Origin of the sequence: Enterococcus alcedinis (assembly GCF_014635985.1) — a bacterium.
In the GTDB taxonomy this organism is placed as follows: domain Bacteria; phylum Bacillota; class Bacilli; order Lactobacillales; family Enterococcaceae; genus Enterococcus_I; species Enterococcus_I alcedinis.
The window spans coordinates 57,672-115,342 of sequence record NZ_BMDT01000007.1; the positions used below are offsets into that span (position 1 = coordinate 57,672).

The window sequence follows — 57,671 nt, forward strand, 5'->3', positions numbered from 1 at the left end:
GGTCTTTATCGATGACTTACTTTATGAATTAAAAAAGACACAAAATCAAATGGCCATTTTACTTGATGAGTATGGTGGCGTTGTCGGAATTGTGACACTTGAAGATTTATTGGAAGAAATTGTTGGTGAAATTGATGATGAATCCGATGAAGTTTCGACGTTATATGATGTTATCAATGATCGTGAATACATTGTTCAAGGTAAAATGTTGATTACCGAATTCAACAGCGAGTTTGGAACGAATATTGATATGCCAGATGTGGATACAATGGCTGGTTACTTAATTACCGCATTAGGGACGATTCCCGATCAAGACGAGAAATTAACTTTTAATGTCGATAATATTACTCTGGAACCCTTTGAAATTGAAGGTTCACGTGTTTTGAAAATTCGTGTTAGATTTCATGACCTAGTCGCTGAAGAGAGCGAACCTGAAGAAGAAAAACGTTTCTTCCGTAAAGAAAAAGAAAACGATGAAGACGAATCCAAAAAATAATCAAAAGGAGTTGTGGCAGTAACATTTGCCACAGCTCCTTCTTTCGAGGTTAGTCCGTGAAATTTGGCAATAATCCTTTTTCTATCGCCGAATCCATGTTAAACTGTTCTAGTTGATTCAGAATAAATCGAAGTTTTGAGTGATGCTTTTGTCACAAAGAAAGGAAACCTTATATATATGGATAACCCAAATTTAAAACAACAAGTGGAAAATCGTCGTACTTTTGCGATTATTTCCCATCCGGATGCCGGAAAAACAACAATTACTGAAAAATTACTTCTTTTTGGAGGCGCGATTCGTCAAGCAGGAACGGTTAAAGGGAAGAAAACCGGAAACTTTGCAAAATCTGACTGGATGGAAATTGAGAAACAACGTGGAATCTCTGTTACAAGTTCAGTGATGCAGTTTGATTATGATGGCAAACGTGTCAATATCTTAGATACACCAGGGCATGAGGATTTCTCGGAAGATACCTATCGAACACTGATGGCAGTGGATAGTGCGGTTATGGTTGTTGATAGCGCGAAAGGGATTGAAGCTCAGACGAAGAAACTTTTCCAAGTTGTTAAACGTCGTGGCATTCCAATTTTCACTTTTATTAACAAATTAGACCGTGATGGTCGTGAACCGTTAGAACTATTAGAGGAATTAGAAGAAGTTTTAGGCATTGCTTCTTACCCAATGAACTGGCCTTTAGGTATGGGGAAAGGTTTAGAAGGACTTTACGATATTTATAATAAACGAGTTGAGTTTTACCGTCCTGAAAAATACGATAACCAACAATACCTTGCCTTAGATGAAAATGGTGAAATTCCAGCTGATCATCCTTTACGTAACAACAGTATTTACAGTCAAGTATTGGACGAAGTTGAGCTAGTGACGGAAGCTGGAGACGAGTTCGATCCAGAAAAAGTTGCAAATGGGCAACAAACGCCTGTCTTTTTTGGTTCAGCTTTAACGAACTTTGGCGTACAAACCTTCTTAGAGACGTTCTTACAATATGCTCATGCACCATATGATCATATTACGAAAGAAGACACTTTAATTAGTCCGTATGAAGAAAACTTCTCTGGCTTCGTCTTTAAAATTCAAGCGAATATGAACCCAGCTCACCGTGACCGTATTGCCTTTGTCCGTGTTTGCTCGGGAACTTTTGAACGTGGGATGGACGTCACGTTAGAACGCACGAAGAAGAAAATGAAACTAAGTAACGTGACCCAATTTATGGCTGATGCTCGTGAAAACGTCGAAGAAGCCGTTGCTGGTGATATCATTGGGGTTTATGACACGGGGAACTATCAAATTGGTGATACGATTTATGAAGGTAAAAAGGCGATTGCCTTTGAAGATTTACCATCATTTACACCAGAGCTATTTATGAAAGTATCAGCGAAAAACGTCATGAAACAAAAATCATTCCATAAAGGAATTTACCAACTCGTTCAAGAAGGTGCGATTCAGTTGTACAAAACTTACTTGACGGAAGAGTACATTCTAGGTGCCGTTGGTCAATTACAGTTTGAAGTTTTCCAACATCGTATGTTAAATGAATACAATTCTGAAGTAATCATGACACCAATGGGAAGTAAAATCGCTCGTTGGATTGAACCAGAAGATTTAGATGAAAAAATGAGTTCAAGCCGTAACATCTTAGCACGTGACCGCTTCGATCAACCATTATTCTTATTCGAAAACCAATTCGCAGAACGTTGGTTTGTCGATAAATATCCGAACGTTAAATTGAAGACGTTGATGTAAAAATCTTAGTAATGTAACGCCATTTTAAACATGTTTGTCATGTTAAAGATGGCGTTTTTTTGTATAGAAATATGAGTACTGCTAAAAGCTAAAATGAATGAGGAAATAGCTGAAACAAGGCAAGTTTTCGAACGGTTCTGGATGCGGTCTATTCGACTTTTTTATAAAAGGATAATAATTTGTTAAGTTACTTGTGTTTTTAGCATAATGTACTAGAAAATATTTTTTTCTACAGATAGCGTCTATTCGTTTTAGTAATCGATTTAAAAGACAATTAAATATTATGGATAAAATGATAATGTAGGAGGAATTAACTAAATGGATTGGAAAAATGAACAAGTAAACGTCCGCGAAGATTACAGAAGTAACAAAAAGAAAGTAAGCAATTGGCTAATTAATTTTGGGACGTTACCGCTAAAATCAATAGGAACACAAATCGTAAAGTATTCGATTCTCATTATACTAGGAAGTGGAATCATTGTAGCAGGAACGCCACTTTTTGGAGCATTGTTTCAGCGTGCTTCACCATGGTCGCAACAAAGACAAGAAATTGCGAGTAAAAATAATATAAGGGATGCCTACTCAGCGATTATTGGTAGTGATGTGGGGTTGGTTTCTCAAAACGGCTTCATTAAGTGGTTTAGTTCGAAAGAAGCAAAGCAGGTGGACATTTTTATTCCCAAGTTAATTGATTATTCGGGCTTATTTGACGATGATAGTCGTCGGGAGGAATTAAAAGACACTTTTGAAGAATCAATTAACTCCGATTTAATGAAAGAGTCGACGGTTTATTATCAAATTTTTTATGATGGTAGCACACTTGGGAATTGGAAGAATGGCGAAAAAGTAGACAGTTATAAAGACTTAAAAAATGCTGACAAAAATGCAATCATGAAAGATTTGCGTTTAAAACTTAGAACGGACAAAGAAATCGAATTTATGAGTTGGCAAAAGAAAAACAATCTAGAATCTGTCAATTTTGAATTTGAGCCCAATAGTAACACGGTAGAAATAAAAGGGGTATTTGAAAGCGAGGGGATGTTGTGGTCGAGTCCAGAGTATAAAATTTCTGCTAAGTATCAATACAATACTGGTTCTTGGCAATTGGAAAATAGTAGCTTGAAAGTAGACAAGGTGAAATAATGAAGATACTAGATAAAATGGGTTGGAAAGTATTTGTAGTCGTAGTTATTGGTGTCGCGTTGTCGGCAATTTTAGGGTATCGCGAATACAGCCGAAAAGAGTTAATGAAGCAAGAATTGAATCTGGATGGGTTATTTATTAATATTAAAGGTGTGAATGTGAAAACAGTTTCTAGTAATCTATTTTCGGAGAAACCTTATAAAAGTATCTTAATTAAAATTCCTTCTATTGCATCGGAAGGCGATGATGCTACAAAAGAAGGGGGCGATAAAACCAATCAAATTATTGATCGTGAGAAACTCAATAAAGGATTTGAATCTTGGTTAAAAAATATATTTAATTCTGATTTTGCAAAAACGTATACAGATGATATCGACGTTTGGTATAGAGATCATAAAATAATTGATCTGCCAAACGAAGAAGGAAGCTGGAAATAAAGTAGGCATGCGCTAGGTATCCGTGAAAAAAGGCTCTTTAACAATAAATATTGGTAAAAAATGAGACAATATTTAGAATAAAATCGTAGGATCAAGTAGTGAATATCACTGCTTGATTTTTTGTTTTTCTGGATTGATGTTTAAAAATCATGAAGCTATCGACAGATTTCAATCTGTTTGTTTAGTAATAGGGACAAAAACAGTGTGGATATTATCTCCTAATAAACGAAAGTATCGAACAATTTTATTCAATTAATAGGGATTTTTTAAAAATATCATAAATAAAATCAAAAGCAAGCGTCTTGCCACCAAACAAAACGCCAATTGAAAGCACTAATCATTTGCTAAATATGCTAATATAAGTAGGATAGATTTGTAGTGAAAGGATTGGTGAGGAATGAAAAGAAACAATCCTAAGGAAAAATGGTTCGATCTTCGAAAAATTGGCAATCGATTGAGTCAAATGATGATGCCACACCTCAGTATTTTTATTGCTTGGGGGTTTATTAATGTCGTTGCGAGTTTACAATTTAAAGAATTACATTTACTATTGGATGGACTTGAACAGGCATTAATCTCCTATTTATTACCGCTTTTGATTGGTTATACTGGAGGAAAGCAGGTTGAAGCAAGTCGTGGAGGAACGATTGCTGGGATTGCCACGATTGGTATGATTATTGGAACCAATAGTCCACAAATCATTGGGGCGATGATCATTGGTCCACTTTCCGTTTGGAGTTATGTATTCATCAAAAAATATTGGCTGGATCGATTAAAAGATGGTTATGAGATGGTGGCTAATAATATTTTAGCAGGGTTAGTTGGTGGTGTATGGTGTCTTACGGCGATTTTTTTAATCGCACCGGTGATTAATTGGTTGATGCAGGCATCCGCAATTTTAATTCTCTGGTTTATCGATTTGAAACTTTTACCGGCGGTTAGTTTGGTGATTGAACCATTAAAAGTCTTCTTTTTCAATAATACAATCAATCATGGCGTGCTAACACCGCTTGGTTTATCGATGGTTAAAAAAACAGGCCAATCCGTGCTTTTTTTATTAGAAACAAATCCAGGTCCAGGTTTAGGGATCTTACTTGCTTATTACCGCTATGGAAAAAAGAAAGCGCAATCAGGTGGTGCCGCGTTGATTCATGTATTTGGGGGAATTCACGAGGTCTATTTCCCATATGTTTTAATGGAACCACGCTTATTTGTCGCTTTGATTGTATCCGGAGTATCAGGAACCGCTATCTTCCAATGGTTTGATGTCGGGCTGAAGCATCCTGTTTCACCAGGTTCATTGATTTTAATTGTGACAAGTACACCGCTGACAAAATGGCTGGGTTTAATTTTAGGAATAATAATCAGTACATTGATCTCTTTTTCAATTGCTAAATTTTATTTGAAACGAAGAAGTTGGGAGGAAATCAGTTTGAAAGAAGTCGAGGAGCGGTTGGATTCATCACAAGCGATTACCCGGATTATTGTGGCTTGTGATGCTGGAATTGGTTCAAGTGCCATGGGAGCAAGTCTTTTGCGTCGAACGCTACAGCAAGAGCAAATGGACTATTTTGTCGATTACCAATCCGTTTACACACTAGATAACCGCCAAGATACCCTTGTGCTTGTTCATCCACAATTAAAAAAAGTGGCTAAAAGCAAAGCGCCGGCTTCACGAATCCTTACGATAGAAAATTTTTTGGATACAAAAATGATGTACCAACGAGTGAATGAGGCGTTAGGTGCGTATCAGCCAACGTCAAAAGATCGTGTCGAGCCTTTCGAATTGAAAAAAGAAACGTTGAAAATCGTCTTACTCTATGCGGATAATATTAGAGGTTCTCAAACCATGGCAATTGAACGCATGAGGCAAATAGCAAAGCACCATCAAAAAAAGGTTGAATTTACGAAGGAAGCAATTGAGCATTTAGAAGTTAAAAAAGATCGGTTGTATATTTTTACCGATGAATTATTGGAACAACATCCAAAATTGAAAAGGGTAAAAAAGAAACTTGTGGTGCAAGATTTCTTGCAGACAACCGAATTTGAAATATGGTTAGGGGAGGAGGAAGTTTGATGTTTTTGTCTCCTAGAGAAAAAGAATTATTAACAGAACTAGTCAATCAGCCAAACGGGGTTTCGATTAATCAGATGATATCCCTTTTAAAGGTTAGTAAACGTACAGTCTATCGTGAACTTGAAACGTTAACTGAGACATTAGAAAAAGCAACTATTCAGTTGAATAAAGCGGGGCGTGGAAAGTATCAATTATTAGCGGATGAAGAGGGATTACGTAAGATTCATCAGGCGTTAAAAAGTGAGAATTGGCTAGAAATCCCAGCGGAACAGCGACAACGCTTACTATTATTTGAATTGTTAATGACAGAAAAACCAATTGCGATAGCGATTTTCCTAGATACTTATTTGATTAGTCATACAACCTTCTATTCAGACATTAAGCAATTGGAACTGCGTTTAGCTAAGTTACCTTTAAAAATTGTGAGAAACGGTGGTTACGAGATTGAAGGCTCCGAAAAATATCGTCGTTTACTGATGGCAAGTATTTTAGAACAAGAAATTAATGAGTATCAGCTCTTTCATTATGAAAAAGCGCAAGCGAAGCAGAACACCTTCTTTTCGTTTCTAAATGAATCGCATTTATTATTTGTGCGTGAGTTAATTTTAACAGAAATCAAAGCAACGTTGCCTCAATTGAGTGATCGCAAATTAGCTCATTTATGTTTTGTTTTAGTTTTAACCATCCATCGTGTCAAACAAGAACATTTAATTATCGAAGAAGCTTACTTAGAGGCATTGAACAAAGAGATGCTCAATATTAGTAAACGAATTTTTGCCAAATTAGCAATGGAAACCAAACAATTATATCCAGTGAATGAGATTGTTTTTTTTGCGAGCTTGTTAAGTGACTTTGGTAGTTCATTTGAAGAGGATTTCTTTGAAGAAAACTTCGATACGGAACTGGCCTATCAAGTGAAGCAATTGATCGAGAATGTGAGTCGCGAGACAGAGGTCGATTTTTTTGAAGATTCTCACTTGTATAAGATGTTGCTGACGCATTTATCGGGTATTTCTTCACGGGTGATTTTGGAAGAAGAGACGTTGACGAATCCGATTTTGGAGCGCATTATGGAGCAATATGAAGAGGTAGCGCAGGGGATTCGTCAGTCGTTACCGCTTGTTTTTCCGGATCTTAAAATATCCGAGGAAGAAATTGCGTATATGGTCTTACACTTTGCCAATTCACTTGAACGAAGCCCTAAAACGATGGCTGTCGATGTTGCGGGTTTTTCACCAAGTGGACTAGCCTCAACAAGTATGCTAGAAATGAAATTACGACGCTATTTTCCTTTTGTCGATCAAATTCATTTCTTTAGCCTGGCAGATTTAGGAACCGTCGATTTAGAAAATGATTATGATATCGTTGTGTCGACTTCCTTACTGGCTGGATACAGCGGTAAATACCAATTGGTTTCACCTTTGTTACTTGAAGATGAGGTCAAGCAATTAAAAGAAGAATTCAAAAAAATTAGTCGCACACAAAACAGAGCAAGAAAGAAGCGCAGTGTTTCAGAAGCGGTTCGACCTTCATATGAAGACGTACGTGATTTTATGGAACATGTAAATGAACTACTCCGTTTGTTCTCGATTCATTCGATTAACAATGATCAAACCATCGAAAGTCTTGTTCAAAAATTGGTACAAATACTACCAAGCGAAGTAGTGAATGATGCTCAAAAAACACAAGAGAAGTTATTGAAACGCTTAAAGCAATCACCTGTAGGTATTCCTGGAACAGCGATGGCACTTTTCCATGCATCGACAAGTGGTGTCAATCGACCCATCTTTTCTATCATCGATTTAGAAGTGCCAATTACAATCGTAGGTATGGATCGTCAAGACATGCGACTGTATCGTGTCCTATTAATGTTGGCGCCAAAAGAATTAACAGCGATTGAAAGTCAATTACTCGGGAAAATTAGTGGATCGATTATTATGAATGATTTATATACTGAAATTTTCCATACAGGCAATCAAGCGATTGTCTATCAACTGCTTTCGTCGTTACTCGTTGAAAAAATGACACCATAGAAGGAGGGGAGAACATGTGGAATTTGTCTGAGGAGGATTTATTTTTAAATGCCTCTTTTCGCTCTGCTAGTGATGCGATTGCTTTTGCAGGAGAAAAATTGGCGGATCGTGGCTATGTAGAATCGACTTATATTGCTGAGATGCAACAACGCCACGAGCAAGTCAGTGTTTATATTGGTAATTTTGTTGCATTACCACATGCGGATGTTCAAGATGGGAATTTATTAAAAGAAGGAATGATTTTGATACAAGTTCCAGATGGTGTGAATTTTGGAACAACTAATAAAAGGCAAATAGCCACAATTGTTGTGGCTATCGCTCTTAAAAAATGGACGCAATTGACGGTTTTGCAAGAACTTGCCTTGTTTTTTTCTGATTTAGAAAATGTTCGAAAGATAAGTGATGCCACCACAAAACAAGAAGTCATCGGTTGTTTGAAACTAGCAAAATAGAAAGTAATAGAAAGCTCTTTAAGTGCCGTTCATGGCATTTAAAGAGCTTTTTTAGTTTTGGCACGATTGTTTATGCCAAAGTACGACTATTTAACGTTATTGAAAGGGGATACAATTTGGTTATCAAAGCTTAACAAATAAGGAGGAAATAAAAATGCAAACGACAAGTGTTGGAGGGAAAGGATCTTTGAAAGCAAAGATTCAAAGGTTAGGTAGCACGTTATCAAGTATGATCATGCCTAACATTGGCGCATTGATTGCATGGGGTGTTTTAACGGCATTATTTATACCAGATGGTTATTTACCAAATGAAAAGTTAGCAACAATGGTTGGTCCGATGTTAACCTATTTAATTCCAATTTTAATTGGGTACACCGGCGGAAAAGTCATTGCCGGAGAACGCGGTGCGGTCGTTGGTGGAATTGCCACGATGGGGGTCATTGTAGGAACGGATATTCCGATGATGCTTGGGGCGATGATTATGGGACCATTCGCTGGGTATTCTATGAAGCAGTTTGATAAGTATTTTCAACATCGCATTAAAGCTGGTTTTGAAATGCTTGTCAATAACTTCTCAGCTGGACTGATTGGTTTTGCCTTAGCGATTCTAGGTTTTGTGATTATCGGTCCTGTTGTAAATACGTTAACAACGGCGATGGCAACGGGTGTGGATGTGATTTTAAATGCTCATTTAATTCCATTAGCGAATATCTTTATTGAGCCAGCAAAGATTTTGTTTTTAAATAATGCGATTAACCACGGGATTTTAACGCCGCTTGGTACGGAACAAGCAGTTGAAACGGGTCGCTCAATCTTGTTTTTACTAGAAGCTAACCCGGGACCAGGTTTAGGTATTTTACTTGCCTTTATGTTCTTTGGTAAAGGTGCAGCGAAGTCATCATCACCAGGTGCAATCTTAATTCACTTTTTCGGAGGGATTCATGAAATTTACTTCCCGTACGTAATGATGAAACCGTTATTGTTTCTAGCAGTGATTGCGGGAGGGATTACCGGTAGCTTTACGTTGCAAGCGTTAGGTGCAGGTTTACGAGCGCCGGCTTCACCAGGATCCATTATTGCTATTATGGCAATGGCACCTCAAGGAGGGCATATTCCAGTACTCCTAGGCGTAGCAGTAGCAACCGTTACATCATTTGCCATAGCAGCAATGATTTTAAAAGCCGATCACAATGATTTGGAAGATAATTTCGCGGCGAATGTGGCAGCAACACAAGCAGCCAAATCAGCTTCAAAAGGAATCAGTCCATCAGCAACGATTCAAAATGCTGGTTCGATTCAAAAAATTATCTTTGCTTGTGATGCAGGAATGGGTTCTAGTGCAATGGGGGCGTCTATTCTACGTAAGAAAGTTAAAGAAGCGAACTTACCACAAAATGTAACCAACAGTGCGATTAATAATTTAATGGATGATCCATCGAGCTTGATTGTTACGCAAGAAGAGTTACATGAACGTGCGAAACAAAAAGCACCGAATGCAACATTCGTTTCGGTAGAAAACTTTTTGAACTCGCCTCGTTACGATGAAATTATTGCTGGATTACTAGGAGAAACAAGTGAAAAACCACTTGAAAAAACCAATGAAACACAAAAATCACCGGCCGTGTTGGAACCAGTGACTGAAATTTATTTGGTCCATGATCAAAGCGAAGGTTCTGCAACAATGGGGTTAAGAATGTTAGAAGAAATTTTACACAAAAATAACCTACGCACTCCAGTTAAGAAGGTTCGTTATGAGCAACTACAAGCGCAACCGTCGACGTTATTAATCGTTTTGCCAAAATTGAAAGAAGAAGTTAAAAAACAGGCACCAACCGCTCAATATTTTGAGGTGGAAAATTTTGTTCAAACAAAAAAATACGAGGTACTTGTTGAACAGTTACAAGCGAGTAAGAGATAAATTTGGGAGGTAAGGAAATGAGTGTAATGACATTACCATCAGCAATGGTTGATTTAAATCAGTCATTTCAAACAAAAGAAGAAGCGATTCGTTTTTGTGGTAGAAAACTAGTCGATGCAGGCTGTGTTGAAGAAGATTATATTGCAGCGATGATTGAAAGAAATGAAATGCTATCTGTTTATATGGGGAACTTTATCGCGATTCCTCATGGAACAGATGAAGCGAAGCAATACGTCAAAAAATCAGGTATCTGTGTCGTTCAAGTGCCGGAAGGTGTCAACTTTGGTACGGCAGAAGAGCCGCAAATTGTGACGGTATTATTTGGGATTGCAGGTGTGGGTGATGATCATCTAGCACTCATCCAACAAATTGCTTTGTATTGTAGCGATGTCAACAATGTTGTGTTGCTAGCGGATGCTTTGACTAAAGAGGACATTATTCGCCAGTTACAGACAACTTAAGGGGGAAGCAAAATGAAAGCAGTCCATTTTGGAGCAGGGAATATTGGACGTGGATTTATCGGAGAAATATTATATAAGAATGATTTTTCAGTGACATTTATCGATGTGAATGAAGCGATTATTCAAGCATTACAAGAAAGAAACGGTTATGTGATTGGTTTAGCGGATGAATCGAAAGAACAGATAGGGATCCATCATGTGACGGGGATTAATAACCAACAAAACCCAGCAGCAGTCATCGAAGCAATTCAAGAAGCCGATTTGATTACTACTGCGATTGGGCCGAATATTTTACCGTATATCGCGGAGCTTGTCGCACAAGGAATAACAGCAAGAGAGACAGCTGGAATGACACAAGCATTGGATGTCATCGCTTGTGAAAATATGATTGGTGGTTCGAGTTATTTTAAAAAAGAAATTTCGAAACACCTTCAAAATACCGATTATTTAGAGAAATATATTGGGTTTCCAGATGCAGCGGTCGATCGAATTGTGCCAGAGCAACAGCATGAGGATGTTTTATACGTTGAAGTTGAACCATTTTCTGAGTGGGTGATTAATGATAAACAAGTCAAGAATCCAGCTATCCGCTTAGAAGGGGTCCATTATGTGGAAGATTTGGAGCCATATATTGAACGTAAACTATTCAGTGTCAATACGGGACATGCTACCGTCGCCTATACTGGTGCGTGGTTTGGTTATGATACAATTGATGCCGCGATGGAAGATAGCCTGGTTTTAGCACAATTAAAAGCAGTATTATCTGAAACCGGTCAATTATTAGTATCGAAATGGGATTTTGATGCGACGGAACATGCAGCTTATATTCAAAAAATCATCCAACGTTTCAAAAATAAATACATTTCAGATGCGATTACTCGCGTTGCGCGGACACCATTGCGTAAATTAGGGAATCAAGAGCGTTTTATTCGCCCGATAGGTGAAATGTTTGAACGTGGTCTAGAATCGCCTCATTTATTAGCAACGGTCGGCATGATTTTAAATTATAATGATCCAAACGATGAAGAAAGCCAGAAGTTACAAGTCTTAAAAGCTGAAAAACCTCTGGAAGAAGTCATCGCGGAAGTAACCGGTGTGACGAATCCAGTATTAATTGAAGAAATGAAAGAAAATGCGTTACGCTATCAAAAATAAAGAAGTTGGGACTGTGACATAAGTTACGGTCTCTTTTTTATGAGAACATTTAATAGATAAATGAGTGACAAAAGTCTGCTTTTTTCGAAACTTCACTAAATTTGAGCAATTGAGGGTTCCAATTGTTCGAATTTACCTCCAGTTTCTTAGAGAAAAATGACTTTTGTCACACTTCCAGTTTTTTTGTTATAAGGAAAGTCTGATTATTTATCGAGTCGATTCGCTTAAGTGTGTTTCTTTGAAATGGGTCATTTTTTTTAGGCCATAACCTAAAGTACGATCCATGAAGATGTGTATGAACCAAATCAAGGAGAAAGCGAGTAAAAAATCATTTTTTAAATAATATCCAAGTAAGAGTAAACTCACAGGTAGGGCGATATGATGAAAAATATTGTAGCAAATCGCACCGATTCTAGGATTAATGACGTAACCAATCATTGAGAGGTCAAATAGAAAGAGTAAACTTATCAGTAAGAAGAATGAAAAATTGAAAATAAGAAAATAAACAATTAATGTTAAAGTTAACAAACAGAAACTTTCAAATCGCAGCAATTCTTTCATAAGATTTCACCTTCGAATTTTTCAAGTAAGGCAATCACTTGTTTCTCATCGCCTCCTTCAGGTGTTTCGACAATGTCTCTTATTTGATTAACAATCGATGCGGCTGTGTTTAGTAAATGACGTTGTTCATTGAGTTGCTCACTAAAGGTATCAATAAATCGTAAGGTTTCTTTTTTGCAAATGAAGGAAGTTTCTTGGTTTTTTAATTTAATTAAGACCGCAATGTCAGATAAAGGTACATTTAGCAACTTCATTTTACGAATGAAATGCAAGTCTTTTATGTCCTTTGATTGATAATCACGATAGCCATTGGTTTGTCTTTGTGGACTTAAGAGACCGACCTTTTCATAGTAGCGTATCGTTTCTTTCGTTAAATTGGTTAAGATAGCTGTTTCTTGAATATTCATTTGAATCACCAACACCTTTCATTTGTCATTATCATAACATTGGAGCTGACTTCAATGTCAACAGAAAAGCAAGGGGCAGTGTTTCATACTCGATTGATTTTGGAAAAATAATGAATTGCCAGGTGAAGACATTGATTGCTATCGTTTTCACTCTTCATGTATACTATTATTAGGAATAACTTGAAGAAGGGATCGAAAGAAATGATTGAAGGAGAAACATTAAGCCTGGATGCGGTTGAAGCAGGTAGACACTATAAAAATTGCTATTTTAGTTCTGCCAGTCAACCGATTCGATTGTCCGATGTGACATTTGAGCGATGCGAGTTTCAGCAAACCGATTTTGAAAATAGTGAATGGTTGGATTGTCGATTGATTCATTTGAACTTATCCAATCACTCATTGAATAATAGTGTTTTTTATCGCTGTGTATTTGAAAAGTGCCAATTAACAGGAACCAATTTTTACTTTAATCACTGGAAAAATAATCAAGTGATTGAGAGTAAAGCCAACTACTTGAATTTAAGTGAGTCGGCATTAGAAAATTGTTCCTTTACAGATTGTTTTTTACAAGAATCTTACTTTCAAAGTGTTAAAATTAAAAAGAAATTAGCCTTTATTCGTTGTGAATTAGAAGAAGCTGATTTTTTTGATACCCCACTAAAGGGTGTCGATTTTTCTAAAAGTATTTTTTCAAACTTGCGTGTTTCACCGAATCAGTTAAAAGGTTGTATCATTAATCCTTATCAAGCGGCATCTTTAATTCAGTTACTTGGTGTAAAGATTAATGATTAATGTTCAAAATAAACTTCCAAAAGGAGCGAATGCTATGTGTACAAGTATCACGTATCAAATGACAGATGGAACGAATTTTTTGGCAAGAACAATGGATTTTGGGTTTGAATTAGAAGGATTACCGACGATATTTCCTAGAAATTACGCATTTTCACTTGATTTAGGTGGGGAAATGACAAATCGTTATGGTTATGTTGGAACGGGCCGTAAATTAGATAAATATATCTTTGCTGATGGAATGAATGAATGTGGTTTAGCAATTGCCGAGCTATACTTTCCACATGAAGCGCAGTATGAAGAGAAAAAAGCAGCAGATAAAATTAATTTAGCACCTCATGAATTGATTTCGTGGGTTTTGGGTGAAATTGGCAGTGTGTCGGAGTTGAAAGAGCGCATTAACGAAGTGAATCTCGTAACGGCTGAGAACTCTTTGTTAGGAATTGTGTTACCGTTGCATTATATTGTGACGGATCCAAGTGGTGAAACGGTTGTGATTGAACCTCAAGGTGGGCCACTAACAGTTAAAAACAATCCCGTTAACGTGATGACAAATAGTCCTGAACTGGAATGGCATGTAAAAAATATGAATAACTATTTAGGAATTCAACCGCAAAATTTTAATCGTAAACAGTATGGGAGTCATACGGTTTTTCCGTTTGGTCAAGGATCAGGAACTTTTGGTTTACCGGGTGGTTATACGAGTCCGGAACGTTTTATTCGCGCAACTTATTTACGTGAATATGCACGGAAATCATCGACGAACTCAGAAGCTATTTTAACGATTCTACATATTTTAGGGAACGTCACCATTCCTCAAGGGGTGAACATTAAAGAAGATGACTCCGATGATTATACTCAATATACGGCTATTTTTAATACAAAAGACAAAACGTACTACTTTCAACCACAAGAAACGAACGCTCTTTTAAGTGTCGAGTTGACAGAAGAATATTTAACACAATCAGAACCTCAAGCATTTGCTTATGGAAAAGGTCTGAGAGTTGAGGCGTTGGGTTAGATGAAATCAGCGCTATATAATAGTAGATAAAATAAAAAACAGCTCATTATTCCTCTAAAGTTTAGTAGGGTAATGAGCTATTTTTTTTAACCAAATGCTTGGTATTTTTTTTCTTTTGCATATTTTGGAATGGAAATTTCTACTAGTCCTGGCGTGATGCTTAACTTAATGTCATTGGGATTGTATTCGTCAAGACTCAGTTTTTTAGTGAAATACGTTTTTATTTCTAGAATTTCATCTTCAGTAATCGGTCTTTTTTTATTCACAATGACAATTTCGTTATGTAGTGGTGCCGCAGTATAGATGACAGTAATGTTACCAGACGTATAAACCTTCACCAATTCTGCATCGGTATTTTCTAATTGCTGTCGAACGAGTCGAGAGTAGCTATTCGTTACATTTATTAAGCGCATCTTATTCACTCCAATAATCTCTTTTATTCATTATAAGTAGAGGATGAATAAAAGTGAAGTAAAAGAGACTAAAAAAGAGAAATATTTTAATAAAACTATAAATTATGGTGCAATACACGTCATCATTCTATTCGTAGATATGGATTTTTTCTTAAATAGTGGCAAAAAGTCTCTCAATCGAAGAATCGAGTGAGAGACCTTTGTACATCTTGTATTTGTTAGTCATTTTGTTCGGACGTGATTTCAACGACGGGTTCGACTGTTTCAAATGGAATGATTGAGATTTCATTATCTTCCGTTAAAACAGCTTGTAGATGATGTTTCGTCGGATGATCTATATAAAAATCAGCAATGCCATCTTCAATTTGTTCTTGGATGGTTCGACGTAATGGTCTTGCACCCATTGAAGGATCGTAACCAAGATCAACTAGTTTTTCTTGGACGGCAATTGGCACGTCAATGTGTAGATTTTGTGTCTTAATTTGCTCGTTCACTTCATCAATCATGAGTGAAACAATTGATAATAAGTTTTCTTTGCTAAGTTCTTTGAATTCGATGATGCCATCGAAGCGGTTTAAGAACTCAGGAGCAAAGTAGTGGTGTAGTTGATTTAAAATTGAGCGGTTGACACCATCTCTTGTTGCTGCGAACCCAACATTTGCTTCTACGTTTCTAGTACCGGCATTACTAGTCATAATGATTAACGTATCTTTAAAGCTGACAGTTCGTCCTTTAGCGTCTGTTAAGCGACCGTCTTCTAAGATTTGAAGGAACATGTGTAAAACATCCGGGTGCGCTTTTTCGACTTCATCCAATAAAATAAGACTATAAGGGTTGCGGCGAACTTTTTCGGTTAATTGCCCAGCTTCTTCATAACCAACATAACCTGGAGGTGAGCCGATTAATTTGGCTGTACTATGTTTTTCCATATATTCAGACATATCAAAACGAATCATTGAATCGGCTGAACCAAACATTTCTGTTGCCAGTTGTTTTGCTAGCTCAGTCTTACCAACTCCTGTAGGTCCAACGAAAAGGAAGGAGCCGATTGGTCGATTTTGTTTGCTAAGTCCCACGCGATTGCGTCGGATTGCTTTAGCTACTTTATCAATCGCTTGCGTTTGACCAATGACATGGCTATTTAAATCGGCTGCTAAGTTTTTCAGCTGTGTTTGTTCTTTTTCTTTCAGTTCACCCACCGGGATACCTGTACGTTCTTCAACAATTTGTTCCATTGTTTGTTCAGTGATAATTGGTGTTTCCTCATCTGTAACTTTATGTTGTTTTAATTTCTCTAGTTTTGCAATTTGATCGCGATAATAAGCGGCTTTTTCAAAATCTTCTTCTTTGGATGCGAGTGCTTTTTGCTCCTCTGAGTACGCTAGTTTTTCTTCAATTTCTTTTGGATCGATCATGTTAATTGTTAAGTTTTTCTTAGAACCAGATTCATCGAGTAAGTCAATGGCTTTATCCGGTAAGAAACGATCTTGAATGTAGCGGTGTGAAAGTGTCGCCGCGGCTTCAATCGCCTCGTTCGTGTATTTAACGTGGTGGTAATCTTCGTAACGTGATTGCAAGCCTTTTAAAATGGCAATCGTTTCTTCGACTGTCGGCTCGTCGACACGTACCGGTTGCATACGACGTTCAAGTGCCGGATCTTTTTCGATAATACGGTACTCACTTAACGTAGTTGCTCCAACCATTTGCAATTCACCACGAGCAAGTGCTGGTTTTAAAATATTTCCAGCATCTAAATTCCCGTCGCCAGCATTCCCAGCGCCGACAATTTCATGCACTTCATCAATGAATAGAATAATATTATCGGCTGCTTTGACTTCTTCAATTAATTTTTGCATTCGTTCTTCAAATTGTCCACGAATACCAGTTCCTTGAACAAGCGAAGCGACATCTAAACGAATGACTTCTTTGTTCTTAAGTTTTTGTGGCACGTCACCATCGACAATCTTTTGGGCGAAACCTTCCACGACAGCTGTTTTACCAACACCGGGTTCACCAATTAAGACCGGATTATTCTTTGTTCGACGATTTAAAATTTCGATCAAACGAATGACTTCATTATCACGACCGATGACAGGGTCAATCGCACCATTACGGGCTTGATCGGTAATATTAATCCCATATTCATCTAAAAGGCCGCCATTTTGATTGTTTGTAGGTTGGGCACCACCGTTAAAGAAATGGTTGCCACCACCTGCACCACCCGTTTGAGTTGGGGGTGTTTTTTGATTTTGTTCTTTTTGCATTTGTTGCGATAATTGTCTAAATAAATCGTCTAAGTTATTAAATCCAAAGGGGTCACGAGGGCCTTGGTTCATCGTAGGGTTTGCTTGGTTTTTCATTTGTTGGTAACAACTTTGACAATAATCAATTTGTTTACGTTGTCCACCGACATTTGCGTATAAATGAATAGTTGCTTCATTTTTGTCACAATTTTGACAGCGCATAGAAACACGACCTTTCTATTGAGATTATTTATGTGTTTTTTGGTAAAAATAAAAGATCAAGATAAAGCTGACCAATATTGACCTTTCATGATTTTATTATACAATTTTTTAAAAATCGTGCAAGTTTTTTGAACGAACCTTATAAATCTCTTTGCATATACGAAATCTTACCTTAGAATAATAGAGAAACAAAGGAGTCGAGGAGGGGTGCAAGTGAACGAGAATCATTATAGTGAAGAGATTCAAAAACTCGTTGATGGAGTGATTGATGAAATTATTATTGAAAAGGAAAATTTTCTGACTTTCAGAAATGCTTGGTTAATCAATGAAAACAAAAATTTGATTATTGGTGAAGCGGGATTAAGCGGGCAAGTTGTTTACCGTTTGGTCAACGTGAACAAATAAATTCACCAATTCTAAGTAATTGTAACGAAAGTAGTTGTTAATTAAGACGAAAAATGGTAATCTTAACAACTGAAAGGGTCTTTACTAAGTTGGTAGCGATTCAATCCGCTAACCATTAGGATTCCCTCAAAAAAAATACTATCTATCATGAAGGAGATTGATTAATATGGAAAAGAAAGATTTTAACGTAATCGCAGAGACAGGGATTCATGCACGCCCTGCAACATTATTAGTTCAAACAGCAAGCAAATTTAACTCTGATATCAATTTAGAGTACAAAGGTAAATCAGTAAACCTTAAATCAATTATGGGCGTAATGTCTTTAGGTGTTGGTCAAGGATCTGATGTAACAATTTCTATCGAAGGAACTGACGAAGCAGAAGCAATGGCTGCAATCACTGAAACAATGCAAAAAGAAGGGTTGTCTAACTAATGACTGAAATGCTAAAAGGAATCGCAGCCAGTGATGGCGTTGCTGTTGCCAAAGCATATCTATTAGTTCAACCAGACTTATCCTTTACAAAAGTTACAGTAGAAGACAGTCAAGCTGAAGCAGCACGCTTAGATGATGCTTTAAGCAAGTCATCAGAAGAATTACAACAAATTCGTAACAAAGCTGCTGAAAGCTTAGGTGAAGAAGAAGCACAAGTATTCGATGCTCACTTAATGGTTTTGAGCGACCCAGATATGATTGGTCAAATCAAACAAAACATCTCAGACAATAAAGTTAACGCAGAATCTGCCTTAAAAGAAGTGACTGATATGTATATTGGTATGTTTGAAGCGATGGAAGATAATGCTTACATGCAAGAACGTGCTGCGGATATTCGCGACGTTGCAAAACGTATTTTGGCACACTTATTGCAAGTTGTATTACCAAATCCATCCATGATTAACGAAGAAGTTGTTGTTGTGGCACATGATTTAACACCAAGTGACACGGCACAATTAGATCGTAATTTTGTAAAAGCTTTTGTAACTGACATCGGTGGTCGTACGTCACATTCAGCTATTATGGCTCGTTCGTTAGAAATTCCAGCGATTGTTGGAACTGGCGAAATCACTGCAAAAGTGAAAGCCGGAGACATTTTAGCGGTGAATGGTATCGAAGGTGATGTGATTATTCACCCAACTGAAGATCAAAAAGCAAACATTGTTAAAATTGGTGAAGACTACGCTGCTCAAAAAGTAGAGTGGGAAAAACTAAAACATGCAGAAACAGTTACAGCTGACGGCAAACATTTTGAACTTGCTGCAAACATTGGAACACCAAAAGATTTAACTGGTGCTCACAACAATGGTGCAGAAGGTGTTGGTTTATATCGTACAGAATTCCTATATATGGATTCTCCAGATTTCCCAACAGAAGAAGATCAATATGTTGCTTATAAAGCAGTGCTTGAAGGCATGTCTGGTAAGCCAGTGGTTGTTCGTACAATGGACATTGGTGGCGATAAGGAATTACCTTACTTGCAATTACCACACGAGATGAACCCATTCTTAGGTTACCGTGCGTTACGTATTAGCTTATCATCATTAGGAGAAGACATGTTCCGTACGCAATTACGTGCATTATTACGTGCTTCTGTTCATGGTAATTTGCGCATTATGTTCCCAATGGTAGCTACTTTACAAGAATTCCGTTCAGCTAAAAAAATGTACGATGAAGAGAAAGCTAAATTAGTTGCAGAAGGTGTGGCAGTTTCTGATACGATTCAAGTCGGTATCATGATTGAAATTCCAGCAGCAGCTATTCTAGCGGATCGATTCGCTAAAGAAGTTGACTTCTTCAGTATCGGAACAAACGATTTAATCCAATATACAATGGCGGCAGACCGTATGAACGAACAAGTTTCTTACCTTTACCAACCATATAACCCATCAATTCTACGTTTAATTAAAAACGTTGTTGATGCAGCGCACGCTGAAGGTAAATGGGCTGGAATGTGTGGAGAAATGGCCGGCGATCAAACAGCTGTTCCATTATTAATGGGTATTGGTTTAGATGAATTTTCTATGAGTGCAACATCTATTCTTAAAACTCGTAGCCTAATGAAAAAATTAGATACAAGTAAAATGAAAGAATTTGCCGATCGTGCGTTAACTGAGTGCGACACAATGGAAGATGTTCTTGAAATCATGAAAGAATACATCAACTAATTATTTACATCATTTGGACTCGTGAGATAATCTGCTCTATAGATTATCCCACGAGTTTTTTGTTGTTTGTCAACTCAATGAGTGACATCAATCATTTGAATTGTTTCGATAACTTTTTTTGCGTTTCGATTTAGTTTTTCAAAAAAACATTTTGTGTTATGCTTATAATGAACTGAAAATCAATGGAATAAAATCAGACTCAAGGACGATTTTCTAAAAAATACCTATGTTATACTAAAGAGGTAATGTAAAGAAGGGAATGTGTCTTTCGTGAAAATACTTTTGTACTTTGAAAGTCAAAAACTTTTAGAAAAATCAGGCATTGGTCGTGCGTTTACGCATCAGAAAAAAGCGCTAGAAAGTGTTCATGTTGCTTATACGGATCAACAGTCAGAAAACAATTATGATATTTTACATATTAATACATACGGGTTAAATAGCTATCGCATGATCAGACAAGCCAAGCAAAAAAACAAAAAAATTATTTATCATGCGCATTCTACAGCAGAGGATTTTCGTAATTCTTTTATCGGATCAAATCTTTTAGCGCCATTATATAAAAAACATTTAATCAAACTCTATAGTGCTGCAGATCAATTAATTACACCGACACCGTATTCAAAAAAAATTATCGAAAACTATGGGATTCAAACACCAATCAAAGTTCTATCAAATGGTGTGTCTTTAGAGAAATTCCAAGCTTGTAAAACAAAAGAACAAAAATTTAGAGAATACTTCTCATTAACTCCTGAACAAAAAGTCGTAATTTCAGTAGGTCTTTATTTTGAAAGAAAAGGGATTTTAGACTTTGTTAAAGTAGCGGAAGCTTTTCCAGAATATACGTTTATCTGGTTTGGCTATACACCATTGTATAGTGTGCCAACCAAAGTGCGCAAAGTCGTGCAAGGGGATCATCCGGATAATGTTATTTTCCCCGGTTACATTAAAGGAGATATTTTAGAGGGAGCTTACACAAATGCTGATTTGTTTTTCTTTCCTTCTTATGAAGAAACGGAAGGAATTGTTGTTTTAGAAGCATTGGCGAGCCACCAACACATGTTATTACGAGCAATTCCAGTTTACAATGAATGGTTAACAGACAAAGAAAATTGTTATATGGGAGCAACGAATGAAGCGTTTGTGTCATTAATCAAAAAAATAATGGCAAAAGAGCTACCAGACTTGCGTGAGAGTGGTTATCAAACGGCAGTCGAAAAAAGTATACCAGAAATAGGAAAACGATTAAAAGCGATTTATGAAGAAGTACTAGAACGGTAAAGGGAAGTTGAAGGTGAAATAAAATGAAAATTGGTTTTTTTACAGATACGTATTTTCCGCAAGTTAGTGGTGTTTCGACGTCAATTAAAACATTAAAAGAACAACTAGAGCTAAAAGGGCACGAAGTTTATATTTTTACAACAACGGATCCAAAAGCGCCGAAATATGAACGAAATATTATTCGGATGCCGAGTGTTCCATTTGTGTCCTTTAAAGAACGCCGCATTGTTGTTCGAGGTTTTTGGTTTGCGTATCTTAAAGCAAAAGAGTATGACTTGGATTTAATACACACTCATACGGAATTTGGTGCCGGGTTATTAGGGAAGTGGATTGGTAAGCGACTGGATGTGCCAGTGATTCATACGTACCATACAATGTATGAAGATTATTTGCATTATATTGCGAAGGGGAAAGTTCTACGTCCATCATATGTTAAGTTTTTATCACGCGAATTTGTGGATCATTCATCGGGAGTTGTTTGTCCAAGTCAGCGTGTAGTCGATACTTTACGGCGCTATGGAGCGAGAGCACAGATGCGAATTATTCCAACAGGTATCGATGTTGAGAAATTTATTCGACCAGATATTACACAAGAAATGTCGCAATCATTACGGGAGAAATGGGGCATTATGCCGGAGCAAAAATTATTGCTGTCATTAAGTCGTCTTTCTTATGAAAAAAACATCCACAAAATTATTGAAGAGTTGCCGCAAGTGATCACCGCGTTTCCAGAGGTGCGTCTAATGATTGTTGGAGATGGTCCTTATCGGGCTAATTTAGAGTCTCTCGTGGCGGAACTTGGTTTAACAGAAGTTGTGGTCTTTGTAGGCGAAGTACCGGCTGATGAAGTGGCTCATTATTACCATGCCGCTGATTATTTTGTCAGTGCCTCAACTTCAGAAACGCAAGGATTAACGTACACCGAAGCAATGGCTTCAGGTACTCAGATGATTGTTGCAGGAAATGCTTACTTAGATCAGTTAATTACTGACTATTCTCTAGGGCAGACTTATGATGAGCGACAAGGTTTTTCAGCGAGTTTGATTGAATATTTAACGGATAATCCAGCTAAGAATCCAGCCGTCGTGCAACAGAAATTATACGAGATTTCTGCTGAATTTTTTGGTGAATCAATGATTGCTTTTTATTGTGAGGTTTTGAATCAATATGTCGAAAAAAAGTTTCAAGAAAGAAAAGATGAGAGTCGTTTAAAAACACGATTGAGACAATTTAAAATACTGACAAAATAAGCGTAGTTGGAGGAATCAAGATGAAAGTTGGGTTTATTGGAACGGGCGTGATGGGGCAATCGATTGTCAAACACCTTTTAAATGCGGGGCATGAGGTGTCGATTTATACACGAACAAAGAGTAAAGCGGATGATTTAATTGCTCGTGGAGCTAATTGGTGCGTCAGTGCGAAAGAAGTTGCTGCAGCAAGTGAAATCATCTTTACGATGGTTGGTTACCCGAGTGATGTGGAAGCGACTTATTTTGATACGGAAAAAGGAATTTTTGCGAGCGATGTCTCAAATAAAGTTTTAGTGGATTTAACGACGAGTACTCCTACGCTAGCAGAGAAAATCGAGCAGTTCGCACGTGAACGGCAAGGATTTAGCCTGGATGCGCCTGTTTCAGGTGGCGATTTAGGAGCACAGAATGGTACATTGACGATTATGGTTGGAGGAAGTTCAGAGGCATATGAGCGCGTCTTACCACTGTTTGAAGCTTTCGGGAAATCGTATCGTCTCCACGGAGCAGCTGGAAAAGGCCAACATACAAAAATGGCCAATCAGATTATGGTAGCAGGAACCATGCTTGGCATGACAGAGATGCTTGTCTATAGTCAATCGGCAGGTTTGGATTTAAAGAACGTCGTTGAAACATTAGCAGGTGGTGCAGCAGCGAATTGGTCGATGATTAATTATTCTCCACGTATTTTAAGTCAAGATTATACACCAGGTTTCTTTGTAAAGCATTTTATAAAAGATTTAAAAATTGTACTAGATGAAGCAAAAAATATGGGCATTGAATTACCGATGACACAATTAGCCGAACAACTTTATGAAAAGCTAGCAACAAAAGGTTTTGCTGACGATGGAACGCAAGCCTTAATTAAACTTTGGTGGTCCAATTAAGTCGACAAATCGGTATTTTTTCAGGTATTTTTTTATTATAAGAAATCAAAGATTAGTAAAAAATTAAAAAGTGAAAAAAACACCGAAAATCAATGCAAGAAGGCCGTACTTTTGTTACAATGTAACAGAAGTGAAAAAAGGAGGTCTAGTGAATGAAAAATTCTCAATTAGTAGCAATCATCAAACGCTTAGAAGCGATGATTGAGGCGCAAGATAACGAGGTACAAATTCGTCGATTTGAAAAAGAAGGCGTGGAACAGTGTACAGTTAGTTATGATCATTCAACAGAAACTTTTGAATTAACAGATAGTCAAACGAAACAACCTTATCAATTTGATAATGTTGATATTGTGGCCATTGAAATTTATGATTTAATTCAATAAAAAAATATCTGAGAAGAGCTACGTAATGTACTTCTTTTCAGATATTTTTTTCAATCCAAGTTTTATTTCCTTTATTATAAGGATGATAAAGAATGAGAGATAGGGTACGGTTGATAAGAATCGGTTATCGACTGCGGCTGCTTCCCTTTAATTGTTGAAAGAAGTTAGCTGTTCAGCCCATGTCGTGTCTTTTTAGAGATGTGATGCTGAAAAAAGTATGATTGATTATCGTTATTAGGAGTGAAGGAGAAAACATGTTTCAAAAATTAGATTTATCAAACGACGAAATTGCACAAGAGGTGTATCGTATTCAAAAATCTGCCTATCTAATAGAAGCAGAATTATTAGGTACAGATGAAATCCCGCCCTTACAGGAATCATATGAAAGTTTACAAGCTGTAGATGAGTTGTTCATCGGTTCTTATCATGACTCAAAATTAGTCGGGATACTTTCATATAAGATTGAAGGGAGCACCCTTGATATTTATCGCTTATTTGTTGATCCCCGTGTATTTAGACAAGGGATTGGTCGTCAGTTACTAGATTATGTCAATCAAAGGCATTCTGAATGTAAAAAAATGATCGTATCAACCGGACACAAAAATTTACCGGCGATTCAATTTTATACAAAACACGGTTTTGAAAAAGAGAGTGAAGTTATACTTTCCGAAAATTTAACGATTATAAATTTCATTAAAAAAATATAAAAAAGAAAAAATAGTTTGATAGTCAAAGGGAAAAAAGCTGGTTTTTTAGCGAAAAAAGCGTTTTTTTAGCTAAAAATCATAGAAATATCCAAAATAAGCTTGCAATTCATGCTTATTTAAATTATAGTTTGATTGTCAAACGATTTGACTATCAAACTAATTGAGTGAGGACTGCTAAAGATGCGACCGGATTTTGAAAAAATTAACGATTTATTAGTGGAAGTTTTTAACGATATTTTAGTAATTGAAGAATCGGAATTAAGAAAATCACACTTTAATGATTTATCGATTACAGAAATGCATACGATTGAAGCAATTGGTATGTATCGTAAGAAAACGACTTCTGAAGTCGCTAAGGAACTTGCAATTACGGTAGGTACGTTAACAACAGCTATCAATCGATTAGTTAAAAAGAATTACGTTGAACGAATTCGTAGTGAAGACGATCGACGTGTTGTTAAATTATCATTGACGAAAAAAGGAAAGCTATTGTACCGTGTTCACCAAAGCTTCCATCGAAAAATGATTGAAGCGACATTACAGAACATGGAGAAGGATGAATCAGAGGCGCTTTTACGAGCTTTGAATAATCTTCATCTTTTCTTACAAGAGTATAAGTGAGTGTATATGCATGATGAAATTTGGAAAGATTACAGCAACTGCTAGTTATTTACCAGAACAAATCATTACAAATGATCAACTAGCTGAAGTAATGGATACGAGTGATGAATGGATTTATTCTCGTACAGGAATTAAAGAACGACGAATCGCAACGACTGAAAACACTTCTGATTTATGTATTCAAGTCGCGAATAAGTTGCTCGGAAAAAGTCAGGTAACCGCACAAGAACTTGATTTTGTGCTTGTTGCAACGATGTCTCCAGATTACAATTCACCTTCTGTGGCTTGTCTTGTACAAGGCGCAATCGGTGCGACCAATGCTTTTGCCTTTGATATTAGTGCCGCATGTGCAGGATTTGTTTACGCCTTATCAATGGGCGAAAAACTGATTCGTACAGGTTCCAAAAAAGGCCTAATTATTGGTGGTGAAGTGATATCGAAAGTTTTGGACTGGGAAGATCGGACAACTGCTGTATTGTTTGGTGATGGTGCAGGCGGGGTGTTATTAGAAGCTTCAGAACACCAACACTTACTAAAAGAAAGCCTTCATGCGGATGGGACGCGAGGCCTATCATTAACATCAGGTTTTGCGAATGTGCAAAACAACCCATTTACAAAAGAAGTAACTAAAAAAACGGCTTGTCTTCAGATGAACGGTCGAGATATTTTTGATTTTGCGACACGTGATGTGGCGAAAAGTCTTGCAACCTTAATTGAAGGCGAAGAAGAGACGATTGATTATTATCTTCTTCATCAAGCGAATTCACGTATTTTAGATAAAATTGCGCGCAAATTAAAAGTTGAGCGACATAAATTTCTACAAAACATGGATAAATATGGCAATACATCGGCAGCAACGATTCCAATTTTATTAGATGAATCCGTTGAAGCAGGTACAATTGTTTTAGGCAACAACCAAAAAGTGGTTCTTTCAGGTTTTGGTGGGGGTTTAACATGGGGTTCCGTGTTAATCACTCTATAAACTTGTGAACATAAATTAAAAAATAAAATGAATATAACTATATTGGAGGAATTTTAAAATGTCATTTGAAAAAATTCAAGAAATTATCGCAGAAGAATTAGGTAAAGATGTAGAAGAAATTAAATTAACAACGAATATCCAAGAAGATCTAGAAGCAGATAGCTTAGATTTATTCCAAATCATCAACGAAATCGAAGATGAGTTTGATGTGAAAATCGAAACAGAAGACGGTATTACAACAGTTGAAGATTTAGTTAAATACGTAGAAAAACAAGCATAATTCAAAAGGCTGGGCTAAAAGCCTGGCCTTTGCTTTTTTCCAAAAAAGACTAAAACGCTGAGATATTTTTTGATTCCTCAAAAAATGAAGACTTTAACGTATCGAAGGAGATTGACATGAAGAAAGCTTTTTTATTTAGTGGACAAGGTGCACAGTATGTGGGCATGGGACAAGAGTTATACGAACAAGAACCGATTGTCAAAGCAACATTTGATGAGGCCAGTCGTGTCCTTGGTTATGATATGGCAAATCAATGCTTTACTGAAAATGAGCAGCTAAACCAAACAGAATATACACAACCAGCTATTTTAACAGTGAGCGTCGCATTTTGGCGCTTATTGCAAGAAAAAGGTCAAACGTGTGATTATGTTGCTGGACTAAGTCTAGGTGAGTACTCAGCCTTGGTGGCTAGCGGTGCGCTAGATTTTGATGTTGCGCTAAAACTTGTTGCTCAGCGTGGGGCATTTATGGCCAATGCGGCACCACATGGCACCGGAAAAATGGTTGCTGTGATGAATACACCGATTGAAACGATTGAAGAAGCGTGTCAAAAAGCCAGTGCAATAGGCATTGTTTCTCCTGCGAATTATAATACGCCTCAACAAATCGTGATTGGCGGCGAAGTTGCGGCAGTTGACCAAGCAATGGCTTATTTAACAGAAGCAGGTGCTAAGCGGATGATTCCGCTAAATGTGAGTGGCCCTTTTCATACGGCCCTTTTAAAGCCGGCTGCTGAACAATTAAAAGCAGTTCTAGCTGACGTTTCATTCAATGAAATGATCATTCCGGTGATTAGTAACACAACTGCCAAAGTTATGGCCCAAAGCGAGATTAAAGAGTTACTAGAACAACAAGTGATGTCCCCTGTACGTTTTTACGAAAGTATTGATACACTGAAACATTTAGGTGTCGAACAAATCGTTGAAATTGGACCAGGAAAAGTATTGACTGGTTTTGTGAAGAAAATTGATAAGACAATCAAAGTGACGCGTGTCGAAGATGTGAAAACATTCGAAGAGACATTGAGCGCTTTAGGTTAGGAGACGACTATGAATTTAAAAGATAAAGTTGCTTTTATTACAGGTAGCACACGTGGTATTGGGTTAGAAATTGCAAAAGCTTTTGCAAAAGAAGGTGCCAATATTGTTTTAAATGGACGCAGTGCCATTTCAGATGCACTCATTGCAGAAATCACTGACCTTGGTGTGAAATGTATCGCTGTTTCGGGTGACATTTCTGATTTTGAGCAAGCGGGTAGAATGATTAAAGAAACGGAAGATCAGTTAGGACCGGTAACAATTCTAGTTAACAATGCTGGAATTACGAATGATAAGTTAATGTTAAGAATGAAACCAGACGAGTTTGATCAAGTGTTAAAAATCAATTTAACCGGTACGTTTAATATGACGCAACAAGTTTTAAAGAAAATGTTAAAACAACGTGAAGGTGCGATTATTAACTTATCGAGCGTCTCTGGTTTAATGGGGAACGTTGGACAAGCAAACTACGCGGCAAGTAAAGCAGGAGTCATTGGTTTTACCAAATCGGTTGCTCGTGAAGTTGCCCCTCGTGGCATTACGTGTAATGCGATTGCTCCTGGGTTTATCAAAACCGATATGACCGATGTATTGTCAGAAAAAGTCGTAGAAGAAGTCATGAAAAATATTCCGATGCAACGTTTTGGTGAAGTGTCAGATGTCGCTCAAACAGCCATCTTTTTAGCAAAAAGTACTTACATTACAGGTCAAGTCATCAATGTTGATGGCGGCTTAGTGATGCACGGATAAGGATAGGAGAATAATAGAATGAATCGAGTAGTAGTTACAGGTTATGGTGTTGCTTCTCCAATCGGAAACACACCGGAAGACTTTTTATCGAGTTTAAAAAATGGAACAAACGGGATTGGACCAATCACGAAATTTGATGCAGAAGCAACAGGGATTTCTGTTGCTGGTGAGGTCAAAGAATTTCCTTTAGAAAAATATTTCAAGAAAAAAGATACAAAACGAATGGATATGTTTTCAATCTATGGTATTTATGCGGCATTAGAAGCGCTTGAGATGGCTGAACTATCAAGTGATAAGGTCGATCAGGACCGCTTTGGTGTAATCGTTGGATCAGGAATCGGTGGTTTACCTACGATTCAAGATCAAGTAACACGCATGAATGATAAAGGTGCCAATCGCGTATCGCCAATGTTTGTTCCAATGTCAATCGTAAACATGGTTGCGGGAAATATTGCTTTACGTGTCGGTGCAAAAGGTATTTGTACAACAATTGTAACAGCATGTGCTTCAGGAACGCACTCAATCGGTGAAGCTTTCCGTAGTATTAAACATGGCTATTCCGATGTCATTATTGCTGGTGGATCAGAAGCGACGATTTGTGAAATTGGAATCGCAGGATTTGCTGCGTTAACAGCTTTGACCACAGAAACAGATCCAAATAAAGCGTCAACACCTTTTGATAAGAATCGTAGTGGATTTGTTATGGGTGAAGGTGCGGGTGTCTTTGTGATGGAATCATTAGAGCATGCACTGGCACGTGGCGCGAACATTTTAGGTGAAGTTGTAGGATATGGCGCGAACTGTGATGCTTATCATATGACAGCGCCGAATCCAGATGGTTCAGGAGCTGGAAAAGCGATGAAACTTGCGATGGCTGAAGCAGGCGTTCAACCGTCTGAAATTGGCTACATCAACGCTCATGGAACAAGTACGCCAGCTAACGATAGTGCAGAAGCAACATCGATTCAATATGGGCTAGGTGAAAATTACCGTAACGCGTATGTAAGTAGTACGAAATCGATGACCGGACACTTATTAGGTGCTGCTGGTGGGATCGAAGCAATTGCATCACTCTTAGCTTTACAACATCAATTTGTTCCGCCGACAATCAATGTAACTGAGCAAGATGAGGCGATTGATTTAAATATTGTCATTAATGACAGTATTGAAGCTGATTTAACATATGCGATGAGTAACTCATTAGGCTTTGGTGGACACAATGCTGTACTTTTATTGAAGCGTTGGGAGGCGTAGGCATAAAATGGAACAAAAAGACTTAAAAGAATTATTATCGTTATTTAGTGAGTCAACTTTGACAGAATTTAACTTAAAAGAAGGTTCGTTTGAACTTTATTTAAATAAAAATAATGTATCAAGAGGACAAGCGGCGCAAACAACACAAGCGATTCATCAAGAAGCAGCTCAAGCTCAAGTACCGCATGCACCTCAAGTTTCACTACCGGTCGTTCAAGAAGCAGTTGTTGAAAAAGCGCCTATAGCAAGTGTAGCGGCAGGAACGGAGATTGTTTCGCCATTAGTCGGCGTGGTCTATTTAAAACCGGCACCAGACAAACCGAATTTTAAATCCGTTGGCGATCGCGTAACAAAAGGTGAAGTCGTTTGTATTGTTGAAGCGATGAAAGTAATGAATGAAATTACAAGTGATGTGACCGGCGAAATTGTGGCGGTTGTCGTTGAAAATGAGGATGTTGTTGAATACAATCAACCATTATTCCGTGTGAAAGAAGGATAAAAAATGACACAATTAAATATTCAACAAATTAAAGAAATTATTCCACATCGTTATCCGATGCTTTTAATCGATCGTGTGGAAGAGTTAATCGATGGTGAAAAAGTAATTGCGAAGAAAAACGTGACAATTAATGAACCATTTTTCCAAGGTCATTTCCCTCACGAACCTGTGATGCCTGGCGTATTAATTGTTGAAGCAATGGCACAAGCCGGTGCGGTAGCGCTACTTTCTTTAGAACAATTTAAAGGGAAAACGGCTTACTTTGGTGGGATTGATAAAGCGAAGTTTCGTCAAAAAGTTACACCAGGTGACACGTTGATTTTAGAAGTTGAAATCATCAAAGTAAAATCTTCAGCAGGAATTGGTAAAGGGATTGCTCGTGTTGACGGCAAAAAAGTTGCCGAAGCAGAATTAACTTTCATGATTGGATAGGTGACATATGTTTTCAAAAATTTTAATTGCAAACCGTGGTGAGATTGCTGTCAGAATTATTCGCGCATGTCGTGAACTCGGCATTCAAACGGTAGCGGTTTATTCAGAAGCAGACAAAGAGGCTCTTCACGCAGAACTTGCGGACGAGGCGATTTGTATTGGTCCAGCTAAAGCAGCGGATTCTTATTTAAATGTACAACAAATATTAAGTGCTGCCATCGTAACAAAAGCGCAAGCAATTCACCCAGGATTCGGTTTTCTTTCAGAGAACAGCCAATTTGCAGCGATGTGTGAAGAGATTAATGTTGCGTTTATTGGACCTAAAAGTGAAACAATTGACGCCATGGGGAATAAGATTAATGCTCGTCGTTTAATGATTGAAGCCGGCGTTCCTGTAATCCCTGGAAGTGATGGTGCGATTTCAACGGTTGAAGAAGCAATCGAAATTGCTGAAACAATTGGCTATCCTGTGATGCTAAAAGCGGCAGCAGGTGGCGGTGGTAAAGGGATTCGTAAAGTGACTACACAAGAAGAACTTGCACCGAATTTTGTATCGGCTCAACAAGAAGCGAAGGCAGCATTTGGTAATGACGAAATGTATATTGAAAAAATTATTTATCCGGCGCGTCACATTGAAGTTCAGATCTTAGGTGATCATTACGGACATGTGATTCACTTAGGCGAGCGTGATTGTTCGTTGCAACGTAACAACCAAAAAGTCTTGGAAGAAGCGCCTTCTGTAGCAATTACGGAAGAAAAACGTCAAGAAATTGGCGCAGCAGCTGTACGTGCAGCCAAAGCAGTCTCGTATCGTAATGCAGGAACGATTGAATTTTTAATGGATCAATCGGGAGAATTTTATTTCATGGAAATGAATACTCGCATCCAAGTGGAACACCCAATTACTGAAATGGTAACGGGCGTCGACCTTGTAAAAAAACAACTTGAGATTGCCAGTGGTGAAAAGTTAACACTACAACAAGACGATATTACGATTACAGGGCATTCAATTGAATGTCGGATCAATGCAGAAAACCCAGCATTTAACTTTGCGCCTTCACCGGGTAAGATTAAGAACTTATTATTACCAGGTGGTGGTATGGGATTACGTGTGGATAGTGCGATGTACTCAGGTTATACAATTCCACCTTACTATGATTCAATGATCGCAAAAGTCATTGTGCACGGTGAAACCCGTTTAGAAGCCTTAATGAAAATGCAACGCGCACTCAGCGAATTTGTAACAGAAGGCATTACAACGAACGTGGAATTTCAGATGGATTTAATTAGCCATCCAAACGTTGTTGCAGGTGACTATACGACAGCCTTTTTACAAGAAGAATTTCTACCAACATGGACGCCTGAAAACTAAGAGGAGGTCTTTAAATGGCTTTATTTAGAAAGAAAAAAAACTATATACCCATTCGACCTGCTCATAAAAGCCCAGCATCAGAAGGACCGCAAGTTCCGGATGATATGTGGGCGAAATGTCCAAGTTGTAAGCATATCTTGTATCGCAAAGATATGGGGGAAGAAAAAATTTGCCCAAACTGTGGATACAATTTTCGGATTACCGCTTGGGAGCGATTGGCTCTAACGGTCGATGAAAAGAGTTTTAGTGAATGGGATACTGATTTACTGACGAAAGACCCGTTAGATTTTCCGGGATACGTCGATAAATTAGAGAAAATAAAAGTAGCAACGAAGTTAAACGAAGCGGTTTTAACAGGTAAGGCAACCGTTAAAGGGCAAGAAATTGCTCTAGCGATCATGGATTCGCATTTTATTATGGGAAGTATGGGAACGGTCGTGGGTGAAAAAATCACGCGTTTATTTGAACGAGCGATTGAATTACAATTACCAGTTGTCATCTTTACGGCTTCGGGTGGCGCACGAATGCAAGAAGGAATTTTATCCTTAATGCAAATGGCTAAAATCTCGGCAGCGGTAAAACGCCACAGCAATGCAGGTTTGTTTTATTTGACGATCTTAACGGATCCGACAACTGGTGGTGTAACAGCTAGTTTTGCGATGGAAGGTGACGTTATTTTAGCGGAGCCTCAAGCATTAATCGGCTTTGCTGGTCGTCGAGTGATTGAGCAAACAATTCGTCAAGAGTTGCCAGAAGATTTCCAGAAGGCAGAATTTTTATTGGAGCATGGTTTTGTCGATCAAATCGTGCCAAGAATGGCATTGCGTCAACGGATTTTTGAATTGGTTCAGATGCATACAGCGAAAGGATGGGGGAGTCATGACTAGAACGGCACATGAAATTGTTCAAATTGCTCGCTCAAAAGATCGTTTAACGGCGTTGGATTATTTTGAAGGGATTTTTGACGATTTTCAAGAATTTCACGGCGATCGTTTCTTTGCTGACGACGAAGCAGTCGTAGGAGGCGTCGCATTATTAGATGGGAAACCAGTAACGGTCATTGGGATTCAAAAAGGGCGCAACTTACCAGAGAACTTGCGTCGAAATTTTGGTTCTCCGCACCCTGAGGGCTATCGTAAGGCGTTGCGTTTAATGAAACAGGCAGAGAAGTTCAAACGACCAGTCATCACCTTCATTAACACGGCAGGGGCCTTTTGTGGTATTGGGGCTGAAGAACGTGGCGAAGGTGAAGCGATTGCTCAAAACTTACTCGCAATGTCAGATTTAAGTGTACCAATCATTTCAATTATTATTGGTGAAGGTGGTAGTGGTGGTGCTTTGGCGCTGGCTTTAGGTGATGAAGTTTGGATGCTAGAGCATTCGATTTATGCAATTCTTTCACCAGAAGGCTTTGCATCGATTTTATGGAAAGATGGTAGTCGCGCCAATGAGGCCGCTGGTTTAATGAAAATTACTGCTCGTGAGTTAAAAGAATTAGACGTTGTTGATCGTGTGATTCTAGAAACGTTTCGTGGGGAACCATTGACCCAAGAAGCAATTATTAAGCGACTGCAGAGTGATTTAATTCATAAGTTAAAAGAACTATCGCGCAAAAAATTGCCTGACCTTTTAGAAGATAGGTATCAACGCTTTAGAAAATATTAAGAAACAAAGGACGTGGATGTGAGAAGCCAATCACATCTTTTGTTCCTTTGTTTTTTTCTCGACAAGCCCCCCATTTGTTTGTATACTACAATAGCTTAAGGAGTGGAGGAATAACTATGGAAGAAGTCAAAGTATGTCGTGTATCAAAAGTCGTTCAAACGCATCGGATTTTTCCGTTTGATTTGAATCCTTTTGGTTTTTTATACGGAGGGCGTTTGATGACGTTGGTAGATGATGCGGCATCGATTTCAGTCAGCCGTCATTGTCGTCGAGGAGCTGTTACCGCATCGTTGGATCAATTTAATTTTTTGAAACCACTACACGCGAATCATTCCGTCTGTATTGAAACGTATATTTCAGGTGTGCATCGTAAATCGATGGAGGTCTTTGTCAAAGTGATTGGTGAAGATCTAGTCACAGGGGAACGTTACTTAGCTGCAACGAGCTTTATGACTTTTGTTGCTATACCTAGCCACATGAATGAAGAGACGAATTTTACGTTACCTAAAGTCCAACCTGAAACAAGTGAAGAAAAGCTTGTTTGTGCAGGTTATGAGCAACGTCGTCAACATCGTTTATTAGAAAGAGAAGCCTATAAAACCTTCTCAAATCAGTTATCATTAGAGCTTCCATGGATGTAAATAAAAAAAATATGACGATTTGAAAACTTTTCACTATATTTCAGAAAGTTTTTTTGTTATAATTGCTTGTCGAATGGAAAGCCATAAGAAAAAAGGAGAAAATAAATTGAAATATAGAACAGACCTACGCAACGTCGCGATTATCGCCCACGTTGACCACGGTAAAACAACATTAGTCGATGAATTATTAAACCAATCTGATTTAGTTAGCCAACGTGGTGAAGCAAAATCAATGGATTCAAATGCAATCGAACAAGAACGTGGAATTACGATTTTAGCAAAAAACACAGCGGTTGAATATAAAGGTTCACGTATCAACATCTTAGATACACCAGGGCATGCCGATTTCGGTGGTGAAGTGGAACGTATTATGAAGATGGTTGATGGTGTTATCTTAGTTGTTGACTCATATGAAGGGACAATGCCTCAAACACGTTTCGTATTGAAGAAAGCGTTAGAGCAAGGCGTTACACCAATCGTTGTTATCAACAAAATTGATAAACCTTCTGCGCGTCCAGCACACGTTGTTGATGAAGTATTAGAACTATTCATCGAATTAGGGGCAGAAGACGACCAGTTAGACTTCCCAGTTATTTATGCTTCAGCATTAAATGGAACATCAAGCTTATCTGATGATCCAGCAGACCAAGAAAAAACAATGAACCATGTATTTGATACGATTTTAGAGCATATCCCAGCACCAGTTGACAATAGTGATGAGCCATTACAATTCCAAGTATCATTACTTGATTACAATGACTACGTTGGACGTATTGGTATTGGACGTGTCTTCCGTGGAACAATCCGCGTAGGAGACCAAGTATCATTAATGAAACTTGATGGTACAGCTAAAAACTTCCGCGTTACAAAATTAATGGGCTTCCTAGGTTTTGATCGTGTTGAAATCCAAGAAGCAAGAGCGGGCGATTTAATCGCTGTTTCAGGAATGGAAGATATCTTCGTTGGAGAAACAGTAACACCTGCCGATCACCAAGAAGCACTACCAATCTTACATATTGATGAGCCAACATTACAAATGACTTTCCTTGTCAACAACTCACCATTTGCTGGTCGCGAAGGAAAATTCGTAACTGCTCGTAAAATTGAAGAGCGTTTAATGTCAGAATTACAAACAGACGTTTCATTACGTATTGACCCAATCGGACCAGATTCATGGATTGTTTCAGGTCGTGGAGAGCTTCACTTATCAATCTTAATTGAAAACATGCGTCGTGAAGGTTATGAATTACAAGTTTCACGTCCAGAAGTTATCGAACGTGAAATTGATGGTGTGAAATGTGAGCCATTTGAACGTGTTCAAATCGATACACCAGAAGAATACTTAGGTTCAGTGATTGAATCTTTAGGTAACCGAAAAGCTGAAATGCAAGATATGATTAACACAGGTAACGGTCAAGTACGTGTCATCTTCTTAGCACCTGCTCGTGGTTTAATTGGTTACACAACCGAATTCTTATCATTAACGCGTGGTTATGGAATCTTCCACCATACGTTCGATCAATATTTACCAATGATCAATCAACAATTAGGCGGCCGTCGTCACGGTGCATTAGTTTCGATTGATACTGGTAAAGCAACAACTTACTCAATCATGAGTATTGAAGAACGTGGAACGATTTTTGTTGAACCAACAACAGAAGTTTATGAAGGTATGATCATTGGTGAAAATGCACGTGAAAATGACTTAACAGTTAATATCACAAAAGCAAAACAAATGACTAACGTTCGTTCAGCGAATAAAGATCAAACTTCAGTTATCAAAAAACCTCGTCACCTAACATTAGAAGAATCTCTAGAATTCTTAAATGATGATGAATACTGTGAAGTAACACCAGAAAACATTCGCTTACGTAAACGTATCTTAAATAAGAGTGAACGTGAAAAAGCAGCGAAAAAAAGTAGAAAAGCAGATTAATCTGTTTATCGATAAAAGAAAAGCTCAAGAGAAAATAACTCTCTTGAGCTTTTTGTTTAGGTTGTATAATATTTGGTGTTGATTGAGAATCGATTTGAGATTTTCTTTCAGCGCTTTTTTGACAAAAAGAGGGCCGCCTCAAATACCTTGAATGCAATAGCTACCAGTAGCTTCCGCATTCAAGGATTCATGTTCTCTTTATCAGTGTATCATTCCTCTTTAGACATGGATGTTTCTTGCTTAACGATGCAAGCATTGTTCGTGATTTAAGCGAAATGAATCTGATTATTCAGTAGGAATTTTGTTCAGAGAGTAAATCTTGAACGTTAATTTAAAAAAAATTGCATAAATGTTACGCAATAATTGCTTTATTTTTTTAAAAATGTGGGTAACTTTAAATTTAAAAAATCAAAAAGCTTGTTAAATGAACCTTTCTTGAAATTAATAAAATTTAAACCAAGCTAAAAAGTTTCATATTGTTGTTTTGTTTCACGAAAAGTTAAATTCCGTTTTTTCTTGAAAAGTTCCAAGGAATAAAAGGAAAATTATGCTATAATGATGAAACGAATAAAAAAGGAGGGTATTGAAAATGGAAGAATCTTCCGGTAAACGAGCGATTGTGCTGCTTGAGGAAGAAGCAAATCGCATTCGACTTTTAATTTCGAATCAAAAAAATAGCCTGTGTATCGCCCATTGTAAAGCCTTTGAGGAAGTTGTTGATACTCAAATGTATGGACTGTCCCGACAAATTGCTTTTGCGGTATCCTTAGAAGCGATTACCAACAATGAAGGACAGCAACTATTAAGTGATTTAGAACGCGATTTAAATCGTATGTATCATGAAGTATTTGCAGAACGTCAAGAGATTGAAACAGGCAAGGAGGGGTAGTAACTTGCCAAACACGTTAAAAAAAAGACATTTACTCGACTGGGGAATTTTACTTCCATATCTTATTCTAAATATTTTAGGATTGATGATGGTTTATAGTACGACCTCTTATGTTCAGTTGATCAAGGGCGGAAATACCGCCAAGCAAGCGATAAGTCAATTTGTCTTTTGGATGATTAGTATGTTTGCGATTTTTATTATCTATAAGATGAAACTCGATTTTTTAAAGAAAAAAATGTTAGTGTATACTGCGATGGTTGTGATTACCTTTCTGTTGATCCTGGCATTCTTCTTTGATCCAGTCAATGGTAGTTATGGTTGGATCCAAGTTCCTGGTGTGGGAACCATTCAACCGGTTGAATTTTTAAAAGTCATCATTATTTGGTTTTTAACTGTTACTTTAGCTAAAAACCAAGAAATTGTTCAAGAAAAATTTCTGGATATCGTTAAGGGCTCACTCTTTGTAATTTTGGGTCAAATTGTGATTTTATCATTTTATCCAGATTATGGTAATGCAGCTGTTATCGTTTTGTTGGTTATGATTATTTTATTAGCAAGTGGCATCAATTATCGTTTTACATTAGTTGTGGGGGGGCTATCTGTGGTGGGTAGTTATCTTGCGGTATTGTTTGTTAATAGTATAGGTAAAGTTTTTTTACCAGCCCACGTTGTCTCGCGTTTTGCGGCCTTTCGTAATCCGTTCGTGGATGAGTTTGGTGATGGTCATCAAATGATTCAAGGGTATTATGCCATGTTTAATGGTGGATTATTTGGACGTGGCTTAGGTAATAGTATTCAAAAAAATGGTTTCTTGAAATTCGCTCACACCGATTTTGCCTTTGCAATCGTGGTTGAAGAATTAGGCTTGATTGTTGCAATCATCGTCTTAGGGATTTTATTTTATTTGATTGCACGAATCATTTTAATCGGTACCCGCTCAAACGATCCATTTAATTCAATCATGTGCTACGGCATTGGTGGATTATTATTAATTTCTGTCTTTGTTAACTTAGGCGGAATTACAGGGATTATTCCTTTAACAGGAATTACGTTCCCCTTTATTAGTCAAGGTGGATCAAGTTTATTAACCTATTCGATTTGTATCGGATTTGTCCTAAATATTAGTGCGGACGAAAAAAGAAAAAAATACCAATTGGTTTAATTAAAAAGGAGTAGTTGTATGAAAAAGATTTTAGTAGCTAACCGTGGAGAAATTGCAACGCGCGTCTTTCGTGCTTGTTCGGAATTGAAAATTAAAACAGTCGGTATTTATGCAGAAGAAGATGAGTATTCTGTACATCGCTTTAAAGCAGACGAAGCCTACGTTGTTGGGAAAGGCAAACGTCCAATTGATGCGTATTTAGATATTGAAGACATTATTCGTATTGCTAAGGATTCGGGAGCTGAAGCGATTCACCCTGGTTATGGATTTTTATCGGAAAATTTAGCTTTTGCTCGTCGTTGTGAAGAAGAAGGTCTTGTTTTTATTGGTCCAACACCCCATCATTTAGATATTTTTGGTGATAAGATTAAAGCAAAACAAGCAGCAATTGAAGCCGGTGTGCAATCAATTCCTGGGACAGACGGTCCGATTGATTCAGTAGAAGACGTCTTAGCTTTTGCAAATGATTATGGCTATCCCGTAATGATTAAAGCGGCTCTTGGCGGCGGCGGTCGTGGTATGCGTGTGGCACACAACGAATCGGAAGCAAAAGATGGCTATGAACGTGCGAAAAGTGAAGCGAAAGCCGCTTTTGGTAGTGACGAAGTTTATGTAGAAAAATATATTAGTCAACCCAAACATATTGAAGTACAAATTTTAGGGGACACACACGGTAACGTGATCCATTTATTTGAACGTGACTGTTCCGTGCAACGTCGTCACCAAAAAGTGGTTGAAGTTGCTCCTTGTGTCTCAATGTCTGATGAACAACGTGAAGAAATTTGCCAAGCAGCTGTTAAATTAATGAGTCATGTTGGTTATATTAACGCTGGAACGGTGGAATTCTTAGTTGAAGGTCAAAATTTCTACTTTATTGAAGTTAATCCACGTGTTCAAGTAGAACATACAATTACAGAAATGATTACCGATGTTGATATTGTAACGAGTCAAATTTTGATTGCTCAAGGTTTGGATTTACATAAAGAGATTGGTATTCCAACGCAAGATAAGTTAACTTTTGAAGGAGCAGCAATCCAATGTCGTGTGACAACGGAAGATCCTGTAAATAACTTTATGCCAGATACAGGTAAAATTGATACGTACCGCTCTCCAGGTGGTTTTGGTGTGCGTTTAGACGTTGGTAATGCTTATGCAGGTGCCGTTGTTACGCCTTACTTTGATTCGTTATTAGTAAAAGTTTGTACGCATGGTGCAACATTTGAACAAGCGATTAGCAAAATGGAGCGTAGTTTGAAAGAATTCCGTATTCGTGGTGTCGAAACAAACTTAGCCTTCATGCGTAACGTTGTAAAACACCCAGAATTCCGTACTGGTCAAGCGCATACGACCTTTATTGATACAACACCTGAATTGTTTGAATTCCCACGTACGAGAGACCGTGGAAATAAAACAATGAAATACATTGCTGAAATTACAGTCAATGGCTTTCCAGGAATTGAAAAAGTGCGTAAAAAGCATTTTGATACGCCGCGTATTCCTAAAAAGTTAGAAATCGTTGAACCAAAAATCTTAACGGCTAAAAACATTTTAGATACACAAGGAGCAGATGCTGTTTCAAAATGGGTTTCCGAACAAAAGAACGTCTTGTTAACTGATACAACTTTCCGTGATGCACATCAAAGTTTACTTGCAACACGTGTTCGGACAACAGATATCGCAAAAATTGCGACACAAACGGAACAAGCAATTCCAACATTATTCTCAAGTGAAATGTGGGGCGGCGCAACGTTTGACGTGTCGTATCGTTTCTTAACGGAAGATCCGTGGGAAAGATTACGTACATTACGTAAACGCATGCCAAATACGCTTTTACAAATGTTATTCCGTGGTTCAAATGCGGTTGGTTATTCAAATTACCCAGATAACGTGATTGTTGAGTTTATTAATGAAGCAGCCAGTCAAGGAATAGATGTCTTCCGTATTTTTGATAGCTTAAACTGGATTCCACAAATGGAGAAAAGTATTCAAGCTGTTCGCGATGCAGGCAAATTGGCAGAAGCAGCGATTTGTTATACCGGTGATATCAATGACCCGAGCCGTGCGAAATACAACGTGCAGTACTACATTGATATGGCGAAAGAATTACAAGCCTTAGGTGCGCATACGATTGCGATTAAAGACATGGCAGGACTCTTAATGCCACAAGCTTCTTATCGTTTAATTAGTGAGTTAAAGGCTGCAATTGATGTGCCAATTCACTTGCACACACATGATACAAGCGGAAATGGTATTATTACGTATTCTGCGGCTGTTACAGCAGGTGTCGATATTGTCGATGTGGCAATTAGTGCGATGAGTAGCCATACGAGTCAACCAAGCTTAAGTAGCTTATACTTTGCTTTAGTCAATGGTAAACGAGTACCGGATGTTGAAATTAAAAAAGTTCAAAAATTAAATCATTACTGGGAAGATGTGCGCATGTTCTACAAGCCATTTGAAAATGGTTTGAATGCACCTCAAACAGAAGTTTACTTACATGAAATGCCAGGTGGTCAATATTCAAACTTACAACAACAAGCTAAAGCAACAGGGCTTGGTGAGCGTTGGGATGAAATTAAAGAAATGTATCGCCATGTAAATATGATGTTTGGTGATATTGTTAAAGTAACGCCTTCATCGAAAGTTGTAGGGGATATGGCACTCTTTATGGTGCAAAATGATTTAACAGAAGAAGACATCTACGAACGTGGAACGGAATTAAGTTTCCCAGAATCAGTTATTAGCTTCTTTAGAGGTGACTTAGGACAACCAGTTGGTGGTTTCCCGAAAGAATTACAAGCGATTATTTTAAAAGGCAAAGAAGCTTACGATGTACGCCCAGGCTCATTAGCTGCACCGGTTAATTTTGATGATGTTAAAGCGGAATTAGCGCAGTTAATTGGTTATGAACCAAAACATGAAGAAGTACTAAGTTACATTATGTATCCAGAAGTCTTCTTAACTTACCGTAAAACGTATGACATGTTTGCTGACGTCAAAGTTTTAGATACACCAACGTTCTTTTATGGTATGCGTTTAGGTGAGCGTGTCAACGTTGAAATCGAAAAGGGTAAAGTCTTGATTATTCGTTTAGATGATATTGGTGAACCTGATTTAGAAGGAAACCGAACACTATTCTTTAACTTAAACGGTCAACGTCGTGAAATTATTGTTAAAGATAGTTCAATCAAGAGTACGATTCAAGCTAAACAAAAAATTGAGCCGACAAACAAAGAACATTATGGTGCAACGATGTCAGGTTCTGTCTTAGAAGTGAGTGTTAAAAAAGGTGACAAAGTCAAACGTGGCGATACATTGCTTGTTACTGAAGCGATGAAGATGGAAACAACGATTCAAGCTCGTTTTGATGGTATTGTTGAATTAATCTACGTTTCAGCGGGAGAGCCGATTGAATCAGGTGACTTGTTAATTGAAGTAAAAGAAAAATAAACGTTTCATTGTTTTAAAGAAGAGGAGGTGGTTTTTTGTGAATCGTCGAGGATTGTTGTTCATGTTTGTGTTATTGCTTTGTTTTATTGGGGTGTACTTACAACCGGTAATTTCCTACAAAGCATCGCCACTGCCTGTTCAACCGACTGCGCACAAGGAGCCACCTTCTACGACTTTAAATACGCAAAAAATTGCGACAGAAGGCTTAGCTGTTTGGATTGGTCAATCGATTACTCAATTTGAACAATTTTTTGGGGAAGCAACGAGTGTCACAGAATCGGGTTTTGGTTTTCAAAATCGAACCTACCAAACACCAGAGATGAGTTATTTAGAAATTGTGACGACGAAACAAAAAATTAATAGCATCAAGGTGTTACGTGTCGGGGAACTAGATATTACGCCTTTTCATTTCCGAATGGATTTACAAGACGTGACGAAATTTACCACCATTTCACCAAACGTTACCTTTACGTTTCAAGGGGCGTCTTATAGTTTGGAACTCATGGAAGATGATATGAATTATCGTCCTTTGGTGGCATTTGAAAATGACAGTTATGCGATTTTATTTTTTGACCATCGTCAACCATCAAGTGGCTTATACAGTGTGATGTATTTGGACGCTGAGACGTTGATTAAACTGTCGCCGTACTTAATTACAGAAGGTGCCGATTTGCATTACGTGGCACAAAAAGATGCGGATTGGGAACAAATTAATCGTCAAAACATGGCGAAAAGCTTGAATACTATGCAAAGGCTACGTAAAGATCTTGGTTTTGAGCGCTATCAAACTGATTTTGAAACACAAAAAGCATCAGAAGAAATGTTAACTCTTTTTTTAGAAAATCCAGAAGAAATCTTATCGACGGAACGATTGCAATCGTTACAGCGTGTTGCGCGTCATGAAGAACATCAAACATGGGTATTAAGCAACAAAGAAGCCAAAAATATTTTAGATACGATCGATTCAAGCGCAACGATTCATTTTGAAATGCCTGTTTACGATCCCATCTTTACAATTTTATCTTGGTACAATAATCCTTATTTAGTGACGCATCTTTATTTTGAAGAATTAGAATCAATAGGTGTTGCCTTCTCTAAAGAAAATGTGTTAGTCTTATTTCAAGAAGTTAAAAATACAACAGAAAGCAGTGACTAACATTGATTTATAACGATCATTTTTTTGCTATTGAAGATCAAACGCAACGAGTTGTTGATCAAATTTTTAAAAGTCATTCTTTTAAAGAATATATTACGAAGAAAAAAGAGATGGCGATTGATAGTGGCGTTCAAGCGGTACGTCAAGAGTTCTTAGAAAAAAAAGAAGCCTTTGATCGGATTGCCGAATATGGAAAATATGCACCGGATTATCGCGAGCGTCAAAGAAGTTTACGCAAAGCGAAACGGGCGCTTGATTTACATCCAAAAGTTGCGGAATATCGCCTAGCAGAAACACAGTTACAAGGGATTTTAGACGAAATTATTATTAAAATCGCTGCCACTTTCTCAGAAGATGTCATTGTTGAAACAGGTAATCCATTCTTTGAGAAAAAGTCCGGTTGTGGGGGAGGATGTAGCCATGGGTGAGTTTGTAATCCAAAAACGAAGAGGATTAATTATTTGGGTGTATAGCTTAAAGCAATTAAAGAACTTGCGACGTTTTGGATTAATCCATTTCGTTTCACCAAAGATGAAGTATGTTGTTCTTTACGTTAATGAAGAAAATGTCGATGAAGTGGTTCAAAAAGTCAATCGACTCCATTTTGTACGCCGAGTCGATCAATCGTTTAGACCGGATATTGAAATGAACTTTGCAGAAAAAATTGGGACAAAAGCGGCTTTCCAAGTAGAAGAAGAGCCTGATCCAGTGATTGCAGAGGTCGATACAATCAATCAAATTTAATAACAATGAATAAGATTAGACAGCTTTGTCCTCAACCAAACCATTCAGTAGATAACATGTTGTTATCTTACGTTCGTTTACTAGGATAAAGCTGTTTTTAATTTGAGGAGTGATAAGAATGCGTGTAATTTCAGGAAACTATCGTGGCAGAAAATTAAAAAGCTTAGCGGGCGATAATACCCGACCGACTAGTGATAAAGTAAAAGAATCGATTTTTAATATGATTGGCCCTTACTTTGATGGCGGAAAAGTATTGGATTTATTTGCTGGAAGTGGTGGTCTAGCAATTGAAGCCATTTCTCGTGGAATGGACAAGGCGGTTTGTGTGGATCGAAACTACCAGGCGTTAAAGGTCATTAAAGAAAACATTCAATTAACAAAAGAACCAGAAAAGTTTGAAGTGATTAAAGGTGAAGCCAAACAAGTTTTAAACCGATTAGGAGTAGAGGGACATCGTTTTGATTTAGTTTTTTTAGATCCACCATATGCCCAACAATCGGTTGTAGAAGACCTTGAGAAGCTTTTGTCAGCCGATATGATTGCGCCAGACGGTCTTATCGTTTGTGAAACCGATAAGAAGTTCGAATTACCAGAAACGATTGGAACTCTGGAACAAACACGACGTCAAGTCTATGGCTTAGCTGCAATTACGATTTACCGAAACGAGGTGGCTGAATGAAAAAAATTGCACTGTTCCCTGGAAGTTTTGATCCATTAACAATGGGGCATTTAGATACGATTCGTCGTGGTGCCCAATTATTTGATGAATTGATTATTGGCGTTTTTATTAATAGTAATAAAAAATCAGTCTTTACCACAGAAGAAAAAGTAACACTGATTGAAGACGCAGTCCAAGACATCCCAAATGTTCGTGTGATTTATCAAGAAACCGAATTGACTGTTACGACAGCCAAGCGCCTAGGGGCAACCATTTTATTACGTGGTATTCGTAGCATTAAAGATTATGAATACGAACGAGACATTATGGAAATGAATCATCATCTCGATTCAGAGATTGAAACCGTCTTTTTATTAGCGCGCTCAAAATACAGCCATATTAGCTCTAGTTTACTTAAAGAAGTGCTGTTATTTGGTGGCGATGTCAAACCTTATTTACCTGAAAATGTTTACCAACTAATGATGAAGAAGCGTGAAGAAGAATGAAGAAAAAATTCCCAATTAAATACGTATTATTATTAATTTCCGCTATTTTTATTGTAGCCTGTGTTTTGCTACCGATTCCTTATTATATTCAAAGACCCGGTTCAACTGTCCCATTAGCTGAGTTAGTGACGGTTAACGATCAAGTCGATGACGCGCCAGGCTCATATGCGTTAACTTCTGTCGGTGTTTATCAAGGAACAGTCTTACGTGTCTTACAAGCCAAATTTGACCCCTTTTCAGATGTAATTAGTGAAGAGGAAATGTTTGGTGGTGCGACAGATGAAGAATACAATCAAATGCAAGAGTACTATATGACATCTTCGCAAAATAGTGCGATTGAACAAGCCTTGAAACTAGCGGACATACCGTATCATTTTGAATTCAAAGGTGTCTATGTAATGCATATCGATCCATCTTCTGATTTTATTAATAAATTAGCTGTCGGTGACACGGTCATTAAAGTCGATGGCAAACAATTTGAAAGTTCTCAAGAGTTCATGGATTACGTTCAAAATAAAAAAGTTGGCGATGAGGTTGTCATTACTTATCTACGTGATAATGTTGAAAATGAAGCCAGTGGTAAACTGATTGAGTTACCAAGTAATCAAAAAGCTGGTATTGGGATTAGCCTAATCGATCACACCGCGATTTCCTCCGATGAAACGATTGATTTTCATGTTGAAAATATCGGTGGTCCATCAGCGGGCTTAATGTTTACTTTGCAAATTTATGATCAATTAGTTGAAACGGATTTGCGCCAAGGTCGTAAAATCGCTGGAACGGGTACAATGAATTTAGATGGTACAATCGGTCGAATTGGTGGTATCGATAAGAAAGTCGCAAGTGCGGTACAAGCCGAGACAGAAATTTTCTTTGCGCCAGATGATCCAATTACCGAAGAAATGAAAAAAGATTTTCCAGGCATTATTTCGAATTATGAAGAAGCCAAAGCGGCATTAGAAAAATTGGATTCGGATATGAAAATTGTACCAGTAAAAACGGTGCAAGATGCGGTGGACTACTTAGTGAATAATAAATAATAGAGAATCAAAAAACAAAGAACCCGAGGATTCTTTGTTTTTTTTTATGTTTCATTTCGTGTTTGTCTGTTTTTTTACCATCTTAAGAAATCAATTAAGATGACTTGTTTTTAGAACTTCAATCCCTATCATCAAGAGCGGTATCTAGCTAGAATGTGGTTGATAAACAATGGAGAGAGGCGAATTAATCAACTTGCATCCAAGCCGGTTCTAAACAATTGCCATCTGGATCTTGTACTTCCAAACCATACATCACATCTTCAGGGATTCCCATGTCGACATGATGAACCGTACCACCATTTTTTTCAGCAATTTCACCAAATTTTTTTACCGCTTCGGCACTTTCTAAACTAAAAGCAATCAAAGCGCCACTGACTTTTTGTGTATCTGCAATCGTTTTATTTTTTAAAAACTTGGCGTAAAAATCGTGTGTTAAGAGCATAATCCAAAAAGTATCATCCCAAACCATCGAGGCAGTTTCATCATTAGAGAAGTCTATATTTTGCTTAAAACCTAAAGCGCTGTAAAATTCAATTGAACGTGATAAGTCGGTGACTGGAAAATTAACAAATACCATTGCTGCCATAGTGATTCCTCTTTTCTCATTTTATTTTACAACTGAATTATCGCATGCGTTTCTTTTGACTGTCAATTAAGAGAACTTGGCAGAAGAACTTATTTGTTGCTTCCTTTTTTTAGTGTTTATCTATCAGCATTCTATGGTATAATTTCTTTTGAGGAGTGTGAATATATTGGAACTTAAAAGACAACAGCCAATCGTAGAAGCGTACCATTTTGATATGCGTGATCCACAAAACACAGAAGCAAAAACAAAAATTAACGTGGGGTTTGCACCATTTCCTGCACCAGATGAAAATTATCCAAAAGAAAATAGTATTTTAGCCGCTCGCTTGCAATTTGAAGTCGTATTTCCCGACTTTATTATTAGCGGTGCAATCGGCCAAATTAATCATTTTATTAATCGTCAAGTAACGAAGCAAGAGGACTTAACACAAGAAGAAGGTAACACGCTTGTAGCACCATTATTCGAGCTTTTACAACGTTTAACTTACGAAATGACCGAAATTGTAACCGATCAACCTGGAATTAATTTAAACTTCAGTCAAGAAGAAGAATAGGGGATACACATGTTTTCAAATAAAGTTCAAATTATGCTATACGTTGATGACGTAGCAAAAGCGCGTGATTTTTGGTTAAGTTTAGATTTTACACTGATTGAAGAACAAGAAATGGACGGGACACTTGTGGTTGAAGTGGCATTAGCTGGAGAGAGTCAAGTTCATTTTGTGATTTATGACCGTGAATTTATTGAAAGACATTCACCAGAAGTGGCAACCAATTCACCTTCAGTAATGTTTTTTACGGATGATGTTTTTGGGCTGTACAAAAAAGTTCAAGCGCAATCGGTAACAGTTGGAGAAATGGTTCAATTATCGGATCAACTAATTTTCAATTTTTCCGATACCGATGGCAACTATTTTGCTGTAACGGGTAAAGAAAAAGCATAGTCAGTTAAAAAACTGAACCACGACAATGACTAGTTGTACCTTGAAGCGAACCGTTTGGTAAACGCCTCACCAAAGGAGGTAACAGTCGATAAAGTGGTTTAGTTTTTTTGTATCGAGGAGGAGTAATCAATGAAACCTTATGTATATGCAATTAGTGATATTCACGGACAAATCGATTTATTCGAAAAACTTTTAAAAGACTTTGATCCGCGCATGCATCAATTGGTCTTAATTGGTGATTTAAATGATCGCGGACCGCATAGCAAAGCTTGCTTCTTACGAGGTAAAGAACTGGTTGAGCGCTATCAGGCGATTTACTTAAGAGGCAATCATGAAGATTATTTCTTGAAATTTTTAGCTCATCCAGAAGAGGTGGCTGATAAGTATTGGTTGAATGGTGGGAAAGAGACGATTAATAGTCTTTTACATCCGGGAGCAACAGAAGAATATTCACCTACTGAAATGGCGATGATGATCCGCTCACGATACAAAGACTTGATTTTATTTTTAGAGAATTTACCGTATTACTTTGAATGGGAACAATATATATTTGTCCATGCGGGTGTGAATTTGACCTTGAAGGACTGGCATCAGACAACACCACGTGATTTTATGTGGCTTCGCGAGACCTTTCATAATGGTCGCAATCAGACCGGGAAAACAATTGTCTTCGGTCATACAATTACGCCAAGTTTACATGGTGACAATCAAACGACCGATCTTTGGTTTTCTGATGGGAAAATCGGGATTGACGGTGGCGCCATTTATGGTGGTTCGGTCCATGGAGTAATTTTTAATCCAGAAGGAATTGTCCAAGACATCGAGTATCAAAAAAGAACAAAACCTTGGACTCCGTAATAATCATAGCAATTAAAAAGAAAAGAGTGAATTTATGGCAGTCGAGACAAACCAACAAATAATTCAATTACTAACAAAGGAATTATCTCAATATAAACCAACACAAATTACAAAAGTTTTAGCGTTGTTACACGAAGGAAATACGGTGCCTTTTATTGCCCGCTATCGTAAAGAGATGACGGATGCGTTAGACGAAGTGCAAATTCGTGAAATTGAAGAACGTTACAACTATTTAGAAAACTTAGAAAAACGCAAAGAAGAAGTCTTGCGAATTATCGGAGAACAAGAAAAATTAACACCAGAACTCGCAAGTGCGATAAAACGTGCGGTGAAATTGCAAGAAGTGGAAGACTTGTATCGTCCATATAAACAAAAACGTCGTACAAAGGCAACAATTGCAAAAGAAAAGGGTTTGGAACCTTTAGCTGATTGGGTGCTCACTTTTCCAAATGATGCGATTGAAGTCAAAGCGGCTGAATTTATCACCGAAGAAGTGCCAACCGTCGAAGAAGCATTACAAGGCGTTCATGAGATTTTAGCGGAACAAATTGGTGATTCTTCGAAATTCCGCACATGGATTCGAGAATATTTCTATAAAAAAGGCAGCTATGTTAGTACGGTTAAAGATGAAAAACTAGATGAAAAGAAAGTCTATGAAATGTATTATGATTTCGCAGAGCCAATTCAAAAAATGGTTTCTCACCGTGTTTTAGCGACTAATCGTGGTGAAAAAGAAGGCGTCCTAAAAGTTCAGTTAGTTGTTGAAGAAGATTTCATCAATAAGTATTTATATAAACAACTAATTAAAAAGGAAGACTCCAGTGTTGTTGAGATCATTCAATCTGCTTATCAAGACGCGTACAAGCGTTTCATCGCACCTAGTGTCGAGCGTGAAATCCGGAATACGTTAACAGAAGAGGCCGATGAACAAGCAATCGGTATTTTTGGTGAAAACTTACGAAATCTATTACTACAATCACCGCTTAAAGGTAAAGTTGTTTTAGGTTTTGACCCTGCTTACCGTACAGGATGCAAGTTAGCGGTGATTGATGCGACAGGTAAGTTATTAAACACGACGGTTATTTATCCACATGCATCTTCTGAAAACCGTCATAAAGAGGCACAAAAGACCTTCTTACAACTGTTAGAAACGTATCAAGTCGAAATGGTTGCGATTGGTAACGGTACAGCGAGTCGTGAATCTGAACTGTTTGTAGCGGAACTGTTAAAACAAGTGAAAAGAGAAGTCTTTTTCGTGATTGTTAACGAAGCCGGTGCATCTGTTTACTCGGCAAGTGACGTGGCACGTCAAGAGTTTCCAGATTTACAAGTAGAAGAACGGAGTGCGATTAGTATCGGTCGTCGTCTTCAAGACCCTTTGGCAGAGCTTGTAAAAATTGAACCCAAAGCGGTAGGTGTCGGACAATATCAACACGATGTTTCGCAAAAAAGATTGAATGAACAGCTTGATTTTGTGATCGAAACGGTCGTTAACCAAGTCGGTGTTGACTTAAATACAGCGAGCTCACAATTGCTCGTTCATGTTGCTGGTTTAAATAAAACAACTGCACAAAATATTTTTAATTATCGTGAAGAAAACGGGGCGTTTGAACAACGGAATCAACTGAAAAAAGTTCCTCGTTTAGGACCCAAAGCCTATGAACAAGCTGTTGGTTTCTTGCGGATACCTGGTGGTAAAAATATTTTAGATAATACAGGAATTCACCCAGAGAGTTATCCAATCGCCAAAGAAATATTGAAAATGGCTGCGGTAGACCTCAAAACGTTAGGAACAAAAGAAAGTAGTCAAAAATTAAAAGCTTTAGTACCATCACAAGTGGCTGAAACTTTAGTCGTGGGACAAGAAACGGTGACGGATATTTTACATGCTTTAGTTGATCCAGGTCGTGACATGCGCGACTCGATGCCAGCGCCTTTGCTACGCCAAGATGTCCTTTCGATGGAAGATCTAACCGTTGGTATGGAATTAAAAGGTACCGTCCGTAATGTGATTGATTTTGGTGCGTTCGTTGATATCGGCGTTAAGCAAGATGGACTTGTTCACTTGTCTAAACTAAGCAATCGATTTGTCAAACATCCGAAAGACGTTGTAGCAGTTGGAGACGTTGTGACTGTCTGGGTTGAAGGGGTCGACATTGCAAAAGGACGGATCAGTTTAACGATGGTCGCACCAAAAGCAGAACAAAAAGAAAAAGCTTAAGAGAATCTTTTTTTCGATGTAAATAAATTGCTATTTTACGGAACATATAAGATAATTGATAGCGTTCGTAGAAAAATCGATTGTGAAATGAAACCCTTAAGAAATGAGGAAATACAAAAGAATGTTTAACAATAAAGAGACGATTTATCATTTTATTGGAATTAAAGGCTCAGGAATGAGTTCACTTGCACTAGTCTTACATGAGAAAGGCTTCCAAGTCCAAGGTTCCGATGTCGAAGAATACTTTTTTACCCAACGCGATTTAGAAAAAGTGGGTATTCCTTTATTTATTTTTAATGCCGAAAATATTGTCGCTGGTTTAACGGTGATTGCTGGAAATGCCTTTCCTGATTCACACCCTGAAGTGGTTCGTGCAAAAGAATTAGGATTAGAAGTCATTCGTTACCATGATTTTTTAGGCCATTTAATTCAAAATTATACGAGTATTGGTGTGACAGGTTCACATGGAAAAACAAGTACAACGGGTTTGCTAGCACATGTACTTTCGGGAATTAAACCGACAAGTTTCTTAATTGGCGATGGGACCGGTCATGGTGATGAATTAGCTGAATTCTTCGCATTTGAAGCTTGTGAATACCGTCGTCACTTCTTAGCCTATTCACCAAATTATGCGATTATGACAAATATTGATTTTGATCATCCAGATTATTATGAAAGCATAGAAGATGTCTTTTCTGCTTTCCAATCAATGGCTAACAACGTTAATAAAGGGATTGTAGCCTTTGGCGATGATGTTTATTTACGTCAACTAAAAGTTGATATCCCGGTATATTACTACGGTGTCGAAGACAATGATGATTTTAAAGCAACAAATATTGAACGTTCAACACAAGGTTCGTCCTTTGATGTGGTCTTTAAAAACGAAACAATTGGTCGTTTTTTAGTCCCAGCATATGGACAACATAATATTAATAATGCTTTAAGTGTCATTGCAGTTTGTTACTTAGAAGGATTATCGATGGAAGCTGTTGCTACTGAAATGGCAACTTTCAAAGGGGTAAAACGCCGCTTTAGCGAAAAAATTGTTGCAGATATGACAATTGTCGACGATTACGCGCATCATCCAGCTGAAATTCGAGCGACGATTGATGCTGCACGCCAAAAATACCCAACAAAAGAAATCATCGCAGTTTTCCAACCACATACGTTTACACGAACGATTGCGTTAATGGATGAGTTTGCTGAGGCGTTGGATTTAGCGGATAACGTTTATCTATGTGATATTTTTGGTTCGGCCCGTGAATCAAAAGGTTCAGTTCGGATTGAAGACCTAGGAAACAAGATTCAAAAAGGCGGACAAGTAATCAAAGAAGAAAATGTCTCACCGTTACTCGATCATAAAGATGCAGTCATGATCTTTATGGGGGCAGGCGATGTTCAAAAATTTGAACATGCTTATGAGACGTTACTGAGTAATACAACAAGAAATGTTCTTTAAAAAATAGTCGGTCAAAAATGATTTAATCGGTTAGATTTAAAATTGAATGCTTAGAAGGTAGTTGCAAAAAATCTGTTGTTTTTTGCAGCTACCTTTTTGTAAGTTTTAAAAATCGTTGAAATCATTAGGCTGTAAAATGTATCCGATTGAGGAGTCGATTGTGCTAGGCGTGGAAGAAAGTTGAATGTTTTATGAATTTTATTGTTTCTTACTTGCACTTTTAGCTACCTTTGATAAAATAATAAGTATTATAAACCTTGGGGGTTACTATTTTGAATATTGGGAAACCACGTAAAATAGGCAAAACAATTGTAGAAATTGAAGAAGGCGAATCACTTTCCTTAACAGAAGTGATTGAAGATCAACAGATTTTACTTTATCTAGGACTAACAAACGATGCCAATCCTTTGTATATTCAACATGACTATGCGAATCAAACCGAACATCAAGAACCAATTGTCCCATCGATTATGCTGACAGGGATTATTACAAGTGCGATTTCAAAGCATTTACCAGGAGCAGGCTCACATGTTGTTAATTTGTCCGTTAATTTTATCGAACCTGTCTATCATTATGAGACAATCACTTTTACTTTTGAAGTGATCAAAGTAGATAAAATGAAAGAAGTCGTGACGATTTCGGTGGAAGCAGTAAATTTAGCGGATCATCGAGTCTTGGATGCAGTTGTTTTAGTTCAACCACCCAAAAAGTTAATAAAAGGAGGAAATGAAATTGAATAATAGTACAGTAATTGAAACAAAAGGTTTGAATCAATTTTATGCGAAAGTCTATGGCATTTTTAGCTTAGGTCTAGCAATTACAGCCATTACGGCTTACTTATCAATGGGTTATTTTTTTGAGCAAACGGTGAGAATTGTTAGCGGTTTTCCATTTGGTATTACGGGATTGTGGATCGTCCAATTGATTTTAGTTGTGATGTTGAGTGCGAAGGCACAAAAAAATCCGTCACTAACCGTAGCGGGATTTATTGTGTATTCCCTGTTAACCGGTTTTATTTTATCGGTGACATTGGCAGGTTATTCAACAGCGAACGTTGCAAAGGCTTTTGGCGTTGCGACAGTCACATTTATCGGCATGTCAATTTTTGGAGTTATGACTAAAAAAGACTTATCTGGTATGGGACGTGCAGCGATTGGTTTGTTATGGGGTGTGATTATTGCGACACTCATCAACTTATTTTTAGCAAGTGCTGCCGTTGATTATTTCTTATCTTACGTTACAGTAATTATTTTCGTAGGGTTAATCGCGTACGACAATCAACGCATTCGTCATATGTATCAAGCGACAATCGGTCAAGATAATACTGGTATTGCGGCATTTATGGCGTTACAATTGTATTTAGATTTTATCAACTTATTCTTATCTTTATTAAGAATTTTTTCAAGAGACTAGAAAATAAACAGCAATTTTTGTCACACTTCAAAAGGAGTGTGGCATTTTTTTTGTGTTCGGGAGAAAACAGCCGAAATCATCGCATTCCACCCGTATCTTTGTTAAAATAAGTAAGGATGAAATAAGAAGGAGCGTAACTGAATGAAAAATAAATTACTTTTAATCGACGGAAATAGTGTGGCATTCCGTGCTTTTTATGCCTTACACAATTCGCTAGATCGATTTAAAAATAACAATGGTCTACATACAAATGCGATTTATGCTTTTCACACGATGTTTGACAACATTATGACAAGAGAGAAACCAACCCATGTTTTAGTCGCTTTCGATGCAGGAAAAACAACTTTTAGACATGAATGGTATGGTGAATATAAAGGTGGACGCTCAAAGACACCGAGTGAATTTAAGGAACAAATGCCTTATATCCGTGAATTAATTAATGCATTAGGCGTCGAGCATTATGAGTTGGATAATTATGAGGCAGATGATATTATCGGAACGCTAAGTAAACAGGTCGATAGTGAATTATTTGACGTCGTTGTTCTAACGGGAGATCGTGACTTAACGCAACTAGCAACAGATACAGTCACAGTTAATATCACCTTAAAAGGGGTAAGTGAAGTCGAAGTTTGTACGCCTGAATTTATTTCCGAGAAGTACCAAGGCTTAACACCGTCGCAAATTATTGATTTAAAAGGCTTAGCAGGTGATGCTTCGGATAATATCCCTGGTGTGACAAAAGTCGGCGAAAAAACAGCCATAAAATTATTAACAGAATTTGGTTCGGTTGAAGGCATTTATGAAAATATTGACTCGTTAAAGAAAAGCAAAATGAAAGAAAATTTAATTAACGATAAAGAGCAAGCTTTCTTATCGAAAAAACTCGCAACGATTGACACCGATTCACCGATTACTGTGAAAGTTGAAGATTTAAAATACGAGGGGAAAGATTTAGACAAGTTGATTCCTTTCTACAAAGAAATGAACTTTAACACTTTCTTAGAAAAATTAAATATTGTCGAAGAAGCGGCTGATCTAGAAACGATTGATTTTGAAGTCGTAACAGAAACTGCGCCAGAAATGTTTGAAAAAGGTGCGGCCTTATACGTTGAAATGCTCGCAGAAAACTATCATGTTGGTGAGATTATTGGCCTTGTTTGGGGCACAAAAGAAAAAATCTACGTTTCAAATAATAAGGACATTTTACAACAAGCGCCATTCAAAGCATGGTTAGAAAATCAAGCGATGGAAAAACACGTCTATGATGCGAAACGTACAATTGTGGCATTAGCCAAAGAAGGCATTTCGTTAAAAGGCTGTACATTTGATATTTTATTAGCCGCTTACTTACTAAATACAAACGATTTAAGTAACGATATTTCAGCAGTCGCTCATCACTATGGGTATGAGGCGATCCATTCAGACGTCATGGTTTATGGCAAAGGCGCAAAAATAGCTGTGCCTGAAGAAACAATCTTATTTGAACATCTAGCACGTAAAGTTGTTGCGATCGAATGGTTAAGTACGCAATTACAAAAGGAGTTAGTCGAAAAAGAGCAAGCCGACTTATTCCATGAGATGGAATTACCCTTATCTGAAGTGTTAGCAGAAATGGAGATTTTAGGAATCACCGTTGATGCGGAACGCCTAGAGCAAATGAAAGGTGAATTTGCGGAGCGTTTAACTGCGATTGAACAAAAAATCTATGAAGTCGCGGGAGAAGAGTTCAATTTAAACTCACCAAAACAGTTGGGTGTTATTTTATTTGAAAAAATGGGCTTACCTGTTATCAAAAAAACCAAAACGGGTTATTCGACAGCGGTCGATGTTTTGGAACAATTACGTGAACAGGCGCCAATTGTCGACGACATTTTAATTTATCGTCAAATTGCAAAAATTCAATCCACTTATGTTGAAGGATTGCTTAAAATGATTCAAGCGGATGGTCGCGTCCATACTCGTTATGTTCAAACCTTAACGCAAACGGGACGATTAAGCTCGGTTGATCCGAACTTGCAAAATATCCCAATCCGTTTAGAAGAAGGGCGTAAAATCCGCGAAGCCTTTGTTCCAGGAAAAGAAGGTTGGTTGATTTATTCATCGGATTACTCACAAATCGAGTTGCGTGTATTAGCGCATATTTCAGATGATGAACATTTAAAACAAGCCTTTGTTGAAGGGCAAGATATCCATACGAGCACGGCAATGCGTGTCTTTGGGATTGATGATGAAACACTCGTTACACCAAATATGCGTCGTGATGCAAAAGCAGTAAACTTTGGGATTGTTTACGGAATTTCTGATTACGGTCTTTCTCAAAACTTAGGGATTACTCGAAAAGAAGCCCAACAATACATCGATACTTATTTTGAACGCTACCCTGGTGTTAAAGAATACATGGAATCGATTGTTCGAGAGGCCAAAGATTCAGGTTATGTAGAAACATTGTTTCACCGTCGTCGTTATTTACCAGAAATTAATTCGCGCAACTTTAATTTACGTTCTTTTGCTGAGCGAACAGCCATTAACTCACCGATTCAAGGGAGTGCAGCGGACATTATTAAAATTGCGATGATTCATTTAGCGAAACGTCTAAAAGAAGAAAAATTTGAAGCGAAAATGCTTTTACAAGTTCACGATGAGTTAGTTTTCGAAGTGCCAGAAACGGAATTAGAAGCGTTAGATCAACTAGTGAAAGAATCGATGGAACATGCGGTGACTTTACATGTACCATTGACAACGGACAGCAGTTGGGGCAAAACGTGGTATGAAGCAAAATAAAGGAGGTTTCTAAAAAGTGCCAGAGTTACCAGAAGTAGAAACCGTTAGAAAAGGTTTAGAGCAATTAGTCTTAGGCAAAACAATCTTGAAAGTTGAGGTTTTTTGGCCACGAATTATCGAAATGCCCGAAGTTTCTTTGTTTGTAGAGTCTTTGATTGGTCAGACGTTTGAAGCGTTTGATCGTCGCGGGAAATTTTTAATCTTTAAGTTAAGCCAATTTGATTTGGTTTCCCATTTACGAATGGAAGGAAAGTATGAGTTTTTTGCACCCGAGCAAGAAGTGATTGTAACAAAGCATACACATGTGATTTTCCATTTTACCGATGGTAGCCAGTTACAATACCGTGATGTCCGAAAATTTGGCAGAATGGCATTGGTTGATAAGGATCAAAGCCATGAGTACAAAGGGATTAAACAATTAGGACCAGAGCCGTTATCAACAAGTTTTAAATTGTCTGAATTTGAAAAAGCTTTATCAACGAAACAAATGGCGATTAAACCGTTGTTGTTGAATCAAAAAATTGTTGTGGGACTAGGTAATATTTATGTTGACGAGACGTTGTGGTACGCCAAAGTACATCCTGAGCGACCAGCTAACAGTTTAACAAAAGCAGAGATTGCTTTAATTCATGAAGGTACGATTCACGTTTTAGGTCGAGCAGTCGAGGCAGGGGGAACGACGATACGTTCTTATGCCAATGCGTTAGGAGAAGCAGGAGAATTTCAAGTTTCATTAGTTGTTTATGATCAAACAGGCAAACCTTGTCCACGTTGCCAAACGCCAATTGAAAAGATCAAAGTCGCGCAACGTGGGACACATTTTTGTCCGACGTGCCAACAAAAACTGGAGGACTAAGCGATGGGATTCGTTCTGGGATTAACTGGTGGAATTGCTACAGGTAAAAGTACGGTCGTTGATATATTTCGGTCATTCGGTTTTCCAATTGTTGATGGCGATCAAATTGCGCGGGAAATTGTTGAAGTTGGGCAACCGGCATTAACAGCTATCAAAAGAGAATTTGGTTCATCTGTTATTTTATCCGATGGTCAATTAAATCGTAAGCAGCTCGGAGAAATCATTTTCAATCAACCGGAAAAACGCCACGTTTTAAATCAATTGTTAGATCCTTTTTTACGAAAGACGATATTGGATCGAATTGAAGCTTATAAAACAAAAGAAAAATTGGTTATTGTCGATTTGCCTTTACTTTTTGAAGGCAATTATATCGATACAGTCGATGAAATAGCGACAGTTTACGTACCAGAATCCATTCAATTAAAACGATTGATGGCACGTGATAGTTTATCCGAACAAGATGCTAAAAAACGGATAAGTAGTCAATGGCCGATTGAAGAAAAAAAAGCGAAAAGTACAATCGTTTTTGATAATCAACAATCGATTACTGAAACAAAAGAGCAAGTAGTTGAGTGGTTGAAAGCACATCGATATATTTAAAACGAGAGAGGGACTGTGACGTAAAATCACAGTCCCTCATTTTTGTACCAATATTTGATTGATAATCGGATAACAAAATATGGCGCTGTTAGTTATGCGGAAAAAATATAAGGGTTTATTGATAGAAGAACACCCCCTCTTTTTCCTGAAAAATCAAAAACATTGAATTTTCTGTAAGGAATTGAGGTTTATCCGCAGGTAAATTGAAAAATCATGTTATAATA

General features: G+C 37.7%; 57 protein-coding genes (1 of these 57 only partly in view). 52 read left to right on the forward strand and 5 right to left on the reverse strand.

Annotated elements, in window-relative coordinates:
* The 10 genes from IEV09_RS08365 to IEV09_RS08410 form a co-directional block, all read left to right on the forward strand.
* Window positions 1-496: the 3' portion of a hemolysin family protein gene (locus IEV09_RS08365; RefSeq protein WP_188367836.1), read on the forward strand. Its footprint begins 887 nt before the window's first position; 496 of the gene's 1,383 nt are visible here — the last part of the coding sequence; its start codon lies beyond the left edge, outside the window; the stop codon is at window positions 494-496.
* A 177-nt stretch (window positions 497-673) separates the two neighbouring features.
* A complete protein-coding gene (locus IEV09_RS08370; RefSeq protein WP_188367837.1) occupies window positions 674-2,254 on the forward strand; it encodes a peptide chain release factor 3 in 1,581 nt (526 codons plus the stop codon).
* Window positions 2,255-2,572: 318 nt separating this feature from the next.
* Window positions 2,573-3,397 (forward strand): hypothetical protein, encoded by an 825-nt coding sequence (locus IEV09_RS08375; RefSeq protein ID WP_188367838.1) that lies wholly within the window; start codon window positions 2,573-2,575, stop codon window positions 3,395-3,397.
* On the forward strand, window positions 3,397-3,834 hold the full coding sequence (locus IEV09_RS08380; RefSeq protein ID WP_188367839.1) for a hypothetical protein: 438 nt from the start codon (window positions 3,397-3,399) through the stop codon (window positions 3,832-3,834). Before IEV09_RS08375 ends, IEV09_RS08380 begins: the two co-directional genes overlap by 1 nt.
* Before the next feature lie 397 nt (window positions 3,835-4,231).
* Window positions 4,232-5,911, forward strand: a complete 1,680-nt coding sequence (locus IEV09_RS08385) for a PTS transporter subunit EIIC (RefSeq protein ID WP_188367840.1) — start codon at window positions 4,232-4,234, stop codon at window positions 5,909-5,911.
* Window positions 5,911-7,944 (forward strand): BglG family transcription antiterminator, encoded by a 2,034-nt coding sequence (locus tag IEV09_RS08390; protein WP_188367841.1) that lies wholly within the window; start codon window positions 5,911-5,913, stop codon window positions 7,942-7,944. Before IEV09_RS08385 ends, IEV09_RS08390 begins: the two co-directional genes overlap by 1 nt.
* 14 nt (window positions 7,945-7,958) lie before the next feature.
* Window positions 7,959-8,396, forward strand: coding sequence for a PTS mannitol transporter subunit IIA (locus IEV09_RS08395; RefSeq protein ID WP_188367842.1), 438 nt, complete (start codon window positions 7,959-7,961; stop codon window positions 8,394-8,396).
* Between the two features lie 154 nt (window positions 8,397-8,550).
* On the forward strand, window positions 8,551-10,314 hold the full coding sequence (locus tag IEV09_RS08400; RefSeq protein WP_188367843.1) for a PTS mannitol transporter subunit IIBC: 1,764 nt from the start codon (window positions 8,551-8,553) through the stop codon (window positions 10,312-10,314).
* 26 nt (window positions 10,315-10,340) lie between these two features.
* Window positions 10,341-10,775: a PTS mannitol transporter subunit IIA gene (locus IEV09_RS08405; protein ID WP_373281478.1), complete on the forward strand. Its 435-nt coding sequence runs from the start codon at window positions 10,341-10,343 to the stop codon at window positions 10,773-10,775.
* Between the two features lie 12 nt (window positions 10,776-10,787).
* Window positions 10,788-11,930, forward strand: a complete 1,143-nt coding sequence (locus IEV09_RS08410) for a mannitol-1-phosphate 5-dehydrogenase (protein ID WP_188367845.1) — start codon at window positions 10,788-10,790, stop codon at window positions 11,928-11,930.
* Window positions 11,931-12,137: 207 nt separating this feature from the next.
* Here the strand turns inward: IEV09_RS08410 and IEV09_RS08415 are convergent, their stop codons facing one another.
* A complete protein-coding gene (locus tag IEV09_RS08415; RefSeq protein ID WP_188367846.1) occupies window positions 12,138-12,491 on the reverse strand; it encodes a DUF4260 domain-containing protein in 354 nt (117 codons plus the stop codon).
* Window positions 12,488-12,898, reverse strand: coding sequence for a MerR family transcriptional regulator (locus tag IEV09_RS08420; protein WP_188367847.1), 411 nt, complete (start codon window positions 12,896-12,898; stop codon window positions 12,488-12,490). The genes IEV09_RS08415 and IEV09_RS08420 overlap by 4 nt, the downstream gene beginning before the upstream one ends.
* Before the next feature lie 201 nt (window positions 12,899-13,099).
* Between IEV09_RS08420 and IEV09_RS08425 the strand changes: the two genes are divergently transcribed.
* A complete protein-coding gene (locus IEV09_RS08425) occupies window positions 13,100-13,690 on the forward strand; it encodes a pentapeptide repeat-containing protein (RefSeq protein ID WP_188367848.1) in 591 nt (196 codons plus the stop codon).
* Window positions 13,691-13,724: 34 nt separating this feature from the next.
* Window positions 13,725-14,708, forward strand: coding sequence for a choloylglycine hydrolase family protein (locus tag IEV09_RS08430; RefSeq protein WP_188367849.1), 984 nt, complete (start codon window positions 13,725-13,727; stop codon window positions 14,706-14,708).
* A gap of 86 nt (window positions 14,709-14,794) precedes the next feature.
* On the opposite strand, the gene IEV09_RS08435 is transcribed toward IEV09_RS08430, so the two are convergent.
* Both IEV09_RS08435 and IEV09_RS08440 read right to left on the reverse strand, forming a co-directional pair.
* Window positions 14,795-15,121, reverse strand: coding sequence for a DUF1827 family protein (locus tag IEV09_RS08435; protein WP_188367850.1), 327 nt, complete (start codon window positions 15,119-15,121; stop codon window positions 14,795-14,797).
* 218 nt (window positions 15,122-15,339) lie between these two features.
* Window positions 15,340-17,586 carry an ATP-dependent Clp protease ATP-binding subunit gene (locus tag IEV09_RS08440; protein WP_188367851.1) on the reverse strand — a complete coding sequence of 749 codons (2,247 nt, stop codon included), beginning with the start codon at window positions 17,584-17,586 and terminating at the stop codon, window positions 15,340-15,342.
* Between the two features lie 213 nt (window positions 17,587-17,799).
* On the opposite strand from IEV09_RS08440, the gene ykzS reads away from it, so the two are divergent.
* The 30 genes from ykzS to IEV09_RS08590 all read left to right on the forward strand — a co-directional run bounded on the left by ykzS (window position 17,800) and on the right by IEV09_RS08590 (window position 45,730).
* Window positions 17,800-17,991 (forward strand): protein YkzS, encoded by a 192-nt coding sequence (gene ykzS / locus IEV09_RS08445; RefSeq protein ID WP_188367852.1) that lies wholly within the window; start codon window positions 17,800-17,802, stop codon window positions 17,989-17,991.
* 166 nt (window positions 17,992-18,157) lie between these two features.
* Window positions 18,158-18,424 carry a phosphocarrier protein HPr gene (locus tag IEV09_RS08450; protein ID WP_188367853.1) on the forward strand — a complete coding sequence of 89 codons (267 nt, stop codon included), beginning with the start codon at window positions 18,158-18,160 and terminating at the stop codon, window positions 18,422-18,424.
* The gene (ptsP, locus tag IEV09_RS08455; protein ID WP_188367854.1) at window positions 18,424-20,151 is read left to right on the forward strand and encodes a phosphoenolpyruvate--protein phosphotransferase; all 1,728 of its coding nucleotides are present in this window, start codon (window positions 18,424-18,426) and stop codon (window positions 20,149-20,151) included. The genes IEV09_RS08450 and ptsP overlap by 1 nt, the downstream gene beginning before the upstream one ends.
* Window positions 20,152-20,421: 270 nt before the next feature.
* The gene (locus tag IEV09_RS08460; RefSeq protein WP_188367855.1) at window positions 20,422-21,429 is read left to right on the forward strand and encodes an LTA glycolipid anchor biosynthesis glycosyltransferase, IagA/BgsA family; all 1,008 of its coding nucleotides are present in this window, start codon (window positions 20,422-20,424) and stop codon (window positions 21,427-21,429) included.
* A 23-nt stretch (window positions 21,430-21,452) separates the two neighbouring features.
* Window positions 21,453-22,679: a glycosyltransferase family 4 protein gene (locus tag IEV09_RS08465; protein ID WP_188367856.1), complete on the forward strand. Its 1,227-nt coding sequence runs from the start codon at window positions 21,453-21,455 to the stop codon at window positions 22,677-22,679.
* A 20-nt stretch (window positions 22,680-22,699) separates the two neighbouring features.
* Window positions 22,700-23,566, forward strand: coding sequence for an NAD(P)-dependent oxidoreductase (locus IEV09_RS08470; RefSeq protein ID WP_188367857.1), 867 nt, complete (start codon window positions 22,700-22,702; stop codon window positions 23,564-23,566).
* Window positions 23,567-23,718: 152 nt separating this feature from the next.
* Window positions 23,719-23,949: a YkuJ family protein gene (locus IEV09_RS08475; RefSeq protein WP_188367858.1), complete on the forward strand. Its 231-nt coding sequence runs from the start codon at window positions 23,719-23,721 to the stop codon at window positions 23,947-23,949.
* Between the two features lie 254 nt (window positions 23,950-24,203).
* On the forward strand, window positions 24,204-24,656 hold the full coding sequence (locus IEV09_RS08480; RefSeq protein ID WP_188367859.1) for a GNAT family N-acetyltransferase: 453 nt from the start codon (window positions 24,204-24,206) through the stop codon (window positions 24,654-24,656).
* A gap of 180 nt (window positions 24,657-24,836) precedes the next feature.
* A complete protein-coding gene (gene fabT / locus IEV09_RS08485) occupies window positions 24,837-25,277 on the forward strand; it encodes a fatty acid biosynthesis transcriptional regulator FabT (RefSeq protein ID WP_188367860.1) in 441 nt (146 codons plus the stop codon).
* Between the two features lie 10 nt (window positions 25,278-25,287).
* Complete coding sequence (locus IEV09_RS08490) at window positions 25,288-26,259, forward strand: beta-ketoacyl-ACP synthase III (protein WP_188367861.1); 972 nt, start codon at window positions 25,288-25,290, stop codon at window positions 26,257-26,259.
* Window positions 26,260-26,317: 58 nt separating this feature from the next.
* The gene (locus IEV09_RS08495; RefSeq protein ID WP_188367862.1) at window positions 26,318-26,539 is read left to right on the forward strand and encodes an acyl carrier protein; all 222 of its coding nucleotides are present in this window, start codon (window positions 26,318-26,320) and stop codon (window positions 26,537-26,539) included.
* Between the two features lie 116 nt (window positions 26,540-26,655).
* On the forward strand, window positions 26,656-27,579 hold the full coding sequence (fabD, locus tag IEV09_RS08500; RefSeq protein ID WP_188367863.1) for an ACP S-malonyltransferase: 924 nt from the start codon (window positions 26,656-26,658) through the stop codon (window positions 27,577-27,579).
* Between the two features lie 9 nt (window positions 27,580-27,588).
* Complete coding sequence (gene fabG, locus IEV09_RS08505; protein WP_188367864.1) at window positions 27,589-28,326, forward strand: 3-oxoacyl-[acyl-carrier-protein] reductase; 738 nt, start codon at window positions 27,589-27,591, stop codon at window positions 28,324-28,326.
* Window positions 28,327-28,344: 18 nt separating this feature from the next.
* Window positions 28,345-29,580, forward strand: a complete 1,236-nt coding sequence (fabF, locus tag IEV09_RS08510; RefSeq protein WP_188367865.1) for a beta-ketoacyl-ACP synthase II — start codon at window positions 28,345-28,347, stop codon at window positions 29,578-29,580.
* Window positions 29,581-29,587: 7 nt separating this feature from the next.
* Window positions 29,588-30,079, forward strand: a complete 492-nt coding sequence (gene accB / locus IEV09_RS08515; protein WP_188367866.1) for an acetyl-CoA carboxylase biotin carboxyl carrier protein — start codon at window positions 29,588-29,590, stop codon at window positions 30,077-30,079.
* 3 nt (window positions 30,080-30,082) lie between these two features.
* On the forward strand, window positions 30,083-30,511 hold the full coding sequence (gene fabZ, locus IEV09_RS08520) for a 3-hydroxyacyl-ACP dehydratase FabZ (RefSeq protein WP_188367867.1): 429 nt from the start codon (window positions 30,083-30,085) through the stop codon (window positions 30,509-30,511).
* 7 nt (window positions 30,512-30,518) lie between these two features.
* Window positions 30,519-31,883, forward strand: a complete 1,365-nt coding sequence (locus IEV09_RS08525) for an acetyl-CoA carboxylase biotin carboxylase subunit (RefSeq protein ID WP_188367868.1) — start codon at window positions 30,519-30,521, stop codon at window positions 31,881-31,883.
* 14 nt (window positions 31,884-31,897) lie between these two features.
* A complete protein-coding gene (gene accD, locus IEV09_RS08530) occupies window positions 31,898-32,770 on the forward strand; it encodes an acetyl-CoA carboxylase, carboxyltransferase subunit beta (RefSeq protein ID WP_188367869.1) in 873 nt (290 codons plus the stop codon).
* On the forward strand, window positions 32,763-33,548 hold the full coding sequence (locus IEV09_RS08535) for an acetyl-CoA carboxylase carboxyl transferase subunit alpha (protein ID WP_188367870.1): 786 nt from the start codon (window positions 32,763-32,765) through the stop codon (window positions 33,546-33,548). Before accD ends, IEV09_RS08535 begins: the two co-directional genes overlap by 8 nt.
* 116 nt (window positions 33,549-33,664) lie before the next feature.
* Window positions 33,665-34,189 carry an acyl-CoA thioesterase gene (locus IEV09_RS08540; RefSeq protein ID WP_188367871.1) on the forward strand — a complete coding sequence of 175 codons (525 nt, stop codon included), beginning with the start codon at window positions 33,665-33,667 and terminating at the stop codon, window positions 34,187-34,189.
* 106 nt (window positions 34,190-34,295) lie between these two features.
* Window positions 34,296-36,125 carry a translational GTPase TypA gene (gene typA / locus IEV09_RS08545; protein WP_188367872.1) on the forward strand — a complete coding sequence of 610 codons (1,830 nt, stop codon included), beginning with the start codon at window positions 34,296-34,298 and terminating at the stop codon, window positions 36,123-36,125.
* Window positions 36,126-36,714: 589 nt separating this feature from the next.
* Window positions 36,715-37,014, forward strand: coding sequence for a DUF1507 family protein (locus IEV09_RS08550; RefSeq protein WP_188367873.1), 300 nt, complete (start codon window positions 36,715-36,717; stop codon window positions 37,012-37,014).
* A gap of 4 nt (window positions 37,015-37,018) precedes the next feature.
* Window positions 37,019-38,176: an FtsW/RodA/SpoVE family cell cycle protein gene (locus tag IEV09_RS08555; protein ID WP_188367874.1), complete on the forward strand. Its 1,158-nt coding sequence runs from the start codon at window positions 37,019-37,021 to the stop codon at window positions 38,174-38,176.
* A gap of 18 nt (window positions 38,177-38,194) precedes the next feature.
* Complete coding sequence (locus IEV09_RS08560) at window positions 38,195-41,626, forward strand: pyruvate carboxylase (protein WP_188367875.1); 3,432 nt, start codon at window positions 38,195-38,197, stop codon at window positions 41,624-41,626.
* Window positions 41,627-41,663: 37 nt separating this feature from the next.
* Window positions 41,664-42,782, forward strand: a complete 1,119-nt coding sequence (locus tag IEV09_RS08565) for a CAP-associated domain-containing protein (protein WP_188367876.1) — start codon at window positions 41,664-41,666, stop codon at window positions 42,780-42,782.
* Between the two features lie 2 nt (window positions 42,783-42,784).
* Window positions 42,785-43,210 (forward strand): YlbF/YmcA family competence regulator, encoded by a 426-nt coding sequence (locus IEV09_RS08570; protein ID WP_188367877.1) that lies wholly within the window; start codon window positions 42,785-42,787, stop codon window positions 43,208-43,210.
* Complete coding sequence (locus IEV09_RS08575; RefSeq protein ID WP_188367878.1) at window positions 43,203-43,526, forward strand: YlbG family protein; 324 nt, start codon at window positions 43,203-43,205, stop codon at window positions 43,524-43,526. Before IEV09_RS08570 ends, IEV09_RS08575 begins: the two co-directional genes overlap by 8 nt.
* Window positions 43,527-43,644: 118 nt before the next feature.
* Window positions 43,645-44,205: a 16S rRNA (guanine(966)-N(2))-methyltransferase RsmD gene (gene rsmD, locus IEV09_RS08580; RefSeq protein ID WP_188367879.1), complete on the forward strand. Its 561-nt coding sequence runs from the start codon at window positions 43,645-43,647 to the stop codon at window positions 44,203-44,205.
* The gene (coaD, locus tag IEV09_RS08585) at window positions 44,202-44,690 is read left to right on the forward strand and encodes a pantetheine-phosphate adenylyltransferase (protein ID WP_188367880.1); all 489 of its coding nucleotides are present in this window, start codon (window positions 44,202-44,204) and stop codon (window positions 44,688-44,690) included. Before rsmD ends, coaD begins: the two co-directional genes overlap by 4 nt.
* The gene (locus tag IEV09_RS08590; RefSeq protein WP_188367881.1) at window positions 44,687-45,730 is read left to right on the forward strand and encodes a SepM family pheromone-processing serine protease; all 1,044 of its coding nucleotides are present in this window, start codon (window positions 44,687-44,689) and stop codon (window positions 45,728-45,730) included. Before coaD ends, IEV09_RS08590 begins: the two co-directional genes overlap by 4 nt.
* Before the next feature lie 184 nt (window positions 45,731-45,914).
* On the opposite strand, the gene IEV09_RS08595 is transcribed toward IEV09_RS08590, so the two are convergent.
* A complete protein-coding gene (locus IEV09_RS08595; RefSeq protein WP_188367882.1) occupies window positions 45,915-46,316 on the reverse strand; it encodes a VOC family protein in 402 nt (133 codons plus the stop codon).
* A 166-nt stretch (window positions 46,317-46,482) separates the two neighbouring features.
* Between IEV09_RS08595 and IEV09_RS08600 the strand changes: the two genes are divergently transcribed.
* The 10 genes from IEV09_RS08600 to coaE all read left to right on the forward strand — a co-directional run bounded on the left by IEV09_RS08600 (window position 46,483) and on the right by coaE (window position 57,447).
* Window positions 46,483-46,869, forward strand: coding sequence for a DUF1149 family protein (locus tag IEV09_RS08600; RefSeq protein WP_188367883.1), 387 nt, complete (start codon window positions 46,483-46,485; stop codon window positions 46,867-46,869).
* Window positions 46,870-46,878: 9 nt separating this feature from the next.
* A complete protein-coding gene (locus IEV09_RS08605; RefSeq protein ID WP_188367884.1) occupies window positions 46,879-47,259 on the forward strand; it encodes a VOC family protein in 381 nt (126 codons plus the stop codon).
* 129 nt (window positions 47,260-47,388) lie between these two features.
* Window positions 47,389-48,117, forward strand: coding sequence for a metallophosphoesterase family protein (locus IEV09_RS08610; RefSeq protein ID WP_188367885.1), 729 nt, complete (start codon window positions 47,389-47,391; stop codon window positions 48,115-48,117).
* A gap of 34 nt (window positions 48,118-48,151) precedes the next feature.
* On the forward strand, window positions 48,152-50,338 hold the full coding sequence (locus IEV09_RS08615; protein WP_188367886.1) for a Tex family protein: 2,187 nt from the start codon (window positions 48,152-48,154) through the stop codon (window positions 50,336-50,338).
* A gap of 121 nt (window positions 50,339-50,459) precedes the next feature.
* Window positions 50,460-51,797 (forward strand): UDP-N-acetylmuramate--L-alanine ligase, encoded by a 1,338-nt coding sequence (gene murC, locus IEV09_RS08620; RefSeq protein WP_188367887.1) that lies wholly within the window; start codon window positions 50,460-50,462, stop codon window positions 51,795-51,797.
* A 272-nt stretch (window positions 51,798-52,069) separates the two neighbouring features.
* A complete protein-coding gene (locus tag IEV09_RS08625; protein WP_188367888.1) occupies window positions 52,070-52,537 on the forward strand; it encodes a MaoC/PaaZ C-terminal domain-containing protein in 468 nt (155 codons plus the stop codon).
* Window positions 52,524-53,210 (forward strand): Bax inhibitor-1/YccA family protein, encoded by a 687-nt coding sequence (locus IEV09_RS08630; RefSeq protein ID WP_188367889.1) that lies wholly within the window; start codon window positions 52,524-52,526, stop codon window positions 53,208-53,210. Before IEV09_RS08625 ends, IEV09_RS08630 begins: the two co-directional genes overlap by 14 nt.
* Window positions 53,211-53,351: 141 nt before the next feature.
* Complete coding sequence (gene polA / locus IEV09_RS08635; RefSeq protein ID WP_188367890.1) at window positions 53,352-55,991, forward strand: DNA polymerase I; 2,640 nt, start codon at window positions 53,352-53,354, stop codon at window positions 55,989-55,991.
* 16 nt (window positions 55,992-56,007) lie between these two features.
* Window positions 56,008-56,847, forward strand: a complete 840-nt coding sequence (gene mutM, locus IEV09_RS08640; RefSeq protein WP_188367891.1) for a DNA-formamidopyrimidine glycosylase — start codon at window positions 56,008-56,010, stop codon at window positions 56,845-56,847.
* Between the two features lie 3 nt (window positions 56,848-56,850).
* On the forward strand, window positions 56,851-57,447 hold the full coding sequence (gene coaE, locus IEV09_RS08645; protein ID WP_188367892.1) for a dephospho-CoA kinase: 597 nt from the start codon (window positions 56,851-56,853) through the stop codon (window positions 57,445-57,447).
* Window positions 57,448-57,671: the final 224 nt, after the last annotated feature.

What these genes read in the sequence shown, in the direction of transcription:
- IEV09_RS08370 (WP_188367837.1), top strand. Translation starts at nt 674, where the DNA reads ATGGATAACCCAAATTTAAAACAACAAGTGGAAAATCGTCGTACTTTT.
- IEV09_RS08375 (WP_188367838.1), top strand. Translation starts at nt 2,573, where the DNA reads ATGGATTGGAAAAATGAACAAGTAAACGTCCGCGAAGATTACAGAAGT.
- IEV09_RS08380 (WP_188367839.1), top strand. Translation starts at nt 3,397, where the DNA reads ATGAAGATACTAGATAAAATGGGTTGGAAAGTATTTGTAGTCGTAGTT.
- IEV09_RS08385 (WP_188367840.1), top strand. Translation starts at nt 4,232, where the DNA reads ATGAAAAGAAACAATCCTAAGGAAAAATGGTTCGATCTTCGAAAAATT.
- IEV09_RS08390 (WP_188367841.1), top strand. Translation starts at nt 5,911, where the DNA reads ATGTTTTTGTCTCCTAGAGAAAAAGAATTATTAACAGAACTAGTCAAT.
- IEV09_RS08395 (WP_188367842.1), top strand. Translation starts at nt 7,959, where the DNA reads ATGTGGAATTTGTCTGAGGAGGATTTATTTTTAAATGCCTCTTTTCGC.
- IEV09_RS08400 (WP_188367843.1), top strand. Translation starts at nt 8,551, where the DNA reads ATGCAAACGACAAGTGTTGGAGGGAAAGGATCTTTGAAAGCAAAGATT.
- IEV09_RS08405 (WP_373281478.1), top strand. Translation starts at nt 10,341, where the DNA reads ATGACATTACCATCAGCAATGGTTGATTTAAATCAGTCATTTCAAACA.
- IEV09_RS08410 (WP_188367845.1), top strand. Translation starts at nt 10,788, where the DNA reads ATGAAAGCAGTCCATTTTGGAGCAGGGAATATTGGACGTGGATTTATC.
- IEV09_RS08415 (WP_188367846.1), bottom strand. Translation starts at nt 12,491, where the DNA reads ATGAAAGAATTGCTGCGATTTGAAAGTTTCTGTTTGTTAACTTTAACA.
- IEV09_RS08420 (WP_188367847.1), bottom strand. Translation starts at nt 12,898, where the DNA reads ATGAATATTCAAGAAACAGCTATCTTAACCAATTTAACGAAAGAAACG.
- IEV09_RS08425 (WP_188367848.1), top strand. Translation starts at nt 13,100, where the DNA reads ATGATTGAAGGAGAAACATTAAGCCTGGATGCGGTTGAAGCAGGTAGA.
- IEV09_RS08430 (WP_188367849.1), top strand. Translation starts at nt 13,725, where the DNA reads ATGTGTACAAGTATCACGTATCAAATGACAGATGGAACGAATTTTTTG.
- IEV09_RS08435 (WP_188367850.1), bottom strand. Translation starts at nt 15,121, where the DNA reads ATGCGCTTAATAAATGTAACGAATAGCTACTCTCGACTCGTTCGACAG.
- IEV09_RS08440 (WP_188367851.1), bottom strand. Translation starts at nt 17,586, where the DNA reads ATGCGCTGTCAAAATTGTGACAAAAATGAAGCAACTATTCATTTATAC.
- IEV09_RS08450 (WP_188367853.1), top strand. Translation starts at nt 18,158, where the DNA reads ATGGAAAAGAAAGATTTTAACGTAATCGCAGAGACAGGGATTCATGCA.
- ptsP (WP_188367854.1), top strand. Translation starts at nt 18,424, where the DNA reads ATGACTGAAATGCTAAAAGGAATCGCAGCCAGTGATGGCGTTGCTGTT.
- IEV09_RS08465 (WP_188367856.1), top strand. Translation starts at nt 21,453, where the DNA reads ATGAAAATTGGTTTTTTTACAGATACGTATTTTCCGCAAGTTAGTGGT.
- IEV09_RS08470 (WP_188367857.1), top strand. Translation starts at nt 22,700, where the DNA reads ATGAAAGTTGGGTTTATTGGAACGGGCGTGATGGGGCAATCGATTGTC.
- IEV09_RS08475 (WP_188367858.1), top strand. Translation starts at nt 23,719, where the DNA reads ATGAAAAATTCTCAATTAGTAGCAATCATCAAACGCTTAGAAGCGATG.
- IEV09_RS08480 (WP_188367859.1), top strand. Translation starts at nt 24,204, where the DNA reads ATGTTTCAAAAATTAGATTTATCAAACGACGAAATTGCACAAGAGGTG.
- fabT (WP_188367860.1), top strand. Translation starts at nt 24,837, where the DNA reads ATGCGACCGGATTTTGAAAAAATTAACGATTTATTAGTGGAAGTTTTT.
- IEV09_RS08490 (WP_188367861.1), top strand. Translation starts at nt 25,288, where the DNA reads ATGATGAAATTTGGAAAGATTACAGCAACTGCTAGTTATTTACCAGAA.
- IEV09_RS08495 (WP_188367862.1), top strand. Translation starts at nt 26,318, where the DNA reads ATGTCATTTGAAAAAATTCAAGAAATTATCGCAGAAGAATTAGGTAAA.
- fabD (WP_188367863.1), top strand. Translation starts at nt 26,656, where the DNA reads ATGAAGAAAGCTTTTTTATTTAGTGGACAAGGTGCACAGTATGTGGGC.
- fabG (WP_188367864.1), top strand. Translation starts at nt 27,589, where the DNA reads ATGAATTTAAAAGATAAAGTTGCTTTTATTACAGGTAGCACACGTGGT.
- fabF (WP_188367865.1), top strand. Translation starts at nt 28,345, where the DNA reads ATGAATCGAGTAGTAGTTACAGGTTATGGTGTTGCTTCTCCAATCGGA.
- accB (WP_188367866.1), top strand. Translation starts at nt 29,588, where the DNA reads ATGGAACAAAAAGACTTAAAAGAATTATTATCGTTATTTAGTGAGTCA.
- fabZ (WP_188367867.1), top strand. Translation starts at nt 30,083, where the DNA reads ATGACACAATTAAATATTCAACAAATTAAAGAAATTATTCCACATCGT.
- IEV09_RS08525 (WP_188367868.1), top strand. Translation starts at nt 30,519, where the DNA reads ATGTTTTCAAAAATTTTAATTGCAAACCGTGGTGAGATTGCTGTCAGA.
- accD (WP_188367869.1), top strand. Translation starts at nt 31,898, where the DNA reads ATGGCTTTATTTAGAAAGAAAAAAAACTATATACCCATTCGACCTGCT.
- IEV09_RS08535 (WP_188367870.1), top strand. Translation starts at nt 32,763, where the DNA reads ATGACTAGAACGGCACATGAAATTGTTCAAATTGCTCGCTCAAAAGAT.
- IEV09_RS08540 (WP_188367871.1), top strand. Translation starts at nt 33,665, where the DNA reads ATGGAAGAAGTCAAAGTATGTCGTGTATCAAAAGTCGTTCAAACGCAT.
- IEV09_RS08550 (WP_188367873.1), top strand. Translation starts at nt 36,715, where the DNA reads ATGGAAGAATCTTCCGGTAAACGAGCGATTGTGCTGCTTGAGGAAGAA.
- IEV09_RS08560 (WP_188367875.1), top strand. Translation starts at nt 38,195, where the DNA reads ATGAAAAAGATTTTAGTAGCTAACCGTGGAGAAATTGCAACGCGCGTC.
- IEV09_RS08575 (WP_188367878.1), top strand. Translation starts at nt 43,203, where the DNA reads ATGGGTGAGTTTGTAATCCAAAAACGAAGAGGATTAATTATTTGGGTG.
- rsmD (WP_188367879.1), top strand. Translation starts at nt 43,645, where the DNA reads ATGCGTGTAATTTCAGGAAACTATCGTGGCAGAAAATTAAAAAGCTTA.
- coaD (WP_188367880.1), top strand. Translation starts at nt 44,202, where the DNA reads ATGAAAAAAATTGCACTGTTCCCTGGAAGTTTTGATCCATTAACAATG.
- IEV09_RS08590 (WP_188367881.1), top strand. Translation starts at nt 44,687, where the DNA reads ATGAAGAAAAAATTCCCAATTAAATACGTATTATTATTAATTTCCGCT.
- IEV09_RS08595 (WP_188367882.1), bottom strand. Translation starts at nt 46,316, where the DNA reads ATGGCAGCAATGGTATTTGTTAATTTTCCAGTCACCGACTTATCACGT.
- IEV09_RS08605 (WP_188367884.1), top strand. Translation starts at nt 46,879, where the DNA reads ATGTTTTCAAATAAAGTTCAAATTATGCTATACGTTGATGACGTAGCA.
- IEV09_RS08610 (WP_188367885.1), top strand. Translation starts at nt 47,389, where the DNA reads ATGAAACCTTATGTATATGCAATTAGTGATATTCACGGACAAATCGAT.
- IEV09_RS08615 (WP_188367886.1), top strand. Translation starts at nt 48,152, where the DNA reads ATGGCAGTCGAGACAAACCAACAAATAATTCAATTACTAACAAAGGAA.
- murC (WP_188367887.1), top strand. Translation starts at nt 50,460, where the DNA reads ATGTTTAACAATAAAGAGACGATTTATCATTTTATTGGAATTAAAGGC.
- IEV09_RS08630 (WP_188367889.1), top strand. Translation starts at nt 52,524, where the DNA reads ATGAAATTGAATAATAGTACAGTAATTGAAACAAAAGGTTTGAATCAA.
- polA (WP_188367890.1), top strand. Translation starts at nt 53,352, where the DNA reads ATGAAAAATAAATTACTTTTAATCGACGGAAATAGTGTGGCATTCCGT.
- coaE (WP_188367892.1), top strand. Translation starts at nt 56,851, where the DNA reads ATGGGATTCGTTCTGGGATTAACTGGTGGAATTGCTACAGGTAAAAGT.